This window comes from Paracoccus contaminans (assembly GCF_002105555.1).
GTDB lineage: Bacteria > Pseudomonadota > Alphaproteobacteria > Rhodobacterales > Rhodobacteraceae > Paracoccus > Paracoccus contaminans.
This window is the reverse complement of record NZ_CP020612.1, coordinates 1,227,672-1,283,610: the sequence shown is the minus strand read 5'-3', so window position 1 is coordinate 1,283,610 and position 55,939 is coordinate 1,227,672. Positions and strand designations below refer to the sequence as shown.

Here is a 55,939-nt window from a genome sequence, read left to right as displayed (position 1 = left end):
AGGGCGGGGCGGTGATGACGACCTGCGCGCCGGGGCTGGGGACGACCTGATCGCCGCCGGCGGCGGCAACGACGTTCTTTATGGCGATTACAGCCTTGGCCGCTTCGGCGATGACACGCTGCAGGGGGGCGCGGGCGACGATCTGCTGGCCGGCGATGGCGGCGACGACCTGCTGGACGGAGGCACCGGCAACGACACGGTGCTGGGCGGCGAGGGCGACGACGAAGCCAGCGGGGGGGCGGGCGACGACTGGCTGTCCGGCTCGGCCGGCGATGACAGCCTCGACGGCGGGGCGGGATCGGACGATCTGTCGGGGGACGAGGGCAATGACTGGCTGTCCGCGGCCGATGACGACGGCCAGCGCGACTGGCTGCACGGAGGCGCGGGCGACGACACGCTGAGGGGAAATGCCGGCGACTGGCTTGAAGGCGGAGCCGGCTCCGACATGTTCGATCTGCCCGGCGATCACGATCCCGACCAGGAACCTGCCACGCTGGCGGACTTTCAGGCCGATCAGGACCGGATCGAGCTGGTCCTGCCCGGCGCGGCCCTGAAAGGGGCCAGCGTCACGGTCGATCACCAGCCTGACGGGACCGCGCTGGTCCGCCTGAACGGAGAGGCCGTGGCCCTTGTCCTGCAGGGCAGCGGGCTTGAGGCGGGGATGATCGGCCTGCGGGCGGCCTGACCCCCGCGGCAGGGCCGAATCGGCTTTTCTTTGTTGGAATGCTACCCTATAGGGCGCTTTCCGCTTTTCGCGGAACACTCCAGGGGCCTGCGCTGGACGACATCCCGGCCTGTGCCATCCACCCTTTTCTGACAGGAGACCCCGATGTCGATCACCGTCGAAGAAAAAGCCCGCGTCATGCAGGAATACGCGACCAAGCCGGGCGACACCGGCTCGCCCGAGGTGCAGGTCGCCATCCTCAGCTCGCGCATCGCGACCCTGACCGAGCACTTCAAGGCGCACAAGAAAGACAACCACAGCCGCCGCGGGCTGCTGATGATGGTCGCCCAGCGCCGCAAGCTGCTGGACTATCTCAAGGGCAAGGACGAGGCGCGCTATACCGCGCTGATCGGCAAGCTCGGCCTGCGCCGCTGATCGGCCGGCCCGGCACGGGCCTGCCTTTGCTGCCACCGCCTGAATGCCCGCGCCCTGCCGCGGGCATTCTGCTTTGCCGCGCCGGGCGGCTTTGGGGCTGCGCGCCCAAGCCCCTGCGCCCCGCCTGACCGCAGGCCCGCCGCGCGGGCAGGCGGGGCAAGGCGCCGTCATCCAATCTTTACGCGGCTGTTGCACGGGCGTTGTCTCACGGGACTAGCGGCAAGGGTGCTGGCACATTGCCCGCCAGATCCTCCGGCCTGTTGGAGACGCCCATGCCTTTCAGCCATGCCCGCCTTTTGGCGACCACTGCCCTGATCGCCTGCTGCTCGGCCGGCGCCTTTGCGCAGGACAGCTCGGCCGCTGCGCTGATGGACCGCGCGGCCAAGGGCGACATCACCGTGCATGGCGGCGCGCGCCGCCTGTCGGGTGACATCACCGCCGCTGTCGCGACCGAACTGAAATCCGGCCGTGCGAAGAACGTCATCCTGCTGATCGGCGACGGGATGGGCGATTCGGAAATCACCATCGCCCGCAACGTCGCCGAGGGCGCGGGGGGCATGTTCAAGGGCATCGACGCCCTGCCGGTTACGGGCCAGTACACCCATTATGCGCTGAACAAGGACGGCAAGCCCGATTACGTCACCGATTCGGCCGCTTCCGGCTCGGCATGGGCAACGGGCACCAAGACCTATAACGGCGCGATTTCGGTCGATATCCACGGCAAGCCGCAAAAGACGCTGCTGGAGATGGCCAAGGCAGCCGGCCTCGCCACCGGCAATGTCTCGACCGCCGAGATCCAGGACGCGACGCCCGCCGTGCAGGCCGCCCATGTCGCCCAGCGCAAGTGCTATGACCCCACATCGACGGCCGAGAAATGCCCCGACAACGCGCTCGAGAACGGCGGCGGCGGCTCGATCTCGGAACAGCACCTGAACACCCGCGCCGACGTGACGCTGGGCGGCGGGCGCAAGTATTTCGACGACAAGGCCCGCGCCGGCGACTGGAAGGACAAGACCCTGATCGAGCAGGCGAAGGAACGCGGCTATCAGGTCGTCGAGACGCTTGATGCGCTGAACGCCGTCAACGGCGCCAATGACGCACAGCCGCTGCTGGGCCTGTTCGCGCCCGGCAACATGCCCGTCCGCTGGAAGGGGCCGCAGGCGGTCCATTACGGCAATATCGAACAGCCCCCTGTGACCTGCGCGCCCAACCCCGACCGCACCGCCCAGATCCCGACGTTGGCGCAGATGACCGAAAAGGCCATCACCCTGCTTTCGGCGAACGACAAGGGCTTCTTCCTGCAGGTCGAGGGGGCCTCGATCGACAAGCAGGACCACAACGCCAACCCCTGCGGCCAGATCGGCGAGACGGTCGATCTGGACGAGGCCGTGCAGGCGGCGCTTAAATTCGCGCAGGACAAGGGCGACACGCTGGTCATCGTGACGGCCGACCACGCGCATGCCAGCCAGATCGTCTATCCCGACACCAAGGCCCCCGGCCTGACCCAGGCCGTCATGACCAAGGACGGCGTGCCGATGGCGATCAGCTATGGCAACGCCGACGAGGCCGACGATCAGGGCCATACCGGCGCGCAGCTGCGCATCGCGGCCTATGGTCCGGGCGCGGCCAATGTCACGGGCCTGACCGATCAGACCGACCTGTTCTTCACCATCCGCGACGCGCTGGGGCTGGCGCAATAACGGCCGATCCCGCCCCGCAAGGCGCGGGCGCGGCATTATCCGGCAGAACGCCCGCAGCCTTGGCTGCGGGCGCCTTGCATTCAGGCCGCCAGGCCCCCCGGTGCTCGACGCCCCCATCAGCGCCCGCAGGCTGCGCCGGTTCATCAGCCTGAGCAGGTCTGAAGCGGAATCCCTGCCAGCAGTCCATCATCGTGGCTATGCGTCATCGCGGCGCCTCCTTGACCGGAGGATGTCGGGGGCAAGTGCTGAAGCGCAGATGGGTTTGCCCGCCCACCACATGAAACTGCGCGCTTTTCTCAGCGCGCGATTTCCTGTAAACCCCGCAAATCTGTGACGTGAGGCCCGCCCCCGGCCTCGTGCAAAGGATTGGGGGCGGCGGCAATGGGGCCGCCATTTGCACAGGATGCCCGCAGGGGCGGCGCATCCATGAGGAAATCCGCATGTTCGATGAAGTGAAGAAATCCATCCAGTGGGGCCAGGAAACCCTGACGCTGGAAACGGGCAAGGTTGCCCGCCAGGCCGATGGTTCGGTCATCGCCACGCTGGGCGAAACCAGCGTCATGGCCAACGTGACCTTTGCGAAAGAACCCAAGCCCGGTCAGGACTTTTTCCCGCTGACCGTCCATTATCAGGAAAAATACTATGCCGCCGGCAAGATCCCGGGCGGCTTCTTCAAGCGCGAGGCGCGCCCGTCCGAAAAGGAAACGCTGACCGCCCGCCTGATCGACCGCCCCTGCCGCCCGCTGTTCGCGCCGGGCTTCAAGAACGAAGTCCTCGTCATGTGCACGGTGCTGTCGCATGACTTGGTGAACGACCCCGACATCGTCGCGATGATCGCCGCATCGGCCGCGCTGACCATTTCGGGCGTGCCCTTCATGGGTCCAATCGGCGCCGCGCGCGTCGGCTTTGCCAATGGCCAATATGTGCTGAACCCCGAGGTTCAGGACATGGACAACCTGCGGGGCAATCCCGAACAGCGCCTGGATCTGGTCGTCGCCGGCACCAAGGACGCCGTGATGATGGTCGAATCCGAGGCCTATGAGCTGACCGAGGAAGAGATGCTGGGCGCGGTCAAGTTCGGCCACGAACAGATGCAGCCGGTGATCGACCTGATCATCGACTTCGCCGAGGAATCGGCGAAAGAGCCCTTCGATTTCCGCTCGCCCGATTATACGGAGCTGTATGCCCGTGTTAAATCGCTGGGCGAGGCGGACATGCGCGCCGCCTATGCGATCCGCGACAAGGGCGAACGCCGCGATGCGATCGAGGCGGCGCAGGCCAAGGTCAAGGCCGGGCTGAGCGAGGAGGAACTGGCTGACGCCAATCTCGGCTCGGCGCTGAAAAAGCTGGAATCGGGCATCCTGCGCGGCGACATCATCCGCGGCGGCGCCCGGATCGACGGGCGCGACAACCGCACCGTCCGCGCCATCGACAGCGAGGTGGGCGTGCTGCCGCGCACCCACGGCTCGGCCCTGTTCACCCGCGGCGAGACGCAGGCGCTGGTCGTGACCACGCTGGGCACGGGCGATGACGAACAGATCATCGACGCGCTGCACGGCAATTTCCGGTCGAACTTCCTGCTGCACTACAACTTCCCCCCCTACTCGGTGGGCGAGGTGGGCCGCGTCGGCAGCCCCGGCCGGCGCGAGATCGGCCACGGCAAGCTGGCCTGGCGCGCGTTGCAGGCGGTGCTGCCGGCGCCGACCGACTTCCCCTATACCATCCGCGTTGTCTCCGAGATCACCGAATCGAACGGCTCGTCCTCGATGGCGTCGGTCTGCGGCGGGTCGCTGTCGATGATGGACGCGGGCGTGCCGCTCAAGGCGCCGGTCGCGGGCGTGGCGATGGGCCTGGTGCTTGAGGACCAGGACAACTGGGCCGTGCTGACCGACATCCTGGGCGACGAGGATCACCTCGGCGACATGGACTTCAAGGTCGCGGGGACGGAAAACGGCATCACCTCGCTGCAGATGGACATCAAGGTCCAGGGCATCACCCCGGCCATCATGGAACAGGCGCTGGAGCAGGCCCGCGAAGGCCGGCTGCACATCCTGGGCGAAATGGCCAAGGCCCTGACCGAAGGGCGGCGCGAGTTCAGCGCCCACGCCCCGCGGATCGAGACGATGACCATCCCCACCGACAAGATCCGCGAAGTGATCGGCTCGGGCGGCAAGGTCATCCGCGAGATCGTCGAAGTGTCGGGCGCCAAGGTCGACATCAACGACGACGGCACCATCAAGATCGCCTCGGCCAACGCCGAATCGATCAAGAAGGCGCACGAGATGATCTGGTCGATCGTGGCCGAGCCGGAAGAGGGCAAGATCTACACCGGCAAGGTCGTCAAGCTGGTTGATTTCGGCGCCTTCGTGAACTTCTTCGGCAAGCGCGACGGCCTGGTCCATGTCAGCCAGATCAGCGGCAAGCGCCTGAACCACCCGAACGAGCTGCTCAAGGAAGGGCAGGAAGTCAAGGTCAAGCTGCTGGGCTTTGACGACCGCGGCAAGGTGCGCCTGGGCATGAAGATGGTCGATCAGGACACGGGCGAGGAAATCACCGAACCCCGGAAAGAGGACGCGCAGGCCGAATAAGCCGCGCCTGCCTGCCCCAAGGCCCCGCCCGAAACGGCGGGGCCTTTCTCGTCCGGCCCTGCCTGCAGGGCGCTTTTGGCGCCGGGCGGGCCTCTCGGCGCTGTGGCTTCTCGTCACGGGGCGCCGCCGCTTCTTGGCCCCGCGCCCATCTTCGGTCCGCAAATATCCTCGGGGGGTCCGGGGGGCAGACAGCCCCCCGGCTCGCCTTCACCGCATCGCAGCCTGCAAGGCCCGGATCGCCTCCGGATCGGTCGCCATCCGTTCGGGCGCGATCCTCAGCGCGCCCAGCGGCCCGCCCGCCGGGCGCATGACGCTGCACGAGGCATGCAATGCATCCACCCCCGCCGCGATCAGCGCCGGGGCATTGGCCGCCGTGACCCCGCCGCCGGCCATGATCTCGCACCGGCCCCGCGCGGCGCGGGCAAGCGCGCGCAGACCCGCCGCCCCGGCCAGCGCATCGGGCGCATGCCCGGCCGTCATGATCCGGGTAATGCCTATCGACAGGGCAAGCTCCAGCGCCTCGGCCGGATCGGGCGTCACGTCAAAGGCGCGGTGGATGACGATTTCCATCCCGCGGGCCGCCTCGGCAAGGCGCGCCATTGCCGGCGCGTCCAGCCGCCCGTCGTCCCCCGTCACGCCAATCGCCACCCCGGCCAGACCCGCGGCCCTTGCCGCCGCGATGTCATCGACCATCACCGCCAGCTCGCCCGGCGAATACCGGAAATCGCCTGGCCGCGGCCGGATCATCGCGATCACCGCAACCCCGCAGCGCGCAGCCCGCGCCATCAGCCCGGCCGAAGGCGTCAGCGCCCCCAGCGCCAGCGCGCTGCACAGTTCGATCCGGTCCACCCCGGCCGAGGCGGCCGCCGCCAGCCCCTCGGCGTCGTCCACGACGATTTCCAGCGCCACGCCCATGGGCAAGGTCATCCCCCGTCCTGTGGGCGTTTGGCAAGGGCATCCTGCCGCGCTAGGAACAATACGCGATGACAAAGAGGGCTGGGATGATCTGCGGCGGACTGGATATCGGCGGCACCAAGATCGAGGCGCGGCTGTTCGACGGGGCCATGCAGCCGTTGGACAGCCGGCGGGTGCCGACGCCGCGGGGCAGCGCGGATGCGTTTTTTGCCGCCGTGGCGGATCAGGTGGGCTGGCTGCGCGCGGCGGCCGGGGCCGACCTGCCGGTCGGCATCGCCATGACCGGGATGGTCGAGCCCGGCACCGGGATTGCCCGAACCGCCAATCTGCCCATCAGCGGCCAGCCCATGGCCGCGCGGCTGACCCAGGCGGTCGGCCGCCCCCTGCCGGTGATGAACGATTCCATGGCTCTGGCCTATTCCGAGGCGAATGGCGGCGCGGCCGAGGGCGCGGCTGCGGCGGTCGGCCTGATCCTGGGCACCGGGGTCGCGGCAGGGTTCTGCGTCGATGGCGCGCCTGCGCCGCGCTTTGGCGGGCTGCCGATCGAGATCGGGCACAGCGGCATGCCGGCGCGGGCGCTGGCCCGGCACGGGCTGGGGCTGTGGGGCTGCGGATGCGGGCGGGCGGGCTGCATCGAGGCCTATGTCGCCGGTCCGGGCGTGGCGCGCATCGCCGAACATCTGGGGCTGGGACCGGAACCGGCCCCCCGCCTTGCCGCCCGCGCGGCGCAGGGCGAGGCTGCGGCCGAACAGGCGCTGGCGGTCTGGGCGGATCTCGCGGCCGAGGCGCTCGAGGTGCTGCAGATGACGATCGACCCGGATGTGGTGGTGCTGGGCGGCGGGTTGTCGCAGATGCCTGGCGTGGCCGAGCGTCTGGCCGCAGCGCTGCCGGCGCGGCTGATGGCGGGCACGCCGCTGCCGACGCTGCGGCTGGCGCGGTTCGGGGATGCCAGCGGCGTGCGCGGGGCGGCGCTGCTGGGCCGGCGGGCCGCCGCTGGCGCGAACGTGTAGCGGCGCGGGATGAGGCGGGTTGTGGCGTCCGGCAGCGGCTGCGATACCGGGGCCATGATGCAGCATCCTTGCCCTTTGCGACTGCGCCTTGCGGGCCTGCTGCTTGTTCCGCTGTTCCTGACCCTGCCGGCGGCGGTGCTGGCGCAGTCCGGCCCGCGGGGCGGCGGGGGGCGGCCGGCGCGCAGCAGGGTCCGCGCGAGGTCGGGGTCGTGACGCTGATGCGGGAAAGCGTGCCGGTCACGACGACGCTGCCCGGGCGGGCCGTCGCCTATCACGAAACGGCCATCCGCCCGCAGGTGGGCGGCGAGGTGTCCGAGATCGCCTATAATCCCGGCGAGCCGGTCAAGGCCGGGCAGGTGCTGTTCCGCCTGGACGATGCGCAGCGCACCGCAACGCTTGCGGCGGCAGAGGCAGTCGTGACCAGCGCGCGGGCCGCGCTGCAGGGCGCGCAGGCGACCGTGAACCGCTATGACCGCCTGCAGGGCACCGGCGTCAGCAAGGCCGAACTGGAAACGGCGCAGGTCGCGCTGGCCAATGCCCGCGCCAGCCTGTCCCAGGCCGAGGCCGACCGCGACCTGGCGCAGCTTGCCGTGGACCGCTCGGACATCCGCAGCCCCATCGACGGGGTGGCCGACATCGCGCAGGTGTCGGTGGGCGATCTGGTGACCGCAAGCCAGAGCGATGCGCTGACGACCGTCACCCAGCTGGACCCGATCTATGTGGACGTGTCCGAATCGCGGGCGCGCTTTCTGCGCAACATCCAGATGCGCAATGCCGGCACCCTGGCGCCGCAGACGGGTCTTCAGCCGCAGGTGATCCTGGAAACCGGGCAGGTCTATGACCAGCCGGGCGCGCTGGTGGCGCCGGGCCGGACGGTGTCCTCGACCACCGGGACGGTGCCGTTGCGGCTGCAGTTCCCGAACCCCGACCGGTTGATCCTGCCGGGTCAGTTCCTGCGCGTCCAGCTGACCGTCGGCACGCTGGAAGGCGTGCTGGTGCCTCAGCGCGCCACCCGCCGCTCGGCCAGTGGCGAGCTGACGGCCTTTGTCGCCCGCAACGGCAAGGCCGAACAGGTGACGCTGACCGAATCGGGCACCGCGCATAATGCCTGGGTCGTGACCCAGGGCGTCAGCGCGGGCGAGTCCCTGATCCTGGACGGCCTGACCAACCTGACCGCGGGCGCTGCCGTCACCACCGTCCCGGTGGTGATCGACGCGGACGGCGTGGTGCGGAATGCCGGCGATGCCGCCGCAGCAGACGCAACCGCCGCCGGCAGCGCGGCGGGCGATCAGCCTGCCCCCGAGGCCAGGGCCAACGGCACCTCGGCCCCGGACGCGTCGGCCGCAAACGCCCCCGCCCCGGACATCGCGGCCTCGAACGCCGCGACTGCGGGGGGGGTTGCGGGCGCGGGGGATGCCGCCCCCGGCCCTGCCGCGGCAAGCCCCGCCCCTGAAAGCAGCGTCACCGCGCCTGCTGCCGCCCCGGCCTCTGGGGCCGCAAGCACCGGCGCAGGCGGCACCGTTGCCCCGGCCACTGGCGCCGCCGCCAGCCCGGCACCCGTCCCCGCTGCGCGCCCCCGCAACTGATGGCGCAGTTCTTCATTCATCGTCCGGTCTTTGCCTGGGTGCTGGCCATCGTCACGATGCTGGCGGGCGTCTGGGGCGTGCTGCAACTGCCCGTCTCGCAATATCCCGACATCGCGCCCACCACGATCCGCATCAGCGCCAGCTATTCGGGCGCGACGGCCGAGGCGGTGCAGAACGCCGTGACCGGCCAGATCGAGGACGCGCTGACCGGGCTGGACGGGCTGCTCTATTTCGAATCCACCTCGTCGCAGGGGCGCGCCTCGCTGACGCTGACCTTCGACGACACGGTCGAGCCGACGAACGCCCTGAACGACGTGCAGTCGCGCGTGCGCAGCGTCGAATCGCAGCTGCCCACGACCGTGCAGAACGACGGGGTGTCGGTGACGCGATCGACCTCGTCCATCCTGATGGTCGGGGCGCTTGTCTCTGCCGACGGGCGCTATTCCACCGTCGAGCTGGGCAACCTGCTTGAAGAGGTGGTCGAAGGCCCGGTCGAGCGCGTCTCGGGCGTCGGCGGGATCAACATCTTCGGCTCGGGCTATGCCATGCGAATCTGGCTCGATCCGCTGCGCCTGGCGCAGTTCCAGCTGACCCCGGCCGACATCACGGCCGCGGTGGCGGCGCAGAACGCGACCGTGTCGGTCGGCTCGCTGGGCAGTCAGCCGGTCACGCAGGGGCAGCAGTTCACCGCCACCATCACCGCGCAGAGCCAGCTGACCAGCGTCGAGGATTTCCGCAAGATCCTGCTCAAGACCGGGGATGACGGCGCCTCGGTCTGGCTGGGCGATGTGGCCGATATCGAGATCGGGCAGAAGACCTACGGCTCGAACAGCCGCTTTTCGGGCAGCAATGCCGCAGGCTTCGGGATCAACCTGGAAACCGGGGCCAATGCGGTGGACACCGCCGCGGCGGTGCGCACGGTCCTGGCCCGGCTGCAATCGGCCCTGCCCCAAGGGGTCGAGCTGCAGACGGCCTATGACACCTCGCCCTTTGTTCAGGAATCCATCAACAAGGTCTATCACACGCTGTTCGAGGCGGTCGCCCTGGTCATCGCGGTGATCCTGATCTTCCTGCAGAACTGGCGGGCGACGGTGATCCCGGTCGTGGTGGTGCCGGTGGTTCTGCTGGGCACCTTCGGGGTGCTGTATGCCTTGGGCTATTCGATCAACACGCTGACCATGTTCGCCATGGTCCTGGCCATCGGGCTGCTGGTCGATGACGCCATCGTGGTCGTCGAGAATGTCGAGCGCATCATGCGCGAGGACAGGCTCGACCCGGTCCGCGCGACGGAAACGGGCATGCGCCAGATCACCGGCGCGCTGGTCGGCATCGCCGTGGTGCTGTCGGCGGTGTTCCTGCCGATGGCCTTCATGGCCGGCTCGACCGGGGTGGTCTATCGCCAGTTCTCGGTCACCATCATCACGGCGATGGGGCTGTCGCTGGCCGCGGCGCTGATCCTGACCCCGGCGCAGACCGCCGCGCTGCTGCGGCCCCATCACGGCCCGGCCCGCTTCGCCCCGGCGCGCTGGTTCAACCGCGGCTTTGACAGGCTGACGGATGCCTATGCGGGGATCGTGGCGCGGGTTGTCCGCCGGCCCTTTGTCGTGCTGGGCCTGCTGGTGCTGATCGCGGCCGGCACCTGGCAGATGTTCACGCGGATGAACTCGACCTTCCTGCCCACCGAGGACCAGAGCGTGATGATGGCGCAGGTGAACCTGTCCGAAGGGTCCACCGCCCAGCAGACCTTGGCCGTGGTGAAGGAGATCGAGGATTACCTGCTGACAGATGAACCGGCCGTCCAGTCCACCTTTGCCGCCTTGGGTTTCGGCTTTGCGGGGTCGGGACAGGGGCGGGCGATGCTGTTTGTCCGCCTCAAGCCCTTTGATGAACGCACCGATTCCGCGATGTCGGCCGCCTCGCTTGTCCAGCGCGCCAATGCCCGGTTCGGCAGGCACCGGGCGGGGCGCGTGACCTTCATGCAGCCGCCGCCGATCCAGGGGCTGGGCAACGCGGCCGGGTTCCAGATGTATCTGATCGACCAGTCCGCCCAGGGGATCGAGGCCCTGCGCAAGACGGCCCGGACGCTTGAGGAAAAGGCCAATGCCGATCCCCGGCTCAGCAATGTGCAAAGCCAGGGGGATGAGGATCAGGCGGCGCTCAGGCTGGACATCGACCCGCAGCGGGTGGGGGCGCTGGGGCTCAGCCTCAGCGATGTGAACGGGATGCTGTCCACCATCTTTGCGGGGCGCGAGGTCAATGATTTCGCCATGGGCGCGACGCTGCGGCCCGTCATCGTGCAGGGGGCCGCCGCCTTCAGGATGCAGCCCGAGGATGTCGAGGCATGGTATGCGCGCAACAGCGCGGGCGAGATGGTGCCCTTCAGCGCCTTCCTGTCTACCCGCTGGGTGCCGGTCGCGCCGCGGCTGGCCCGGTTCGAGGGATCGGATGCGATCTCCATGTCGGGCAGCGAAGGCGCGGGCGCGACCTCGGGCCAGGCCATGGATGCGATGGAGGAACTGGTCGCCGGCCTGCCGGGGGGATACGGCGTTGCCTGGACCGGGCTTTCCTATCAGGAACGCCAGTCGGGCAACCAGGCGCCCTATCTGTATGCGCTGTCGGCGCTGGTCGTGTTCCTGTCGCTGGCGGCGCTTTACGAAAGCTGGTCGGTGCCGTTTTCGGTCATGCTGGCGGTGCCGGTCGGGGTGCTGGGGGCGGTTGCGGCCGCGCTGCTGATGGGCCAGTCGAACGACGTGTATTTCAAGGTGGGCATCCTGACGACCATCGGGCTTGCCGCCAAGAACGCCATTCTCATCGTCGAATTCGCGCGCGATCTGGAAATGCAGGGGCGCGGTATCCTTGATGCGGCGGTCGAGGCGGCGCGGCTGCGGCTGCGGCCGATCCTGATGACTTCGCTGGCCTTCATCCTGGGGGTGATGCCGCTGGCGCTGGCGCGCGGCGCTGGCGCGGCGGCGCAGAACTCGATCGGGATCGGGGTGATGGGCGGGATGATCGCGGCCACGTTCCTGGGCATCTTCATGGTGCCGGGATTCTATGTCGCGGTGCGCCGCATGACGGGGGGCAAGGCCCTGGCCGAACCCGCCGCCCGGCCATGAATGAAACAGGGCCGCCCATGCGGGCGGCCCTGTGCTGCCAGACCGGAAGCTTACAGGATGAACTCGTCGCTGGTGTAGTCATAGGCCGAGATGGCGCCATCCGCGATGCGGATGGTCAGGTCGGCGACGCCATCATTGTTCAGATGGGCGTTCAGCACCGTCTCTCCATTCACCTCGGACAGCGAGCAGGTGCCTGCGGCCCGCGAGGCGCTGAACACGAAATCCTGGTTGCCGGCGATGGTCAGGTTCGCGTCGATCCCGTGCAGGTCGATCACGTCCCCGCCGCGCACGCCGACGCCCTCGAATGCCACGGCCCCATCGCCGCCGGTGATCACGTCAACGCCGAAGCGCGAATTGGAATCCGAGTTCGACAGGAACCGGAAGGTATCCGCCCCGGCCCCGCCGGCCAGCGTGTCGGCCCCCAGCGCGCCGTAAAGGATATCATTGCCCGACTGCCCGCGCAGCATGTCGTTGCCGGCCTGGCCCTGCAGCACGTCGCCCAGATCGCCCCCCAGCAGCGTGTCGTTGCCGGTGCCGCCGATCAGGTTGTCGTTGCCGCCCATCCCGTAAAGGATGTCGTTCCCGGCCATGCCGTGGATCGCGTCATTGGCATTGGTCCCGGTCACGCTGTCGGCGTTGTTCGAGGCATAGCCCGCCGAAACCGTCAGGGTATAGCTGCCGGTGGCGTTGTTGCCCTGTTCCCCCACGCCCAGCGTATAGACGGCCGTGCCGCCCGAGCCGATCGTGAAGGTGATCTGGCCGTCGCGGTTGGACCCAGGCGTCACGTCGTCATTGAACAGCAGGCGGGTGCCGCGGGCGTCATAGAGCGCGATGTTGGGATCGACCAGCGAGCCGCTGCTTGACGAGGCGCCCTTGGCCGAGGCCGAATAGGTCAGCCCGGCGATGAAGGTCGTGTTGTAGGTGTCGAAGTCCCCGACGGGCGAGATCGCCCCCGTCTTCGACGTTCCGGTTTCGATGCGGCCGATATAAGCCATGATCTGCTTTCCATCCTTGCAAGGCCCGGATCGGGCGGTTCGAACATAGCGGCGATTGGCGATCACGGGCGATCACCTTTCGGCTGGCGCCCTGATGCCGCACGCATCGCAGGCAGAACCCGCTGGGGCACGGTCCGTTCGGTCACATTCCGTTGTGGTGCCCCATCCTGCCGCAAGGCATGGAAAAAGGGCGCCTCGCGGGCGCCCTTGCCGCGGCTGAGGCAGGCCGGCTCAGCCTTTCTTCAGGCAGCGGCTGCCCAGCAGTTCGGCGATCTGCACCGCATTCAGCGCCGCGCCCTTGCGCAGGTTGTCGCTGACCACCCACAGGTTGAGGCCGTTCTCGACGGTGGAATCCTGCCGGATGCGCGAGACGAATGTAGCATAATCGCCCACGCATTCGATGGGCGTGACGTAACCGCCAGGCTCGCGCTTGTCGATCACCATGACGCCCGGCGCCTCGCGCAGGATGTCGCGAGCCTCGTCCTCGTCAAGGAAATCCTCGAACTCGACATTGACCGCCTCGGAATGGCCGACAAAGACCGGAACGCGCACGCAGGTCGCGGTGACCTTGATCGCGGGGTCCATGATCTTCTTGGTCTCGGCGACCATCTTCCATTCTTCCTTGGTTTCGCCCGAATCCAGGAACACGTCGATCTGGGGGATGACGTTGAAGGCGATCTGCTTCTGGAACTTCTTCGGCGGAACGTCCGAGGTGGGGTTGTAGACGGCCTTGGTCTGGTCCCACAGCTCGTCCATGCCTTCCTTGCCGGCGCCCGAAACGGACTGGTAGGTGCTGACCACGACGCGCTTGATCCTGGCCCGGTCGTGCAGGGGCTTGAGCGCCACCACCATCTGCGCGGTGGAACAGTTCGGGTTGGCGATGATGTTCTTTTTCGCATAGCCCTCGACCGCGTCCGGGTTCACCTCGGGGACGATCAGCGGGATCTGCGGGTCATAGCGATAGAGGGACGAGTTGTCGATCACCACGCAGCCCTGCGACGCGGCAAGGGGGGCGTATTTCTTGGTCGGCTCGGACCCGATGGCGAACAGCGCGATGTCGTATCCGGTGAAGTCGAACCCCTCGATGTCGCGGGTCCTCAGCGTCTTGTCGCCATAGCTGACCTCGGTCCCGAGGCTGCGGCGCGAGGCCAGCGCCACCACCTCGTCGGCGGGAAACTGGCGCTCGGCCAGGATGTTCAGCATTTCGCGGCCCACGTTCCCCGTGGCGCCCGCGACGACGACCTTGTAACCCATCTGGGGAATCCTTTCGCTTTCAGCCGGCCGCGCTTAGCGGAAAGCGAGGGGAAAGTGAATACGGGGGGTTCGCCGCAGCCGGGGGCTTCGCGCCCCCGGACCCCCGCGGGATATTTGCGGACCGAAGATGAGCAGGAGCGCGTCATGACCGAACCAGAGTTTGCCCCCCAATCCGCCCGGAGCCGCCCCCTGTGGCTGGTGCCGCAGGGCGAGGACGGGCCGGTCTGGCCCGAGGGCGTGGATCGCGGCTTTGCGGAGGCGAGCGGCTTTGCCGGCAAGGCGGGGCAGCTGTGCCTGCTGCCGGGCGAGGGAGGGGTTGCGGGCGCGCTGTTCGGGCTTGGCAGGGCTGCCGAGCCGGCAGGCCGGCCGCCGCGCGAACGCTTTGCGCTGGCGCGCGCGGCCGAGGCCCTGCCCGCGGGGGCCTGGCGCATCGCCGGCGCACCCCAGGGCCATGACATGGCTCAGGCGGCACTGGGCTGGCTGTTCGCGCAGTATCGCTTCGCGCGCTACAAGGCGGCCGAGCCGCCCGCGGCGCGGCTGGTCTGCCCCGAGGGGGTTGACCGCGCGGCGCTGCTGGCGATGGCAGCAGGCGAATATCTGGCGCGCGATCTGATCAACACGCCGGCATCCGACATGGGACCGGCGGATCTGGAACAGGCGGCGCGCGATCTGGCAGCGCGGCATGGCGCGGCGGTGGATGTGGTCGCGGGCAGCGCGTTGGCCCAGGGGTTTCCGATGATCGCCGCCGTGGGCCGGGCGGCAGGACCGGGGCGCGCGCCGCGCCTGATCGACCTGCGCTTTAGGGGCGAGGGACCGGCGGTCACGCTGGTCGGCAAGGGCGTGTGCTTTGACACAGGTGGCCTCGACATCAAGCCGTCCGCATCCATGTTGCTGATGAAGAAGGACATGGGCGGGGCGGCCAATGTGCTGGGCCTGGCCGAGACTCTGGCGCGCATGGGCCGTGCCGGCGGGCTGCGGGTGCTGATCCCGGCGGTGGAAAACAGCGTCGGCCCGGACAGTTTCCGCCCCGGCGACGTGCTGACCAGCCGCAAGGGGCTGACCGTCGAGATCAACAACACCGATGCCGAGGGGCGCCTGATCCTGGCCGACGCGCTGGCCTATGGGGCCGAGGCGCGGCCGGCGCTGATGGTTAGCATGGCGACCCTGACCGGGGCGGCGCGGGTAGCCCTTGGGCCGGACCTGCCGCCGTTCTTCTGCGATGACGATGCGGCGGCGGAGGCCTTGTTCCGTGCCGGGCGCGATCACGCCGACCCGATCTGGCGGATGCCGTTCTGGGAACCCTATGAGGCGATGATCGAGCCGGCCATCGCCGATCTGGACAACGCGCCCTCGGGCGGGTTCGCGGGGGCGATCACGGCGGCGCTGTTCCTGCGCCGCTTTGCCGCGGGCGCAGGTATCTATGCGCATTTCGATATCTACGGCTGGCAGCCCGCGGCTGCGCCGGGCAGGCCCAAGGGCGGGGCGGGACAGGGGATGCGGGCAATCCTGCACGCCCTGCCCCGGATCGTCTGATGGACCGCCGTCTGACCCCGGCCACCGATCGGGTGGCGCTGGCAGGCTGGGACCTTGAGCGCCCCGCGGTCACGGACGGCGCCCCCATGCGCATCGCCGCCGCGCTGACCGATCTGCGCCGGGCGCCGGGCGGGGCGCGCGACCGCCAGTTGCTGCTGGGCGCCGACGTGACGGTGATCGAACAGCGGGACGGCTGGGCCTTTATCCGGGCCGAGGCGGACGGCTATTGCGGCTGGGTGATCGCCGCCGCCCTGACGGCGGCGCGGCCGCCGGTGACGCACCGCGTCGGGGCCCCTGCCAGCCATGTCTATCCCGCGCCCGATTTCAAGCAGGGCGAACGGATCGGCCTGTCGATGGGCTGCCGCCTGAGCGTTCTGGCAACCGAAGGACGCTTTGCCCGGCTGGAGGATGGCGGCTATGTCCCGCTTGCCCATCTGTCGGATGCGCCGGCGCGCGATCCGGCGACCGTGGCGCAAAGCCTGCTGGGCACACCCTATCTGTGGGGCGGCAACAGCCGCGGCGGGATCGACTGTTCGGGGCTGGTGCAGGCGGCGCTGCACGCCTGCGCCATCGCCTGCCCCGGTGACAGCGACCTGCAATGCGCGGCCTTTCCCGAAAGCCCGGCGATCGGGCGCGGCGATCTGCTGTTCTGGCCTGGCCATGTGGCCATGGCGCTGGACGGGCGCACCATGATCCATGCGACCGCCTGGACGATGTCGGTCGTCACCGAGGACATCGCCGCCGCCATCGCGCGGATCGAGGCGGCGGGCGACGGGCCCTTTCTCGGCGCGCGCCGGCCTGCGCTGGACGGGCGCATCGCCTTTCCGTAAGCCTGCATCAGCGGCCGAAAGCGGGGTTCCTTCCATGACGCATCTGTGGGTCCGGGCGGAAAGCCGCCCCAACGAGGATCGGGTGGGCATCACCCCCGAGGGCGTGCGCGACCTGGCCCGCCGCGGCTTTCGCGTCACGGTCGAGGACAGCCCCCGCCGCGTCATCCCCACTGCGGATTACCGCGCCGCCGGCGCCGCCATCGCGCCCGAAGGCTCGTGGGTGGATGCCCCCGACGACGCCATCATCCTGGGCCTCAAGGAACTGCCCGAGGATGGCACGCCCCTGCGCCACCGCCACATCATGTTCGGCCATGCCTTCAAGGGCCAGCCCGACGGGCAGGTGCTGCTGCGCCGGTTCCGTGCGGGCGGGGGCCGGCTTTACGATCTGGAATACCTGGTGGACGAACAGGGCCGCAGGCTGGCGGCCTTCGGCTATTGGGCGGGCTATGCGGGGGCGGCCGTGGCGCTGAAATGCTGGGCGGCGCAGGCGCGGGGCGGCCTTTGCGGACCGGTCGGCACCTATCCGGGCAAGGACGCGCTGGCGGCGGAGCTGCGGGCCGAGCTTGATGCGACCGGCAGGCCGCGCCCGCGCGCCATCGTGATCGGCGCCAAGGGGCGGGTCGGCACCGGGGCGGCCGACCTGTGCGCCGAAATGGGCGTTCGGGTGACCAAATGGGACATGGCCGAAACCGCCCATGGGGGGCCGTTCCCGGAAATCCTGGTGCATGAGGTCTTTTTGAACTGCATCCTCGCCCAGCCCGGATGCCCGGTATTCGTGCCCGAAAGCGCGGTCAATCCGGGCCGAAACCTGACGGTGATCGGGGATATCGCCTGCGATCCGACCAGCGCGTTTTCCCCCATCAAGGTCTATGACCGCACCACGAGCTGGGACAGCCCGGCGCTGCGCGTGGCCGAACGCCCGCCCCTCGACGTGACGGCGATCGACAACCTGCCCTCGATGCTGCCGCGCGAATCAAGCCGCGACTATGCCGGGCAGCTGCTGCCTGTGCTGCAGCAGCTGGACGCTATCGATACCGGCCCCTGGGGGCGGGCCGCAGCAACATACGAGACGCATCTGAAAGGGCTTTCGCCATGACGATCCACTGGGTGGGGACCGGACTGTCTGCAATTCCCGGGCTGCGCCGGCTGCTGGCGGGGAACGTGCCGGTCGCGGTCTGGAACCGCACCCCGGACAAGGCGCGCGCCGCGGTGGGCGATCTGGCGACCGACATCCGCAGCTATTCCCTGCCGGCCCTTGCCGGGGCGGTGCAGGCGGGCGATGTGGTCGTATCGATGCTGCCGGCCGACCGGCATGTTCCGCTGGCGCGGATCTGCCTGGACAAGGGGGCAAGCTTCGTCAGCTCGTCCTATATCTCGCCTGAGATGGCCGCGCTGGATCAGGCCGCCAGGGATGCCGGCGTCGCCCTCGTCAACGAGGTGGGGCTGGACCCAGGCATCGACCATCTGATGGCGCATGAGCTGGTCGCCGATTATCGCCAGATCGCCCGCGCCGGCGACACGGTCAGCTTCACAAGCTATTGCGGCGGCATCCCCAGCTATCCCAATACCTTCCGCTACAAGTTCTCGTGGTCGCCGCTGGGGGTGCTGCGGGCGCTGCGCTCGCCGTCGCGCTCGATCCGCGATGGGGCACTGCGCGAGGTGCAGCGGCCCTGGCACGCGATCGATGCCTATGATGCACCGCTGCCCGTGCCCGAACGGTTCGAGGTCTATCCCAACCGCGATTCCGCCGCCTTCGTGGCCCAATACGGGCTCGATCCGGAATGGCGGGTGCAGGACTTTGTCCGCGGGACCATCCGCATGAAGGGCTGGGCCGAGGCATGGGCGAATGTGTTCGCCGCGGTCGAGCGTCTGGCCGGTCCCGAGGGCGATGCGCAGCTTGCCGAGATGGCCGACCGGCTGTGGGCCGAACACGCCTATGCCGAGGGCGAGCCCGACCGCGTGGTCCTGTTCGTGCGCCTGTCGGCCCGGCGGGACGGCGCGGCCGTGTTCGACAAGGAATGGGTGCTGGACGCGCGCGGCAATGCCGGCGGCAGCGCCATGGCGCAGCTTGTCTCGACGCCGGTGGCGCTGGCGGTCGAGGCGGTGCTGGAGGGCCGCCTGCCCCCCGGCGTGCATGCGGCGCCGGACGATCCAGACCTTGTCGGCCACTGGCTGGTCGAGGTGGGTGAAATCGCCGATCACATGGCACGGGTGAACCATCTGGCAACAGCCTGACAGGAACGCCGCGCCCGCCGCCGCGTTAGGGCAAGACCTGCCAGAGCGAGGAAGGCCGCGCCATGTCCGCTTTCAGCCGCATTCCTGCATCCGCCGCGGTCGCGCTGGCCCTGTCTGCTGCGGCGGGGCTTGCCCAGAACGCCGGGGGCGATTTCAACGCCGCGCCCCCGAATGCGGCCGCGCAGACCCCGGCCTTCCCCGGCCAGACCCGCGCCCCAGTGCTTGCGGATGATATCGCGCTGAAGAAAACGATGCTGGTGGACGGGCTGAACCACCCCTGGGGGCTGGCGGCGTTGCCCGATGGCTCATGGCTGGTGACCGAACGCGCGGGGCGGCTGCGGCTGGCAGGCCGCGATGGCGCGCTGTCGCGCCCGATCGGCGGGTTGCCCGCCGTATCGGCCAAGGGCCAGGGCGGCCTGCTGGACGTGATCGTCGGCCCCGATTTTGCCCGCGACCGCCGGGTCTGGATCAGCTATGCCGCGCCCGCGCCGGGGGGCAATCACACTGCCGTCGCCACCGGCACGCTGTCGGCGGATGGCACCTGGCTGGAAGGGGTCAGGCGCATCTTTGCGCAGGTTCCCGTCTATGATGGCCGCAACCATTTCGGCAGCCGCCTGGTGCTGGACGGCAAGGGCGGGCTGTTCGTGACATTGGGCGAGCGGTCGGACCGGCCCATCAGGGACAGCGCCCAGCGCGATGACAACCATCTTGGCAAGATCGTCCATATCGACGCGCTGACCGGGGCACCGATGGGCGCGGGGATGGGCCTGCCGGAAACATGGGCCAAGGGGCTGCGCAACGTGCAGGCCGCGGCGCTGGACGGGCGCGGCCGGCTGTGGACGATCGAGCATGGTCCCCGCGGCGGGGACGAGCTGAACCGCATCCAGCCCGGACGCAACTATGGCTGGCCGGTCATCACCTATGGCGAGGATTACAGCGGCCGGCCCATCAACGAGGGGATCACCGCGCGCGCCGGGATGGAACAGCCGGTCTATTACTGGGATCCGGTGATCGCCCCTTCCGGCATGCTGTTCTATGACGGGGCGATGTTCCCTGAATGGCGGGGGGACATCCTGACCGGCGGGCTGGCTGGGCAGGCGCTGGTGCGTCTGCATCTGGACGGCGACAGGGTGGCGGGCGAGGCGCGCCATCTGCGCGGCATCGGGCGCGTGCGCGACGTGGCGGTGGCGCAGGACGGGGCGGTCATGATCCTGACGGATGCGGAAAACGGCGCTTTGATCCGCATCAGCCGCTGACCCGCCTGGCCCCTGAACGGGGCGCGCATCAGCGGCCGAACAGCCGCTCGATATCCGCCAGCTTGAGCTCGATCCATGTCGGGCGGCCATGGTTGCACTGGCCCGAACGGGGCGTGCGCTCCATCTCGCGCAGCAGGGCGTTCATTTCCTCGGCGGTCATGCGCCGTCCCGACCTGACCGATCCGTGGCAGGCCATCGAGGACAGGACCGCGTCGATGCGCGATTGCAGCCGGTCCGAGGCGCCCTGTTCGGCCAGATCATCCGCGATGTCGCGCAGCAGCGCCGCGGCATCGGCCTGGCCCAGCGCCGCCGGCATCTCGCGCACGGCAACGCAGCCGGGGCCGAAAGGCTCGATCACCAGGCCCAGCCGGTCCAGCTCCGCAGCCGCGGCAAGCAGGGCAGCAGCCCCGTCGCCCAGATCGACGATCTGGGGGATCAGCAGCGCCTGGGCGGGCACACGCGCGGCGGCGGCCTGCGCCTTGAGCCGTTCATAGACCAGCCGTTCATGCGCGGCATGCTGGTCGACGATCACGATGCCATCCGCGGTCTGGGCGATGATCCAGTTTTCATGCAGCTGCGCGCGTGCAGCCCCCAGGGGGGCGTTTGCTGTTCCGGCCCCATCCTCGACGCGGGCCGCAACGGGGGCAAAGGGCCCGGCCATCTCGGCGGCGCTGATTCCGGCGGCGCCTTCGGCAAAGCCTGCCGCAGCGCCGGGGGGCGCGGCGTCCAGCGGCGCCTGGGCGGCCCAGGCCGCTGCAAGGGCTGCCGGCGCGGGGGAAACGCCCTGCGCGGGACGGGCCGCGGCCAGCGCCGCAGCGCCCCCCGTGGTCGCGGCGCGGTGCCCTGCCCCGGCAAGCGCATGCCGCAGGGCCGACACGACCAGCCCGCGCGCCGCATCGGGTTCGCGGAATCGCACCTCGGCCTTGGCGGGATGGACATTCACATCCACCCCCTGCGGTTCGCAGTCGATGAACAGCACCGCCGCCGGATGCCGGCCTGCCGCCAGCACGTCGAAATAGCCGGCCCGCAGCGCCCCGGTCAGCAGCCTGTCGCGCACCGGGCGGCCGTTGACGTAAAGATGCTGCGCCACCGCAGCCCCGCGCGAATAGGTCGGCAGCGCGGCAAGCCCGCCCAGCCCCAGCCCGTCGCGCCGGGCATCCAGCGTGATGGCGTTGTCCAGGAAATCGCGCCCCATCACCCGGCCGATGCGCGCGGCCAGGGCCTCGGCCCCATCGCCGGGTTCGGCATCGGCGCGAAACAGGATGCGCCCGTCATCCTCGTCCGTCAGGATCAGGGCGACGGCGGGTTCGGCCATCGCCAGCCGGCGCATGACCTCGGCGATGGCCTGCGTCTCGGCCCGGTCGCCGCGCAGGAACTTGAGCCGCGCGGGCGTGGCGCAGAACAGATCGCGCAGCTCGACCGTGGTGCCGCGGTTGCGCGCGGCGGGGCGGGGGGCACCGATCTGGCCGCCGTCAACCTCGATCCGGGCTGCTTCGCTGCCGACGGCGCGGCTGGTGATCGCCAGCCGCCCCACCGCCCCCAGGCTGGGCAGCGCCTCGCCGCGAAAGCCGAAGCTGTGGATGGCCATCAGGTCTGATCCGTTGATCTTGGACGTGGCATGGCGCGAGAGCGCCAGCGGCAGATCATCAGGGGCCATGCCGCAGCCGTCATCGCTGACCCGGATCAGACGCTTGCCGCCCCCGGCAATCGCCACCTCGATGCGCCGCGCGCCCGCGTCCAACGCATTCTCGACCAGTTCCTTGACCGCCGATGCGGGCCGTTCCACCACCTCGCCGGCGGCGATACGGTTGGCAGCGGCCTCGTCCAGCTGTCGGATGATGGGACGTATGTTGGGATCGCGCCGCGTCATACCCCTGCATATAGCAGCTGCAAAGACCCACTGAAACGGATTTGACACAAGATAAAGGAAACCTCGGCTTGCGCGGAAACCCCGTCCAGCCGCGTGCGTTAGGGAACCGCCATCCGCTTCTTTCTTATCTGAACAAGGACATGACCATGAAAAAGATTTCGCTCTCGCTGCTGGCCGCCGCAACCCTCGCCCTGGCCGCCTGCGGGCCGAACACCGCCACGCGCGCCACGACCGGCGCGGCCACGGGGGCCGTCGTTGCCGGCCCGGTGGGTGCGGTCGCTGGTGCCGCGCTAGGCGGCTCGGGCGCGGTCCGCGTCAAGTAAGAGCGGGCCAGACCGCCTGACAAAAGCCGCGCCCCCCGCCGGGCGCGGTTCTCATTTCGCGGGCTGCGCGGCCAGCCCCTCGGGACGGCCGACCAGCACGAATTCCAGCCGGGCCGGGTCCAGTAGGCGCTGGGCCACGCGGCGCACATCCTCGGCGGTGACGCGTTCGATCCGGGCATTGCGCGTGTTGACATAGTCCCGCGGCATGCCCATCAGCTGCATCCCGGTCAGGATGCCCGCGATCTTGCCGTTTCCGTCAAAACGCAGCGGATATTCGCCCGTCAGATAGGTCTTGGCATCGGCCAGTTCCTTGTCCGTGACGCCATTACGGATGTCGCCCCAGACCTTGCGGACCAGATCGACAGCCTCGGCAGTGCTGGCATTGGCCGTGGCCATCTGTCCTTGCCAGGTGTGGCCCAGCACCTGATTGGCAAGCCCTGTGCCCACGCCATAGGTCAGGCCGCGCTTTTCCCTGATCTCGTCCATCAGCCGCGACGAAAAGCCGCCGCCCCCGAGGATATGGTCCAACACGAAGGCCGCGAAGTAATCGGGATCGTCCATCGGCAATCCCTGCTGGGCAAAGGCGACGACTGTCTGTGGGCTGTCCCAGTCGATGACGGTCTGCGCCCCGGAAAGATGCAGCTCCGCCTCAGGCGGCAGCGGCGCGGCCGCATGGGCAGGCAGGTCGTCCAGGATACGGTCGATCAGAGCGCCCAGACCGGCCGCGTCGATATCGCCCGCGGCCGAGACGATCACCCGGTCGCGCGCCAGCACCCGGCGGCGCGCCTCGTCAAGATCGGCAACCGTCAGCCCGGCAACCGAATCGGCCGTCCCGTTCAGCGAACTGCCATACGGGTGATCGCCCCAGGCGCGCCGCGCCAGTTCCGTGGCCGCGATCGCGCCGGGGTCGGTTTCTTCGGCGCGGATGGCGGATTGGACCTGCGCGCGCACACGCTCGACCGCCGCGGGATCGAAACTGGGGCTGGTCAGGGCGTCGTGCAGCAGGTCGGCGGCCTGGTCGCGGTTTTCGCTCAGCGCCCGCAGGCTGACGGTCACGGCGTCGTCGCCGGCGTCAAAGCCGGCGCTGGCGCCCAGCGATTCCATCGCCTCGGCCCAGGCGGTCGCGTCGCGCTGGCCCGAGCCTTCCTCGAGCAAGGCGGTCATCAGGTTCACCGCCCCCCGCTTGCCCGGCGCATCGACCGAGGCCCCGCCCCGGAACGCGATGCTGAGCGCGACAAAGGGGATCGAGTGATCCTCGACCAGCCAGGCCCTGGTTCCGCCCGGCGATGTCACCTCGGCGATGTCGATGGCGCGGGCGGGCAGGGCCGCCATCAGCGTCAGCGAAAGAACGGCAAGAAATGTGCGGATCATTGTTCGGCCTTGGTCTGGGCGGGTTCGGTCGGCATATCGGGCGCGGCATCGGGCTGGACGGGGGGCGGGGCATCGGCCGCAGCACCCAAGCGGCTGGCCGAAGCAGCCTCGCCGGGCTCCGGCCCTGCCCGCGTCGGCAGCGGCGCGGCGGCGGGCGGTGCGGCAGGATGGGGCGTATCCGCGCCGGCCGGGCCGCCCGCAGCCGCAGGCGGCAATGCCGCATCCGCCGGTGCGGCATCCACCCCGCCCGCAGGTGCGCCCTGCGCGGGCGGGCTGCCTGCGGATGCCGCATCTCCCGCCGCATCCCTCGCCATCGCCTCGTCTGCCGCGCCGGCGGCGGCTGCCACCGCCTCGCCCTGCGGGGCGGGCAGCAGATGGGCGGTGACGGAACCCGTCCGCCTCAGCGCAAGCTGCGCTGCCGCCCGCACGTCATCGGCCGTCACCGCCGCCAGAAGATCGGGCCAGGCGTTCACATCCTCGACCGACAGCCCGATGGCCAGCCCTTGGCCATAGTCATAGGCCCGCCCATGGGCTGAATCGCGTTCATAGATGCGGGCGGCGCGCAGCTGCGTCTTGACCCGCTCAAGCTGCGCCGGGTCCGGTCCCTCGGCCAGAAAGGCGTCGACGGCGGCGCCCAGCTCGGCCTCGGCCTTGTCCTTGTCCGTGCCTGGCGCATAGGCCATCAGCACGGCAAAGCTCGTCGGATCGACGGTCAGCCCGTCATAGCTCGCCCCTGCCCACAGCGCCTTGCCGGTCATCACCAGCTTGCGCCCCAGCACCGATGTCTGGGGCGAGCCGCCCAGCAGTTCGGCCAGCACCGTCAGCGCGGCGGCCTGTTTCTGATCGCCCCGGTTGCGCTCGGGCACGATCACGCTGCGCGACACGCTGGGCTGGGGGACGCGAGGATCGCGCATCTCGATATGGCGTTCGGTGCGCTGCGCGGGTTCCTGCGGACGCGGGCCGCGCACCGCCTCGGGCCGGGCCGGGATCGGGCCATAATGCTTTTCGGCCAGCCGGCGCACCTCGTCCGGGGTGACATCGCCGGCGACGACCAGAACGGCGGCGTTCGGCGCGTAATGGGCATGATACCAGGCCAGCGCGTCGTCGCGCGTCAGCCCCTCCATCTCGGCGCGCCAGCCGATCACGGGACGGCCATAGGGATGGTTGTAGAACTGCACCGCTGCGCTTTCCTCGCTGAACAGCGCGGTCGGGTCGCTGTCGGTGCGTTGGGCCCGTTCAGCCAGCACGACCTGCCGTTCGGCCTGCCAGTCATCCTCGCCGATCTTGAGATGGGCCATGCGGTCGGCCTCCATCCCCATCACGAGGTCCAGCCGGTCGGCGGCGATGCGCTGGAAATAGGTGGTGAAATCATAGCTGGTGAAGGCATTGTCGCTGCCGCCATTGGCGGTGACGGTCTTGGACAATTCGCCCGGCGCCAGCCGGTCGGTGCCCTTGAACATCAGATGTTCGAGATAGTGGGCAAGGCCGGTCTTGCCGGGCACCTCGTCGGCCGACCCGATCCGGTACCAGACCATCTGCACCACCACCGGGGCGCGGTGATCCTCGATCACCACCGCCTCAAGCCCGTTGGGCAGGGTGAAGTGGCTGACACCGGGCGGCATGTCCGCCATCGCGGGGGCGGCAATCAGCATCAGGGCGGCGGTGAGACAACGCATGGAACGCTCCGGCAGAAAGGCTGCAGCGCAGGTTTGGGCGCAGCCCGGCCCGGACGCAACCCGTGCCCGGTCAAGCGGCGGTGATCGGCCCGGCCGGCGGGGGGCGCATGCCGCTGCGGTATCCCATCGGTGCCTGTCTTTTGCCGCGCGCGGTTTTCTGCGACAACCTTGGCGAGATCCCAAAGAGGAATGATCGATGGATTCTGCAACCCTGTCGCGCTGGCAGCCCCAGTTTCTGGGCATCCTGCGCATCGTCGCCGCACTGCTGTTCTTTTCGCATGGAGTCCAGAAGATCCTGGGCTTTCCGGCGGGAATGTCGCCCGAGGTGATGAGCCTGTCCTGGATCGCTGGCGTGATGGAGCTGGTCGGCGGCGCGCTGCTGATCCTGGGCCTGTTCACCCGGCCGGTGGCGTTCCTTCTGTCCGGGCAGATGGCCGTCGCCTACTGGATGGCGCATGCGCCGCAAAGCCCGCTGCCGATCGTCAACAAGGGCGAGGGGGCGATTCTCTACTGCTTCATCTTCCTGTATCTGGTCTTTGCCGGCGCCGGGGCGTTCAGCCTGGACGGCGCGATGCGCCGCGGCGGCCCGGCAGGGCGTCTGTAAGCCGGCCCGACACGCGCAGGGAAAAGGCCGCCTTCCAAGGGGAGGCGGCCTTTCTTCATTGCTCGTGGCTGCCGGGCAAGCGCCCCGGGCGCGGCACGGCCCCTCAGTTCGGCGGGGCGCTGGGGATGCGGGCGCCGGCCCGGCGCCAGCGTTCCAGCTCGGCCTGGCTGTCCAGCGACTGCGGCTTGTAGGCCCGGTAATAGACATTCGACTGGGCCAGCGCCTCGAGCGGGCGGCGGCCGTGACGGCGGCGATATGCGGCGTCTTCCTCGGCGGTCACCTGCCGGACATTGGGCATCACCCCGCCGCGCGTCGCCCGCGCGATCAGCGCCCCGTCTCCAGCCCCGACACCCTGCGCGCCCAGCTGCGCCGCGTTGCCGCCAAGCGCGGCGACCGCATCGGCGTTCGGCGCGGGGTCGGTGATGTTGGTCCCCCCCGGCGTGGGCGCGGGCAGTTGCGCAAGGTCGGTGGGCAGTTCAAGCGGCCTGGTCGGGACGATGGCGAATTCCTCGGGGCCATCGTCGCTGGCCAGGGTCATCAGCTTGCCGCTGCCCGAACAGCCTGCCATCGCCAGCGCGCAAAAGGTCAGCAGAACGGCCCGCATGACATCACCCCTGTTATCCGACGCCCTCTCTAGCGCGTCTTGCGCCCCCCGTCACGGGGCTTGTCGGCGGCCGGGGCAGGCTGCGGGCCGGGCTGGAACACCAGCCCCAGCGCCCCGGCAAAGATGGCGATGTCGGCCACGTTGAAGGAATAGGGGTTGCGCCAGCCCGGCAGGCTCATGTTCAGGAAATCGGCGACGGCGCCATAGGCAAGGCGGTCGATCACGTTCCCCAGTGCGCCCCCGATCAGCAGACCCGCGGCCACCTGGCCCACCGTTCCCGGCCGCACGCGCCACAGCCAGGCGCTGATCCACAGGCAGATCGCCACCGCGACGGCGACCAGCACCCAGCGCATCACCTCGGCATCGGTGCCCAGCAGGCCGAAATTGACACCCGGATTCCATGCCATCCTTAGGTTCAGCCAAGGGTCGATGACATCGAGGGCCTGCACCTCCTTGAGGTTCATCGCCTGCACGACGATCCACTTGCTCAGCTGGTCGATCACCAGCACCGCCAGCGCAACGCCCCCCGCCCACCACAGCCGCCGCAGCGGCGGCGGCGGAGGGGGAGCGGGAGGCGGTGCGGGTTCGGCCTTGACCGTCCGCCGCTTGCGCGGGGCGGGCGCCGTTCCATCGGCCCTCACCTTGCGGCGCGGCTTTTTGGGGGCGGGGGGCGGATCGCCCCCCTGGCCGCCGCCCGCCGCCGGCGCGGCAGGGGCCAGTGGCGCCGCAGGGTCGGCGGCAGGCGCCGCCGGCACGGCAGAGGCCGCGGGCTTGAGCGGAGGGGGGAAGTCCGGCGCGTTGCCCATCAGTGCCGGAAATGCCGCTGGCCGGTGAACACCATCGCCAGCCCCAGGCGGTCGGCGGCGGCGATCACCTCGTCATCGCGCATCGAGCCGCCGGGCTGGATCACGGCCCGCGCGCCGGCTGCGGCCAGGGCCTCGATCCCGTCGGCGAAGGGGAAGAAGGCGTCGGAGGCCACAGCCGCGCCTTCGGTCAGCGGGGCGGACAGGCCCAGCGCCTCGGCCATGTCCTCGGACTTGCGCCGCCCGATGCGGGTGCTGTCCACGCGGCTCATCTGGCCGGCGCCGATGCCGACGGTGGCGCGGTCGCGCGCATAGACGATGGCGTTGGATTTGACGTGCTTGGCGACGGTCCAGGCGAACATCAGATCGTCCAGTTCGGCCTCGGTCGGCTGGCGCCGCGTCACCGCGCGCAGGCCCTCGCGCGCGACATGGCCGTTATCGCGGCCCTGCACGAGGAAGCCGCCCGCAACCTGGCGGAAGGTCAGCCCGCCGGCATGCGGGTCGGGCAGCCCGCCCGTGGTCAGCAGGCGCAGGTTCTTCTTGGCGGCAAAGACCGCGCGCGCGGCATCCGTCGCGTCCGGGGCGATGACGACCTCGGTGAAGATCTCGGTGATCGCGCGCGCCGTCGCCTCGTCCAGCGTGCCGTTCAGCGCCACGATCCCGCCGAAGGCGCTGGTGCGGTCGCAGTCATAGGCGCGGCGATAGGCGGCCTCGAACGTCTCGCCCAAGGCCACGCCGCAGGGGTTGGCGTGCTTGATGATCGCCACCGCCGGGGCCAAGGGATCGAACTCGGCCACCAGCTCGAACGCCGCGTCGGTGTCGTTGATGTTGTTGTAGGACAGCTCCTTGCCCTGCCACTGGCGCGCCGTCGCCACGCCGGGGCGGCCCGAGCCGTCGGCATAGAAGGCCGCCGCCTGATGCGGGTTTTCGCCATAGCGCAAAGTCTGCGCCAGGGTTCCCGCGAATGCCCGCCGGCGCGGCGCCGCCTGCCCGATCGCATCGGCCATCCAGGACGACACCGCCGCATCATAGGCAGCGGTGCGGGCATAGGCGGCCTGCGCCAGCCGCTGGCGGAAAGCCAGGGTCGTCGCGCCGCCCTGCACATCCAGTTCCGCCAGCACGGCGGCATAATCCTCCACATCCACCACCGTGGCGACAAAGGCGTGGTTCTTGGCCGCCGCGCGGATCATCGCCGGGCCGCCGATGTCGATATTCTCGACGCAGGTCGCATAGTCCGCGCCCTTCGCCACCGTCGCCTCGAAGGGGTAGAGATTGACGACCAGCAGGTCGATCGCCTCGATCCCGTGCGCCTCCATCGCGGCGGCGTGTTCCGCATTGTCGCGCAGGGCCAGCAGGCCCCCATGAACGCGCGGGTGCAGCGTCTTGACACGGCCGTCCATCATCTCGGGAAAGCCGGTCAGATCCGCCACGTCCCGCACCGCCAGCCCGGCGCCCCGCACCGCCTGCGCGGTGCCGCCGGTGGACAGCAGGTCCACCCCGCGACCGGCCAGCGCGCGTGCGAAATCGACAAGCCCCGCCTTGTCGGACACCGAGATCAGCGCGCGGCGCAGGGGAATGCGGTCGGTCATGGCAGGGGCCTTCTGGAACGGTTCCCGCGTGACCTAGCCCGCCCGCGCGCCCCAGTCCAGCGGGCAGCCTTGGCGCGGGGGCCATGTGCGCCTAAGTCAGCCCCAGCACCACCGGAAGGATGCCATGACCGACCTTACCCCCCGCCAGATCGTCGCCGAACTGGATCGCTTCATCATCGGCCAGGCCGAGGCGAAACGCGCCGTTGCCGTGGCCATGCGCAGCCGCTGGCGCCGCCAGCATCTGCCCGACGCCCTGCGGGACGAGGTCTATCCCAAGAACATCCTGATGATCGGCCCCACCGGCGTCGGCAAGACCGAGATCAGCCGCCGGCTGGCCAGGCTGGCGGGCGCGCCCTTCGTCAAGGTCGAGGCGACCAAGTTCACCGAGGTCGGCTATGTCGGGCGCGACGTGGAACAGATCATCCGCGACCTGATGGATGCCGCCATGGCCGACACGCGCGAGCGCATGCGCGAGGCGGTCAAGGCGCGCGCCCATGCCGCCGCCGAGGACCGCGTGATCGCGGCCCTTGCCGGGGACCAGGCGCGCGAGCAGACGCGCGAGATGTTCCGCCGCAGGCTCAAGGCCGGGGAACTCGACGACACGGTGATCGAGCTTGACGTGGCCGACAACGCCAACCCCCTGGGGATGGAGATTCCGGGCCAGCCCGGCATGGGCCAGATGATGGACCTGTCCGGGCTGATGAAGGCCTTTGGCGGGCGCCGCGTGCGCCGCAAGATGACGGTGGCCCAGTCCCATGACCTGCTGCTGGCCGAAGAGGCCGACAAGCTGATCGACGACGAGGCGATCCGCGCCGCCGCGCTTGAGGCTGTGCAGCAGTCGGGCATTGTCTTCATCGACGAGATCGACAAGGTCGCCAGCCGCCAGGACGCCCGCGGCGGCGAAGTCAGCCGCGAGGGGGTTCAGCGCGATCTGCTGCCGCTGATCGAGGGCACGACCGTTTCCACCAAATACGGCCCCGTGCGCACCGACCACATCCTGTTCATCGCCTCGGGCGCGTTCCACGTCGCCAAGCCCAGCGACCTGCTGCCGGAACTGCAGGGCCGCCTGCCCATCCGGGTCGAGCTGAAGGCGCTGAGCGAGGGCGATTTCATCCGCATCCTGACGGAAACCGACAATGCCCTGACCCGCCAGTATGCCGCCCTGATGGCGACCGAGGGCGTGACGGTGGATTTCACCGATGACGGCATCGCCGCGCTGGCGCGCATCGCCTCCGAGGTGAATGCCAGCGTCGAGAATATCGGCGCGCGCCGTCTCTATACGGTGATGGAGCGGGTATTCGAGGAGCTGTCCTTTTCCGCGCCTGAGGCGCAGGGCAGCCGCGTCACCGTCAATGCCGGCTTCGTCGAGGCGCAGCTGGGCGATCTGGCGCGGTCGGCAGACCTGTCGCGCTATGTGCTGTAGAGAGGGCGGAGTTCACCTGAATCAAGGGGCTATTGCGCCGCAGACCGCGCTTTAGCCGCCTTCTAAGGGGTTCATCATACAGATAGGTCGCGATGGCTGAAACGGCCAATGTCGCGGCGACGGTGATCACCGCCATCTTACCGCGGTGATCATCCAGCGGACCGGCAAACAGCCGCTTGATGAACGCACCCGCAAACAGGATCATCGAGCCATGAAAGATGTAAATAGCGTAGGAGAGTCTTCCTAGGTGATCGAGCGCCAGTTCAACACGACCCCGCGATTTGATTGATGCCCCTGCACCGAGCGCAAGGGGAAAAACAACAATGATCCAGAAAAATCCCGCTGTCACGGAATTATGCGGGAGGATTGCGAACGAAAACACGGGCAATCCGATCCACAACGCACGTGAGCTCATGGGGCGAATGCGGTAATTCATTCGGTTCATGATGACGCCGAGAGTAAAGGAAAACCAGAATCGCGCCGCGCCGCCCAGTGCCGTGGCACGGTTGAAGCCCATATCCAGGCTGCCATGACTGTAAGCTTCTTTAATCAGCACGCACAAACCGGCAATTGCGACCATTGTCAGTGCACGAGTTGAAAGCCTGGGCAGGAGCAGCGCGTACAGGATGCCGAACCAGAATTCGAAACTCAGCGACCATGCGGTCGGTGCAAAGGGGAATTCGGTAAAGCCCCACGGAACCGCAGCAGGGTGGGGGATTAACGCAAGGCTGTAAGTAATTTCATCAATGAGCTGCCGCACTGTCGGGGCATCAGGCATCTTCATTGACAACTTTATGCAGAAATATGCAAAACCTACCATGGAGGCGGCTATATAAAGAGGATAGAGCCGAATGATGCGGGTCCATATAAAGGATCGCAAGCTCATGCTTCCTTGTCGCAAGCGCTGTTCGTAAGAGCGTGCGACCACAAAACCGCTGAGCAGGAAAAAGAAGTCCACTGCGAGGAAAGCGCCGGAAAACCATTCTCCACCGCCAACTACCCCACCTATATGATAGAAAACGATGAGCAAGGCCGCTACACCGCGCGCGCCATCGAGCGCCTTAAGATGGTCTGTCCTGTTTTTTTCCATGAAAAATATTATTCCTGACGCGTTATCCCGCATAAAGCAATACGCAGCGATAGGGGCGCTGCAATGGCGTTTCTGCAAGCAGGGCGTCCCTATCCCATCAAGATGGAAAAGAATATCTATCTTTTCAGATAGGAGACGCGGATATTCTTGCGGAATCCACGTTGCGGCCTGTCCTGCTGTGCAGATGCCTGGCGCCCGCTCTTTGCCATCGGCAACATCGGCGACGCGCGGGAGTCAAGGCGAATGACTCCGGACCCGGCGCGAGATCATCATCCGGCTTGGTTTCCACAACCGGAAACCCGAGGACCTGATGAGCCCTGCACCCGCGCCGGCACGCGCTCTTTCAGAACGGCACCTCGGCCGAGAACGTCATCGTGACGTTGGAATCCGGGTGGCGCAGTCGCAGCGTCTCGGCGTGCAGCATCAGGCGGGGGAAATCCGCCGCCGCGCCCTCGGCATACAGCGGATCGCCCAGGATCGGATGGCCCAGATGCGCCATGTGGACGCGCAGCTGGTGGCTGCGCCCGGTCAGCGGCGACAGGCGGACACGGCTTTCGTCGTCACTTGCGCGGATCACCCGCCAGTCGGTCCGGGCGGGGCGGCCATCGGGGTGGATCATCTGGCGCGGGCGGTTCGGCCAGTCCACCATCAGCGGCTGGTCCACCGTCCCCGAGGCGGGCGACAGCCGCCCGCGGACCCGCGCGACATAGGATTTCTTGACCTGCCGGCGCTCGAACTGCTGGCCCAGATGACGCTGGGCATGCGGGGTCAGGGCAAAGACCATCACGCCCGATGTATCCAGGTCGAGCCGGTGGACCAGCAGCACCGCCTGAAAGGCAGCGCGCAGGCGGGCGATCAGGCAATCGGCCCGATCCTCGCCCCTGCCTGGCACCGACAGCAGCCCCGCAGGCTTGTCCACCACCAGGATCTGGTCGTCATGATGGATCAGGCGCGGCTGTTCCCCGGTCGGGCGATAGACAAAGCTCACCGCCCGATCACCGCGCGATCAGCCGCAGGGCAAGCCCCGCGAACATCGCCGCGGCGATGCGGTTCAGCACCCCCATGCGCCGTCCCAGCCGCATCCCCAGCCAGCCGGCGATCATGCCGTAGCCCATCGTGACCAGCGTGCCCGTCAAGGCAAAGATCAGCCCCAGGCCCAGCAGCTGCTGCCAGACCAGCCCATAGGCAGGGTTGGTGAACTGCGGCAGGAAGGCCAGCAGGAACAGCACCGGCTTGGGGTTCAGCAGGTTCGACAGCGCCCCGCGCCGGATGATGTTCCAGGGGCGCACAGCTGCGCGGGATGATGGATCAGGCGGCGCGGCCGTCCAGCTTTTCCATGCCAGGAACAGCAGATAGGCCGCGCCCGCCCATTTGACCGCGGCCAAAGCGCCGGGATGGGCGGCCATGACTGCGCCCAACCCCGCCGTGGCAAGCAGCACATGGACGACCACCCCCATCCCCACGCCAAGGCCCGCCAGCGCGCCCGCGCGCGGCCCGCCCTGCACCCCGCATGCCGTGGCGAAGAACACGTCCTGTCCGGGGGCAAAGTTCAGCACCAGCCCGCCGGTGACAAAGGCCAGCAATTGCGGCCAGGGGATCTGCCCCAGCGTGTGCCAGATCATGCCTTCCCCCTGTCGCGGCGCTGCGGCCATTGCCGCCGCGCCCCGCCATGACCGTCCCTGCCGCCGGTCGCGGCAAGGCGGACCGGCGGCAGCCCATCCAGCATGCCCAAGGCCGCGCGCCGCACCTTGCCCGGCAGCCCTTGCCGGGCGCACCGACCGATCCCGGCCGCGCGCACAGATGAAAGCCGCACCGCGCCCCCAGGGCAGCCGCCGGCGAGATCACAATGTTCCGAAGACATCCTGCATCATCCCTTCCAGCGCCCTCCGGTCCTGGTCGGTGAAAGCATCCGGCCGGTTGCTGTCGATGTCCAGCACGCCGATCAGCCGCCCGCCCCGTCCCAGGACCGGGACGACGATTTCCGACCGGGTCGAGGACGCGCAGGCGATATGGCCGGGGAACGCATCCACGTCGGGAACCAGCTGGGTCTGCCGCGTGCGGGCCGCAGCCCCGCACACGCCGCGCGCGAAGGGGATCACCAGGCAGCCATGCCCGCCCTGATAAGGGCCGATCTTCAGCAAGGAAGGGGCCACCACACGATAGAAGCCGGTCCAGTCGAACCGCTCATCGGCATGGTGCAGCTCGCAGGCCACGGTCGCCATCAGGGCAATCTCGTCAGTCTCGCCCTCAGTCAGGGCACGGATGCGGGCGCAAAGAGCGGTCCAGTCGATCATGACCTCATCCATGGCAGCGGGGCGGCAAGGGCCGGGTGAAATCTTCTGCACGCAAATATCCTCGGGGGGTCCAAGGGGCGAAGCGCCCCCGGTGCGACGGGGCCTCAAGGGACAATGGTCTCGACCGTGAGGTTCCCGTTGGTATAGACGCAGATCTCGGCCGCGATGGCCATTGCGCGCCGGGCCACCGCCTCGGCATCCAGGTCGGTTTCCATCAGCCCCCGCGCGGCCGCCAGCGCAAAGTTCCCGCCCGAGCCGATGGCGGCCACGTCATGCTCCGGCTCCAGCACGTCGCCCGCGCCGGTCACGACAAACAGCTGCGCCCCGTCGGTGACGATCAGCATCGCCTCGAGATTGCGCAGATACTTGTCGGTGCGCCAGTCCTTGGCCAGTTCGACACAGGCGCGCTGCAACTGGCCGGGAAGGGCATCCAGCTTTTTCTCCAGCCGCTCCAGCAGCGTGAAGGCATCGGCCGTGGAACCGGCGAACCCGGCCACCACGTCGCGCCCGCCGGGTGACAGGCGGCGGACCTTGCGCGCCGTGGCCTTCATCACGGTCTGCCCCACGCTGACCTGTCCGTCGCCGGCGACCACGACCTTGCCCCCGCGGCGGACCGCCAGGATGGTTGTGCCATGCCAGCCGGGAAACCTGTCGTCGCTCATCTCGCTACCGCTCTTGCCTGGATCGTTGCCACGCCAGATAGGCGGGCCTGCGCGCTTTCACAACGCCGCCCCGCGCCCTAGGCTGCCGCCATGCCCATGCTGCGCGTCCATCTGAACCGGCAGATGCTGCCCGCCGCCCGCGCGGGGCGGTTTCCCTTCATGGCGCTGCTGGCCCGCACGCTCGGGGCGCGGGGCTGGGACGTCGCGTTCGAGCCTGCCGGCCCCGCAGCCCATGACAACCCCCCGCCCCCGGCGATTACGCCCTTTTCCACATGAAGCGGCCCCTGCATCCGCGAACGCTGACCTTCCGCCGCGCCTATCACTATCCGTTCTGGCGGATCGAGCCCGTGGCCGAACGCTGGCGCTTTGCCGTCGCGCGGGCCGTCTTTGACCCTGCTCTGGTCGATCCGGCGGTGGCTGCGGCCTTTGCCGCGCGCCTGCGGGCGCGGGTGTTGCCCGGCCCCGCGCCAAGGCGCGAGGCCCATGTCCTCGTGGCGCTGCAGGGCCATATCCGCCGCGCGCGGTCGTTCCAGACGATGAGCCCGCTGGCCATGCTGGAGGCGGTATGCCGGACCGGCCGCCCGGTGGCGGCGACACTGCATCCGGCCGAACGGTATGACGCCGCCGATCTGGCCGCGCTGGACGATCTGGCCGCACGCCACCCGCGCCTCCATCTTGGCGGCGACACGATGCGCCTGCTGCGCGATTGCGCCTTTGTCGCCGCCCAGAACAGCGCGGTGGCCTTTGACGGCATGATCCTGGGCAAGCCTGCGGTGCTGTTCGCGCAGATCGACTTTCACCACGCGGCGCTGAACGTCGCGGCGCTGGGGGCCGAGGCCGCATTGGCGAGCGCCGGGACGGCTGACGGCAATGTCGATCCCTATCTGTGGTGGTTTCTCAAGCAGCGCAGCATCGACGCGGCGGCCCCCGATGGCGGCGCGCGCATCCTTGCGGCCATGCGCGCGGGCGGCTGGCCGGTCTGAGGGGCGGCGCGGCGCGCGCAGCCCCCCGCCCCGCAGGCCGCGCAGCGCAGGGCTTGTCCTTGGCGGTCATCTGCCGCAAAGTCGCGGGCGGACCCGCAGCAAGACGGGACCAGCACCCATGTGCCCAGCCAACAGGACCATGCCATGACATTCCCGTTCCACGTCCGCGCGATGCTGCTTGCCACCGCCGTCGCCCTCAGCCCGGCTGCGATGGCCCCTGCCTGGGCCGAAACGCCGGCCAATGCGCTGGTCGTGGCGGCGACCATCGACGACATCATCAGCCTCGATCCGGCGCAGAGCTTCGAGTTCTCGGGCAATGACGTGACGCAGAACATCTATGACCGGCTGGTCGATTTCGACCCGCTGGCGCTGGACAAGGGCTTTCAGCCCGCCCTGGCCGAAAGCTGGAAGGTCAGCGAGGACGGCAAGACCATCACCCTGACCATGCGCGAAGGCGTCAAGTTCCAGTCCGGCAACCCCGTCCGGGCCGAGGATGCGGCCTGGTCGCTGCAGCGCGCGGTCAAGCTGGACAAGTCGCCCGCCTTCATCCTGACGCAGTTCGGCCTGACGCCCCAGAATGTCGACCAGATGGTCCGGGCCGAGGGGAACACCCTGTCGATCACGATGGACAAGCCCTATGCGGAATCCTTCGTCCTGAACTGCCTGACGGCCAGCGTCGGAGCGGTCGTGGACAAGGAAACCGTGCTCCAGCACGTCGAGGGCGACGATTACGGCAACAAGTGGCTGTCCACCAACGGCGCCGGATCGGGTCCGTTCAGCCTTGGCGCATGGAAGCCGAACGAGGCGGTTCAGCTGGTCGCCAACGATGCCTACTGGCAGGGCGCCCCGGCGATGAAGCGGGTGATCGTCAAGAACGTCCAGGAATCCAGCGCCCAGCGGCTTCAGCTGGAACAGGGCGACATCGACGTGGCGCGCAACCTGACGCCGACCGACATTGATGCGATCGCCAAGAACGACAAGGTGCAGATCCTGAACGAGCCGAAGGGCCGCATGATCTACATGGGGCTGAACCAGAAGGACCCCCTTCTGTCGAACCCCGCCGTGATCCAGGCGATGCGCCATCTGGTCGATTTCGAGGGCATGGCGAACAGCTTCCTCAAGGGACAGTGGATCATCCACCAGAACTTTGTCCCGGCCGGCTATCTTGGCGCGTCGGACGACAATTCCTGGACCTATGATGTCGAGGCCGCGAAGAAGATTCTGGCGGATGCGGGCATCACCTCGGGGACGATCACGACCAAGGTGCGCGACCTGCGCGAATATCTCGACGTGGCGCAGACGCTGCAGGCCTCGATGGCGCAGGTCGGCCTGACGCTGAACATCGAGCAGATGACCGGCGCGCAGGTGCTGGACGCCTATCGCGCGCGGCAGGTGCCGGTGTTCCTGGGCGAATGGGGGCCAGATTACGCCGACCCGCAGACCAACGCCTCGACCTTTGCGATCAACCCCGACAACGAGGCGGCCAAGGGATCGACCCTGGCCTGGCGCAACGCCTATGCGGTGCCCAAGGACATGCAGGACGCCGTCCTGGCCACCGTCACCGAAGGCGACAGCGCCAAGCGGACCGCGATGTATCTGGACATCCAGAAACAGTACCATGACAGCGCCCCCATCCTGCCGCTGTTCCAGCGGGTCGAACAGGACGGCGCGCGCAAGGGCCTGGCGGGCTGGTCCACGGGGGGCGCGGTTTCCTCGGCCATGTATCGTTCGGTCACCAAGGCGGCGCAGTAACCCTTGTCCATGACGCATGAGACCGCCGGGCAGCATGATCTGCCCGGCCCCGGCAACGCACCGGGAAAGCCGCATCGGCGCGGCGCGTCCGCATGGCGTCGGATGCGCCGGGTCGGCGGGGTGCTGCTGTCGCTGGCGCTGACGCTGCTGGGGCTGCTGGTGGTGACCTTCATCATCGGCCGCGTCATGCCGATCGACCCGGTGCTCAAGATCGTGGGCGACCGGGCGACGCCCGCGCAATACGAGGCGGCCCGGCAGGCGATGGGCCTGGACAAGCCGCTGATCGTGCAGTTCGCAACCTATATGGGCGACGTGCTGCGCGGCGATTTCGGCCGGTCCATCTCGACCGGGCACCCGGTGGCCGAGGATCTGCGGCGGGTCTTTCCCGCGACGCTGGAACTGGCCAGCCTGGGGACGCTGATCGGGATCGTGATCGGCGTGCCCCTGGGCGTGCTGGCGGCGGCGAACCGGGGGGGCTGGATCGACCAGGTCGCGCGGGTGCTGGCGCTGATCGGCTATTCGGTCCCCATCTTCTGGCTTGGGCTGATGGGGCTGCTGGTGTTCTACGGCATGCTTCACTGGGTCGGGGGGCCGGGGCGGCAGGACATCCTGTATGACGGGATGGTGCCGCAGGTGACGGGCCTTCTGCTGATCGACACGGCGCTGGCGGGCGACTGGGGGGCCTTCAGGGATGCCTTCAGCCACATCATCCTGCCGGCCGGCCTGCTGGGCTATTTCAGCCTGGCCTATATCAGCCGCATGACCCGCAGCTTCATGCTGGAACAGCTGTCGGCGGAATACATCACCACCGCCCGCGTCAAGGGCCTGCCCGAGCGGCGCGTGATCTGGGGCCACGCGTTCCGCAACATCGCCGTTCCGCTGATCACCGTGATCGCGCTGTCCTTCGGATCGCTTCTGGAAGGCTCGGTGCTGACCGAGATCATCTTCAGCTGGCCCGGCATCGGCAGCTATATCACCAAGACGCTGCTGGCCGGCGACATGAACGCGGTTCTGGGCGGCACGATCGTCGTCGGCGCCTGCTTCGTGACGCTGAACCTGCTGTCGGACATCCTTTACCGCCTGCTGGACCCGAGGGCGACATGAGCGATCAACCCGCGCCCCTGTCGCGGCGCGACTGGCTGCTGAGCAATGCGCCGCAGACCCGCCGCCAGGCGCGGCTGGGCGCCCTTTATCAGGGGTGGCTGACCTTCCGGGGCAACCATCTGGCGATGCTGGGGCTGGCCGTGCTGGCGCTGCTGGTCGGGGCGGCGCTGCTGGCCCCCTGGATCGCGCCGCACAGCCCCTTTGCCCAGAACCTTGCCGACCGCCTGCAACCCCCCTCGGCCGCGCACTGGCTGGGCACCGACGCGCTGGGGCGGGACATCCTGTCGCGCCTGATTTGGGGCTCGCGGATCACGCTGTTCATCGTGGGCACGGTGGCGCTGGTTTCCCCTTTGATCGGCCTGATCGTCGGCACGTTGGCAGGGTTCGCGGGCGGCTGGGTGGATCAGGTGCTGATGCGGATCACCGACATCTTCCTGGCCTTCCCCAAGCTGATCCTGGCGCTGGCTTTCGTCGCCGCGCTGGGGCCGAGCGTGGGGAACGCCGTCCTCGCGCTGGCGCTGACGGGCTGGCCGCCCTATGCGCGGCTGGCGCGGGCGGAAACCCTGACAATCCGCAATGCCGATTTCATCGCCGCCGCGCGGATGCAGGGGGCATCGGGGCTGCGACTGCTGATCCTGCATATCTGGCCGCTGTGCCTGTCCTCGCTGATCGTGCGGGTGGCGCTGGACATGGCGGGGATCATCCTGTCGGCCGCGGGGCTGGGTTTCCTGGGCTTGGGCGCGCAGCCGCCGCAACCCGAATGGGGCGCGATGATCGCGGACGGGCGGGCCTATATCCTCGATTTCTGGTGGGTCGCGGCCATGCCCGGCATCGCCATCCTGCTGGTCAGCCTGGCATTCAACTTTCTGGGCGACGGGCTGCGCGACGTGCTCGACCCCAAGGGGGCGCAGGAATGACCGAACCGCTGCTGTCCGTGCGCGACCTGCGCGTCGCCTTTCCGTCGCGGCAGGGCCTGTTCGAGGCCGTGCGCGGCGTCAGCTTCGACCTGGGGCGCGAAAGGCTGGGCGTGGTCGGCGAATCAGGGTCCGGCAAGTCGATGACCGGGCGGGCGATCCTGGGCCTTGTCCGCCCCCCCGGACGCGTCAGCGCGCAGCGCATGACGCTGAACGGAGAGAACATCCTGAACCTGCCGGAACGGCAGATGCGCCGGATCCGGGGCCGGCGCATCAGCATGGTCATGCAGGATCCCAAGTTCAGCCTGAACCCGGTGATGCGCGTGGGCGATCAGATCGTCGAGGCCTATCGCCAGCAGACTGGCGCGGGGCGCGCTGCTGGCCGCGCGCGCGCCATGGAAATGCTGGCGGCCGTCCGCATCCGCGATCCCGAACGGGTCTATGGCGCCTATCCGCATGAGGTATCGGGCGGCATGGGCCAGCGTATCATGATCGCCATGATGCTGGCCTCCAACCCCGAGGTGCTGATCGCCGATGAGCCGACCAGCGCGCTGGACGTGTCGGTGCGCACCGAGGTGCTGCGGATCATGGACGATCTGGTCAAGGATCGCGGCATGGGGCTGATCTTTGTCAGCCACGATCTGAACCTGGTCGCCCAGTTCTGCGACCGGGTGCTGATCATGTATGCGGGCCGCGTGGTCGAATCGCTTGCCGCGCGCGATCTGCATAATGCCCGCCATCCCTATACGCGCGGGCTGCTGGACAGCCTGCCACGTCTGGATGCGCCGGTGGACCGGCTGTCGGTGCTGGAACGGCGGGCCGAATGGCGCGACGATCCGCTGGAACCGGCGCTGACGGGCGGATCGATGCAGGACGCCTTTCCGGGGGGTATCCGATGAGCGATCCTATCCTGCGCATCCGCGACCTGCGCGTCTGGTTCGGCCATCCCCCCGAACGGGTGGATGCGGTGCGGGGCGTCGCGCTGGCGGTGGCCAAGGGCGAAAGCCACGGGTTGGTCGGGGAATCGGGGTCCGGCAAATCGACGATCCTGCGGGCAATCGCCGGTCTTGTCCCCACCTGGTTGGGCGAGATCACCGTGGACGGCGAAGGGCTGCGGGGAACGCGGCGCAGCCGGACGTTCCACCGTCGCGTGCAGATGGTGTTTCAGGATCCCTATGCCAGCCTGCACCCCCGCCATACCGTCGATCATGTCCTGGCCGAGACGCTGACCTTGCAGGGCATGGACGACATCGACCGGCGGATCGGGCGGCTGCTGGACGATGTGGGGCTGGGGCGCGGCTTTCGCTTCCGCTATCCCCATCAGCTTTCGGGGGGGCAGCGCCAGCGCGTGGCGATCGCCCGCGCCCTTGCGGGCGAGCCCGAGATCGTCCTGCTGGACGAGCCGACCAGCGCGCTGGACGTGTCGGTGCAGGCCGAGATCCTGAACCTTCTGTCCGACCTGCGGGCCGACCGCGGTCTGACCTATCTGATGGTCAGCCACGATCTGTCGGTCGTCGGCCATCTGTGCCAGCGCCTGGCCGTCATGCAGGCCGGTCAGGTCGTGGACGAGCTGACCGTCGCCCAGTTGCGCAGCGGCCAGGCCGCCAGCCCCTATACCCGCCACCTGATCGAGGCCTCGCGCAGCTATGAGCGGTCTGGCCCGGCCTGAAGAGCCGGGCGGGCGGGGGTTCATGCGCGGCTGTCCTCGCGCCCCCCGTTCGCATCGAACGTGACGGCGCGCCAGCCGACGGCGCCCTTGTGGCCCGGCGGGCCTTTCGGGGATGATCGGCGGAGAACGGCGGCAGCCTGCCATCGCCGCGCCATCCCCCATCCGCCCGGGGGCGCGGCAGGCCCCCTTTGCGGGGCGGCGGCAATCGGGCCGCTGGACCTGACCGGGCCGGGGGGCTAAACCCGCACGGCAATTCAGCCCGGAGCCGCCCCATGCCCTATGATCCCGCCAACAGCGAGCCGCGCTGGCAACAGGCCTGGGATCGCGCCGGCAGCTTTCGCGCCGTCCGCGACGAACGGCCGAAATACTATGTCCTCGAGATGTTCCCCTATCCGTCCGGGCGCATCCATATGGGGCATGTGCGCAACTACACGATGGGCGACGTGGTGGCCCGCTACAAGCGCGCACAGGGGTTCAGCGTGCTGCACCCGATGGGCTGGGACGCTTTCGGCATGCCCGCCGAAAATGCGGCGATGGAAAACGGCGGCCATCCGCGCGACTGGACCTATCAGAACATCGCCACCATGCGCGAGCAGCTCAAGCCGCTGGGCCTGTCCATCGACTGGAGCCGCGAATTCGCCACCTGCGACGATGCCTATGTCGCCCAGCAGCAGGCGATGTTCCTCGACATGCTGGAGGCCGGGCTGATCTATCGCAAGGCCGCGGTGGTGAACTGGGACCCGGTGGACATGACCGTGCTGGCCAACGAGCAGGTCATCGACGGCAAGGGCTGGCGCTCGGGCGCGCCGGTGGAGCGGCGCGAGCTGACGCAGTGGTTCTTCCGCATCTCGGATTATGCCGATGAGCTGCTTTCGGCGCTGGACGGGCTGACCGGCTGGCCGGAAAAGGTGCGGCTGATGCAGGCCAACTGGATCGGCCGCTCGCGCGGGCTGCAGTTCCGGTTCGAGACCGTGAACGCCGAGGAGCATCCGCAGATCGAGGTCTACACGACCCGCCCCGACACGCTGATGGGCGCCAGCTTCGTCGCCATCAGCCCCGATCATCCGCTGGCGAAATCGCTGGCCGCGGCCGATCCGCGTGTCGCCGCCTTCGCCGAGGAGTGCCGCAAGGGCGGCACCACCGAGGAGGCGATCGAGACGGCCGAGAAAACGGGGCTGGAAACCGGCATCCGCGTGCGCCATCCGCTGGACCCGGCATGGGAGCTGCCGGTCTGGATCGCGAACTTTGTCCTGATGGACTACGGCACGGGCGCCATCTTCGGCTCGCCCGCCCATGACCAGCGCGACCATGACTTTGCCCGCAAATACGGACTGCCGATCCGCGCGACCTTCGGCCAGCCCGGCATGACCGAGGCCGAGGCGGACGCGCTGGTGCAGGCTGCGCCCTTCGTCCCGCTGAAATCCGAGCGCGTGAGCTATGTCCGCGGCTTTGCCGGCGCGGCCGATCAGACCGGCGAGGCCGCGGTGGACGCCGCCATCGCCCATGCCGAGGCGGCGGGCTATGGCGAGGGCGTGACCAAGTTCCGCCTGCGCGACTGGGGCATCTCGCGCCAGCGCTATTGGGGCTGCCCGATCCCGGTTGTCCATTGCGATGCCTGCGGCACCATGCCCGAAGCCAAGGCGAACCTGCCCGTCCTGCTGCCGCGCGATGTCACCTTCGACGTGCCGGGCAACCCGCTGGACCGTCACCCGACCTGGCGGCAGGCGCGCTGCCCCAGATGCGGCGGCCCTGCACGGCGCGAGACGGACACGATGGATACCTTCGTCGATTCGTCCTGGTACTATGCGCGCTTCACTGCGCCGCACGCGCCAACGCCGACCGACCCGGCCGAGGCGGATTACTGGATGAACGTCGATCAGTATATCGGCGGCATCGAGCATGCGATCCTGCACCTGCTCTATTCGCGCTTTTTCGCGCGCGCGATGGTCAAGACCGGCCACCTGCCCGCAACGGCGAAGGAGCCCTTCGACGCGCTGTTCACGCAAGGCATGGTCACGCACGAGATCTATCTGACCCGCGACGATCGGGGCCGCCCGGTCTATCACCTGCCCGAAGACGTGCAGGGCGGGCGGCTGGCCGACGGCACGGCAGTCGAGATCATCCCCTCGGCCAAGATGTCCAAGTCCAAGAAGAACGTCGTGGACCCGGTGAACATCGTCAGCAGCTTTGGCGCCGACACGGCCCGCTGGTTCATGCTGTCCGACAGCCCCCCCGAACGCGACGTGGAATGGACCGCCTCGGGCGCCGAGGCTGCGGCCAAGTTCCTGGCCCGCCTGCACCGCCTGGCCGAGGATGCAGGGGGCGAGGACCGAGAGGATGCCGGCCTGATGCGCGCCGCCCACCGCGCCATCGACGAGGTGACGCGCGCCATCGAGGGCTTTGCCTTCAACAAGGCCGTGGCCAAGCTTTATGAACTGGCGAACGCGATCGGCAAGTCGCCCGCCGCCGGGGCGCCGCGCCGCGCGGTGCTGCGCATCCTGGCGCAGCTGGCCGGGCCGATGGTGCCGCACCTTGCCGAGGATGTCTGGGCGCTGGCCGGCGGCGACGGCCTGCTGGTCGATGCCCACTGGCCCAAGGCCGATCCCGCGATGCTGGTCAGCGACAGCGTGACCCTGCCCATCCAGATCAACGGCAAGCGGCGGGGCGAGATCACCGTCCCCGCGGATATGGACGGGCCCGCGATCGAGGCGCTGGTGATGGCCGACGAAACCGTGCAGCGGTTCCTGGACGGCAAGGCCCCCAGGAAGCTGATCGTGGTGCCGGGGCGGATCGTCAATGTGGTCGCGTAGGGCGCTGGTCATGGCCGCGCTGGCGGTGGCGGGCTGCGGCTTTTCCCCGGTCTATGGGCCGGGCGGCGCGGGCACGCGCCTTCAGGGGCAGGTCCATGTGGCGGACCCCGTCAGTGCCGATGATTATACCTTTCTGCGGCGCATGACCGAACGGCTCGGCCCGGCGGAAAGCGGGCGCTATGACCTGACCTATTCGCTGCGGATCGCGGTGCTGCCGCAGGCGATCACCCCGGACGAGGTGACGACGCGCTTTTCGCTGAACGGCACCGCCGCTTATCGGCTGACCGACAGCGCAAGCGGCGCCACGCTGGCCCAAGGCGAGGTGTCCAACTTCACCAGCCATTCCACGGTCGGGACGGTGATTGCGACGAATGCGGCCGAACAGGACGCGCGGGACCGGCTGGCGGTCATGCTGGCCGACCAGGTGGTGACACGGCTGCTGGCGCAGGTGCCCTGAGGTGCTGCTCAAGGGCGCCGAGATCGCGCGCTATCTGGCCCGCCCCGACCCTACCCGGCCGGCGCTGCTGATTTACGGGCAGGATGCGATGCGTGTCGCGCTCAAGCGCGCCGAGGCGGTTGCTGCCCTGGCCGGGCCAGACGCCCAGGCCGACATGCGCCTTGTGCGCCTCGACGGTGCCGATCTGCGCAAGGATGGCGCGGCGCTGCTGGACGAGATCAAGGCGATCGGGTTCTTTCCGGGCCAGCGTGTCGTGCTGGTCGAGGATGCCGCCGACGCGGCGGCGCCGGCCATAGCCGCGGCGATCGGGGCATGGGCGCATGGCGATGCGGTGATCGTGGTCACGGCCGGCGCGCTGGCCCGCTCGTCCGCGCTGCGCAAGCTGTTCGAGCCGCATCCGGCGGCGGTCTGTGCGCCCGTCTATGACGACCCGCCCGCCGAGGAAGAAATCGCCCGCTGGCTGTCCGATGCCGGTCTGCGCGCCGTGCCCCCGGCCGCGATGCGCGATCTGTCGGCGCTGGCCCGCGCGCTCGATCCCGGCGATTTCCGCCAGCTTGTGGAAAAGATCGGCCTTTACAAGCATGGCGACGACACGCCGCTGACCCCCGATGAAATCGCCGCGCTGGCACCGGCCAGCGTCGAGGCGGATGTCGAACAGCTGGTCGCCGCCGCCGCGGACGGAGAGGCGGCGGCCCTTGGTCCGCTGATGCGGCGGATCGAGACGCAGGGCATTACGCCGGTGACGATCTGCATTGCGGCGATGCGGCATTTCCGGGCGCTTCACCTTGCCGCCTCGGACCCGGGGGGGGCGCAGGCGGGGCTGGGCCGGGTACGGCCGCCGGTTTTCGGGCCGCGCCGCGACCGGATGGCGCGGCAGGCCCAGCATTGGGGGATGCGCGCGCTTGAAGAGGCCGTCCACCAGCTGATCGAAACGGATCTCACGCTGCGCTCCTCCTCTCGCGCGCCGGCGATGGCGGTGGTCGAACGGGCCTTGATCCGGCTGGCGATGATGCCGCGGGGCCGGCGATGAGCGAGCGGGCGCCGGCGCTGGTCATCGGCGCAGGACCGGCAGGGCTGATGGCCGCCGAGGCCCTTTCGGCAGCCGGGCACGCGGTGATCGTGGCCGAGGCCATGCCGACGCCGGCCCGCAAGTTCCTGATGGCGGGCAAATCCGGGCTGAACCTGACGCGGGAGGAACCCGCGCCGGCCTTTGCGGCGCGCATTGCCGGGGGCGCTGCCCCCCGGCCCGTTCCGGGCCGTCCCCCGGGATATTTGCGGACCGAAGATCTGCGCGCCATTGTCGAGGGCTTTGGCCCGGCCGCGATGCGCAGCTGGGCCGAGGGCCTTGGCATTGCGCTGTTCACAGGCTCCACCGGCCGGGTGTTTCCGGTGGGCATGAAGGCATCGCCGCTGCTGCGGGCCTGGTTGCGGAGGCTATCGGCGCAGGGGGTCGAGCTGAGGACACGCTGGCGCTGGACGGGGATCGACGGGGCGGCCATGGTCTTTTCGACATCGGAAGGGAGCCGCCGGATCAGCGCAGCCGCTACGGTGCTGGCCCTGGGCGGGGCCAGCTGGCCTCGTCTGGGTTCGGACGCGGCCTGGGTGCCGCTGCTGGCTGATGCAGGGGTCGGCATCGCGCCGTTCCGGCCGGCGAATATGGGCCTGCTGGTGAACTGGTCGCCCCTGATGGCCCGGCAGTTCGGGGCGGCCGTCAAGGGCACGCGGTTGAGGGCCGGCCCGCTGGAGAGCCGGGGCGAATGGGTCATCACCGCGCAGGGCGCCGAGGGCGGCGGCATCTATGAAATCGCCGCGGCGCTGCGCGACGGGGCAGGCGCCACGATCGACCTGCTGCCCAATCTGGACAGCGCCGCGCTGGCCGCCCGGCTGGCCAGGCCGCGGGGCCGGCTGTCGCTGGGCAACTGGCTGCGGCGGGTGCTGGGCGATCCGGTCAAGGTCGCGCTGCTGCTGGAATGGGGCCAGCCGCTGCCGGCGGGGCCGGCGGCGCTTGCCGCCCGGATCAAGGGTCTGCCGCTGCGCCATGAGGCCGTTGCCGGGCTGGACCGGGCGATCTCGTCGGCGGGCGGCATCAGGCTTGATTCACTGACCCCGGATCTGGCCTTGTGGGCATTGCCCTCACTCCATGCCGCGGGCGAGATGCTGGACTGGGAAGCGCCGACGGGGGGCTATCTGCTGACCGCCTGCCTCGCTACAGGCCGTCATGCGGGGCTGGCGGCGGCAAGGCAGTTGGGTCAGGCGGCAGCGGCGGTGCGATAGGCCACGCGGTTCTCTACCCGGTCCAGATAAACGCGCAGCCGCGGGTGCCGCACCGGCTGTTCATAACGCTCTGCCCAGTGCAGGCAATGCCCAGCACGATGTCGGCGATGGTGAAGACATCGCCCATGATCCATGGCCCCTTGCCCAGCATGTCGCCTAGGCAGGCCATCCCCGCGATGATGCGCCGGTGCAGCCAGTCCCGGCCATTGTCGCAGGCCAGATCGCCATGGCCATGTCGCATCAGCGTCCAGAGCATCAGCGGCTCGTCCAGACATACCATAACCCGGAAGGTCACGGCATTCTGGCGCGCGTGTTCGACGCTGCCGGGCGGAAAGGTCAGCGCATTGTGACGGTCGGCCAGAAAGGTCAGGATCGCCGTCGAATCGATCAGCATTCCTCCGTCCGCCATCGCCAGCGCGGGCAGCCCTCCCCCCGGCCTGCGCGCGCCGGCCGCCCGTGAACGGCATCAGCCGTTAATGTTCATACGGCAGGCCCAGTTCCTCGAGCATCCACAGCACCCGGAAGGCCCGCGTACCGCCGTATCCGATCACCCTGTACATGATGCCCCTTGCCTTCAGCGCGCCGACCATAGGCAAAAGAGCTTAGCGCCGGTTAACAACCGGCTGGGGCATTGACGCAGCCTGCGGCAGCTTGTCAGATGAGATTTCATCAGCAGGAGCCGCCATGTCCTTTCCCCAAAGCAATGCGCGCCTGTTCACCCCGGTGCTGATCGGCGGCTCGATCATCCTGATGATCAACTTTGCCCTGCGGGCAAGCTTCGGTGTCTTTCAGATCCCGGTCGCGGAAACCTTCGACTGGCCGCGCAGCACCTTTTCCCTGGCGATCGCGATCCAGAACCTTGCCTGGGGCATCGGGCAGCCGCTGTTCGGGGCGCTGGCGGAACGATGGGGCGACCGGCCGGCGATCATCCTGGGGGCGCTGCTCTATTCGCTGGGGCTGGTCATGACCGCGCTGGTCACAACGCCCGCTGGGATGCAGCTTTGGGAAATCGCCATCGGCTTTGGCATCGCCGGAACGGGCTTTGGCGTCATCCTGGCCGTCATCGGCCGCGCGGCGAGCGACAGGAACCGCAGCCTTGCCCTGGGCATCGCAACGGCCGCGGGATCGGCCGGGCAGGTGATCGGCGCGCCGCTGGCGCAGGGGCTGCTGTCGGCCATGGCCTGGCCGCAGGTCTTCATGGTCTTTGCCGCCCTGGTTCTGGCGGTCCTGCTGTTCCTGCCGCTGCTGGGCAGCACCCGCCCCGTCAGCCGGGCCGAGCTGCATGAAAGCATGGGCGGCGTCCTGCGGCGCGCCTTTGGCGATCCCAGCTACCTGATGATCTTTGCCGGATTCTTTTCCTGCGGCTACCAGCTGGGCTTCATCACCGCGCATTTCCCCGCGATGGTGACTGAAATGTGCGGCCCCATCGCGCCCGATGGCGCGCTGGCGGCATTGGGGATCACCTCGACATCGGCGCTGGGTGCGGCGGCGATCTCGATCATCGGGCTGGCCAATATCTGCGGCTCGATCATGGCGGGGTGGCTGGGGATGCGCTTTACGCGCAAATACCTGCTGGCAGGCATATACACGCTGCGCACGGTCGTATCGGCCTGGTTCATCCTGACGCCGATCACCCCGGTCACGGTGCTGGTCTTTTCGGGGATCATGGGCGCGCTGTGGCTGGCCACCGTGCCGCTGACCTCGGGGCTGGTCGCCCATATCTATGGGCTGCGCTACATGGGCACGCTTTACGGGTTTGTCTTCCTGTCCCACCAGATCGGCTCGTTCCTGGGGGTATGGCTGGGGGGCAGGCTTTATGATCTTTACGGCAGCTATACCATCGTGTGGTGGGTTGGCGTGGGGGTGGGGGCCTTTTCGGCGCTGATCCACCTGCCCGTGCGCGAGGCAGCAGCCCCGCGGGCCGTCACCCTGGCGGGCTGAGCGCCGGGCGCGGGTGACAGGGCGCCGCGCCGCCCGGCAGGGATCACACGCGCCCCTTTGTGCAAGCGGACAGGCTGGACGCTGCGCCCCGCCCATGCGACAGCAGCAGCCGTCATGAGCGATCGCGCGCCGAGCCTTGGGGCAGAACCCGTCACCATCCTGATGGCGCTTTATCAGGGAGCGCCATTCGTCGAGGCGCAACTGGACAGCATCGCGGCGCAAGGCGGTGCCTGGCGGCTGGTCGTTTCGGATGACGGATCGACCGATGCAGGCCCGGCCATCGTGGCGCGCTTTGCCGCGCGCCATCCCGGCAGGGTGCGGCTGGTGCGCGGGCCGGGCCAGGGGGCGGCGGAAAATTTCCGCGCCCTGCTGCGCGGCCTTGAACCCGCATGCGGGCCGGTCGCCCTGGCCGATCAGGATGATGTCTGGCTTCCCGGCAAGCTGGAGCGGGCCTTTGCCGGGTTGCAACAGGCCCCAGCGGGGCAGCCCGCGCTGTATTGCAGCCGCGTGGCGATCTGCGACGCAGCCATGCGCCCGCTTGGCAGGTCACGCCCGCTGCATCCGCCGTCATTTCCGCATGCTCTGGTGCAGAACGCGGTTCAGGGAAATACGGTAATGCTGAACCCGGCCGCGCTGGCGCTGGTGCGGGCGGCCGATCCGCTGACCCCGCCCGTGGTCATGCATGACTGGTGGCTGTATCAGTTGATCACCGGCGCCGGGGGCCGGGTGATCCAGGACAGCACGCCCACGGTGCTCTACCGCCAGCATCATGGCAATGTCGTCGGCGCGAATGACAGCCTCCGCGCCCGGCTGGGCAGCTTTGGCCGGATGTTGGGTGGGGGGCACCGGGCCTGGAACGCGCAGACGCTTGCCGCGCTGAGCCCAGTGCGTCATCTTCTGACCGAGGACAGCCGCGCCACGCTGGATCTGTTCGCCGCCCTGCATGGCGGGGCGCTGCCTGCGCGGCTGGGCGCGATGCGCCGCGGCCGGTTCCGGCGGCAGGGCGCCGTTTCGCAGGCGGCGCTGTGGCTTGCCGCCGCGCTCGGAAGGATGTGACCCGTGCCGACCATTCCCGATACCCGGATCGAGGTGATCGCCCCTAATCTCAAGCGCCGCCTGTCTGGCGTGACCGCCACGGTGGTGCGGCTGATCCCGGTGCAGGCGCGCATGATCGGCATCGTCGCCGCGGGACCGGGCCTGCCCCCGGCGCTGCCCCACATCACCCTGGCGCGCGCCGCGCGCCTGCCGCGCGATCGCTGGCGCGTGTGGCATGCGCGCCGCAATACCGAGATGGTGCTGGGCCTGATCCTGCGCCATGTGCTGGGGCGGCGTTATCGGCTGTTGTTCACCAGCGCGGCGCAACGCGCCCATACCGGATTGACCCGCTGGCTGATCCGGCGCCAGGATGCCGTGATAGCCACATCGCCGCAGGCCGCAGGTTACCTGGAGCGGCCCGCGACGGTGATCCTGCACGGCGTGGACACGCAGGTGTTCCACCCCGCGCCCGACCGCACGGCCCTGCGGTCCGCACTGGGGCTGGACCCGGAGGCGATCCTGATCGGCTGCTTCGGCCGAGTGCGGGCGCAGAAGGGCGTCGATCTTCTGGTCGAGGCGGCGTTGCAGGTTTTCCCGCGTCATCCGCGCGCGCAGCTGATCCTGACTGGGCGCATCACCCCCGACAACCGCGCCTTTGCCGACGCGCTGATCGCGCGCGCGCGCGCCGCTGGCCTGGGCGACCGGATCCGCTTTCTGGGCGAGATCCCGTGGGAGGATGTCGTTCGCCATTACCAGGCGCTTGACCTGTTCGCCGCCCCTGCCCGGTGGGAAGGGTTCGGCCTGACCCCGCTCGAGGCAATGGCCTGCGGGGTGCCCGTGATCGCGGCCCGCGTGGGCGCCTATGAGATGCTGATCCAGGACGGGCTGACGGGGACGCTGATCCCGCCGGGCGATGCGGGCGCGCTGGCCGGAGCCCTTGATCGCTGGCTGGCCGATGGGGCGGGCCGCGCCGCCGCAGGCCGCGCCGCGCGCGCCCATGTCGAGGCCGACCACGCCATCGAGGCCGAGGCGCGGGCGATCGTCTCGGTCTATCGCCGCCTGCTGGGGCGACAGCCATGACCCACTTGCGCTTTTACGCAGCGCGCGCCCTGCGATCCGAACCGATGCTGCGCAGCCTCTCGGTGCCGGCCGCCGAACTGGACAGCGCCCTGGCCGGCAGGCGCGTCGCCCTGGTCGGAAATGCCCGGTCCCTTGCCCGTCAGCGCCATGGAACGGCGATCGACGGCGCCGATCTGGTGGTGCGGATCAACCGTGCCCCGATGCCGGCCGCCGCCAGCCATGGCACCCGCACCGACTGGCTGGCGCTGGCCGTGCGTCTGCCCGAGGCCGACCGGCTGCGGCTGCACCCGCAACGCATCCTGTGGATGTCGCCCAAGCGCAAGCGGCTGGACTGGCGCAGCGCCCATTCGCCGGGCTTTTATCTGCACCCGCTTGAAAGCTATCGCGCCTTGATGGACCGGCTGGGCGCCCCCCCCTCGACCGGGATCATGGCGGCAGAGCTGATCCTGCGCGCGCCCTGCGCGGCGCTGACGCTCTATGGCTTTGACTTCTTCGCCTCGCAGTCGCTCTCGGGCTCGCGCAGCATCGCGCAGGTGCCCCATGACTTTGCCGCCGAGGCGGCCTGGATCGCCGCCCGCGCAAGCACGGACCCGCGCCTGTCGGTCAGCTGAACGAGGGGCCGGCCCCGATCCGGATTTCCGCCAGCGAGCGATTGCCGATCCGCATCAGCCGCGCCAGCGTTGCGGCAAGCGCAATGCTGTCGCGGCGTTCCGCACAGGCGACCACGTCGATCGCGACCCCCGCCATTGCCGGCAGGCCGACCTGCCAGGCAAGGCGCGACAGCCGTTCGGCCTGTTCGGACAGTTCCGCCATATCCCCTGCAAGCGCGGCCCGCCGCGCCGCTGCCAGCCCTGCGGCAAGCTGTTCCAATGCCGCGCAGATGATTGTCTGTGCGGCGCTTTCGCCCAGTTCGCCGACGATCTCGCCAAGCCGCCGCGCATCCACGCGCACCGCTTCGTGCACGCCCAGCACCGTCAGGTTTCCCATGTCATACCCCTTTCACCCGCGTCCCCACGCGTCCGGGCACCATGGCGGCAAGCCGCTAAGAAATCCTTGTAGGCAAAGCGAAGAAACCTCTCGAACTTTAAGCTTTGCCCCGCTAACCCCAAGGCGGGAAACCGCACGGAGCCGCCATGACAAGCCTTGGCAATGCAGTCCGACCGCTGCCGCATTATCTGGTCCAGCGGTATCACGGCTGGCACGCAACCGCCTTTACCGAAAACCGCGCCTGGTATCGCCGCCTTGCGGACGAAGGCCAGCGGCCGCGCGCGATGGTGATCTCGTGCTGCGATTCGCGGGTGCATGTGTCGTCGATCTTCGGCGCCGACACCGGAGAGTTCTTCATCCACCGCAACATCGCCAATCTGGTGCCGCCCTATGCACCCGACGGGCAGCAGCACGGCACCTCGGCGGCGGTTGAATACGCCGTCAAGGAATTGCGCGTGGCCCATCTGCTGGTGATGGGGCACAGCCAGTGCGGCGGCGTGGCGGGATGCCATGCCATGTGTTCGGGGCACGCGCCCGAGCTGGAGGAAGCGACCAGCTTCGTCGGTCGCTGGATGGACATCCTGCGCCCCGGCTATGAACAGATCAAGGATCTGCCCGAATCCGAACAGGTGCCGGCGCTGGAACGGGTGGCGGTGCAGATCTCGCTGCAGAACCTGATGGGATTTCCCTTCGTGGCCGAGGCGGTCGAGGCGGGCACGCTGACGTTGCACGGGCTGCTGCACGACATCGGCGACGGACAGCTGACCATGCTGGACGGCGGACGTTTCGTCCCCGTCTGAACGAAACAGGCACGGGCGGGGCGCCCGTGCCTGTGCTTGATCTGTCGGGATGCCGGCGCCTGCGCGCCAGGATCAGGCGACGCCCAGGCCGTCCGTCGAGGCAAAGAACATCGCCTGCGACACCGCCGAGCGGACCTGTTCCTCGGAATAGGGCTTGGAGATGAGGAAGGCCGGCTCGGGCCGGTCGCCCGTCAGCAGGCGTTCGGGGAAGGCGGTGATGAAGATCACCGGCAGATCGCCCATGCTGCCCAGCAGCTCGTTCACGGCGTCGATCCCGGACGATCCGTCGGCCAGCTGGATATCGGCCAGGATCAGGTCAGGACGGCGCTCGCCGGCCAGTTCGATCGCGGCGGTGTGGGTGCGGGCGATGCCCGTCACCTCATGGCCCATGGCCTGCACGATCCCCTTGAGGTCCATGGCGATGATCGTCTCGTCCTCGATGATCATCACGCGGCCGCGGATCGACCGGCCCATTTCATTCAGCGCGATCTGGACCAGTTCCTCGGCCTCGTCCTGATCCACCTGCATGACGCGGGCGATCTGGTCATAGCGCAGTTCCTCGATCGTGCGCAGCAACAGCGCCTCGCGCGAATTGGCCGTCAGGCCGCGCAGATGCGACTGGGCCGCCGCCTCGCGCGAGCTCTGGTCCTCGCCGGCGATGGGCTGGCCCGAACTTTGCCAGATGGCATGGAAGGTGCGGAACAGGCCGATGCGCGTGTCATCCCCGTTCATCATGCTGCGATCGCTCAGAATCGCCTCGAGCGTGGCCGCGGCATAGTTGTCCCCCGCGGTCTGGCTGCCGGTCAGGGCGCGTGCATAACGGCGCAGATAGGGCAGCTCGCGGCCGATGGATTGGGCAAGATCAGCAGCGGACATTGGCTTTCCTCAACTTCATCCCTGTGCGGGAACCTTATGGTGCTGTAGCCGTTATGCCACGTGCACACAAGATTTCCGGGATAAACAAATCAATGAACACGAGGCGGGAAGACAGAAAGCGCGCCGCCCTTGAAAAGCAGATCGACGAAAATCTGCGGCGCGTCTATGAACAGGACACCTCGGAACAGGTTCCCGACCGTTTCCTGACGCTTCTCGAGCGCCTGCGCGAGCAGGACTGAGCGGATGACAGTTCACCTTGCCGCCAAAGGCCTGTCCGGTTCCGACCCGCGCGACGAGCTGGTCGATCATCTTCCCGCTCTCAGGGCCTTTGCCCTCTCGCTGACCCGCGACAGCGCCTCTGCGGATGATCTGGTGCAGGACACGATCGTCAAGGCCTGGACCAACATGGACAAGTTCCAGCCCGGGACCAATCTTCGCGCCTGGCTGTTCACGATCCTGCGCAACACCTTCTATTCCGCGCGCCGCAAGACCCGGCGCGAAGTCAGCGACAGCGATGGCATCCATGCCGCGCGTCAGGCCACCCGCCCCGAACATGACGGGCGACTGGCGATGAACGATTTCAAGGCGGCTTTCCGGCAATTGCCCGACGAACAGCGCGAGGCCCTGATCCTGGTGGGCGGGTCGGGGTTTTCCTATGAGGAAGCCGCCGCGATGACCGGGGTGGCGGTCGGCACCGTCAAGTCGCGCGCCAACCGCGGCCGGCGCAAACTGGCCGAGCTGATGCACATGGCCGAGGGCGAGGAACTCGACATGACTGATGCATCGACCCTGGCGGTCATGGGGGTCAACCACCCGGTTTCACGCTAAATGCGCTTATCGGGGATAACCGGCAGACTTGGTTTCCGCCTGGGGGCGCTGCTGTCGATCGCGATCCTGCCGATCGGGATGATCTCGATCATCCAGACACTGCACCTGTCGCGAGAGGCCGAGCGATCGACCCAGATCGCCCTTCAGGGCCGCACGGCCGAGGCCGCGGCGGGCGAACGGGCATTGCTGCAGAGCGCCATCGGCACCGCCGATGCGCTTGGCGCCTCGATCCTGACGCTGATCAAGGATCCGGCCCAGTGTTCCGAGGCGATGCGCCAGTATGTCCAGCGCAGCGCGATCTATCTTTACGCCGGCTTCACCAGCGTCGAGGGCATGAATGTCTGTTCCTCGACCGGCCATGCGATCGACGTGCGGACATCGCCCCATTACCAGGCCTTCATGCGGGATCCCGGCACGCTGATCACCGCGACCGAACGCGGCATGGCGACAGGCGAGCGTGTGGTGATCGTCTCGCAGCCGCTTTATCAGAACGGCACGCTTCTGGGCTATGTCGCGCTGTCGCTGTCGCAGGATCTGCTGCGATCCACCCACGCCATGACCTACTGGGCCAAAAGCGCCCATATCCTGATGTTCAACGCGCAAGGACAGGCGCTTTCGGGAGATCTGGGGCCGCAGGACGATCCCGCGGCGATCCTGCCCGAGGGGCAGACGCTCGCCTCGCTGGTGGGGCGCGAGAACAGCTCGTTCAGCGGCCGTTCGAACTCGGGCGAGAATCGGGTGTTCTCGGTGGTGCCGGTGGTGCCCAATCTCGTCTTCGCGCTGGGAAGCTGGAGCCCGCAGGTCACGGGCATCGTGGGGCTGAGCATATCGCGCTTTGCCGCGATCCTGTTTCCACTGGCGCTGTGGGCGGTGTCGCTGGCGGTTGCCTATTTCGCGGTCTATCGGCTGGTGCTGCGCCATGTGCGCGAACTGCGCGGCCAGATGCGCCGCTTTGCGCTGGGGGATCGCAGCGTGGCCCCGCCGGTGCTGACCGCGGCGCCCGGCGAGATCCGCGACGTGAGCGAGACGTTCCACAACATGGCCCGCATCCTGATCCGCGAGGAAGCCGCGATGGAGGAGGCGGTGTCGGAAAAGACCGTGTTGTTGAAAGAGGTTCACCACCGGGTCAAGAACAACCTTCAGCTGATCGCCTCCATCATCAACATGCAGAGCCGGGTGATCGACGACACCGACGCCAAGCGGGTGCTGCGGTCGGTCCAGGACCGGGTCGCCTCGCTGGCCACGATCTACAAGAACCTCTACCAGGCCGAGCATCTGGATTCGGTCGAGGCGGACAGGCTGATCCGCGACATCATCGGGCAGATGTCCACCGCCTCGCTGCTGAACGACATGTCGGTCGAGATGACCACCGATCTGGAACCGCTGACCCTCCTGCCGGATCAGGCGGTGCCGCTGACGCTGCTGACAACCGAGGCGTTCACCAACGCGCTGAAATATACCGGGACAGCGAACGGGGGGCGGGCCTGGGTCAAGGTCATGCTGCGGCGCGAGCCGGACGGGGCGGCCGTGCTGACGATCGAGAATTCGCTGGGCCAGCCGCTGTCCCATGTCGAGGGGACCGGCCTTGGCAGCCAGCTGATCGAGGCTTTCGCCATGCAGCTCGATACCGAGGCGCATGTCGAGACGACCGACAGCGTCTATCGGCTGGAGGTCCGCTTCATGCCGCAGGGCGCGGACCGGACCCATGAAGAACCCCAGCGCAGCGTGGTTCTGACCTCGGCCGCGCGGGCCGGGGCGCGTCACTGATCCAGGCTGCCCGTATCGGCCAAGGCGGCCTTGGCCGCCTGTTCGCGTGCCATTCGGGCGGCAAGGCTGCGCGCCTTTCGGGCGGCGGCAAGGCGGCGATTGCGGTCCAGTTCCACGTTGATGAGCGCGCCCAGCATCACCGAGAACCCGGCAAGATAGAACCACATCAGCAGCGCGACCACCGCCCCGATCGAGCCATAGATCCGGTTATAGCTGTTGAAGCTGGACAGATAAGTCGA

51 protein-coding genes and 1 pseudogene (2 of these 52 only partly in view) are annotated in these 55,939 nt (G+C 68.7%); 34 read left to right on the top strand and 18 right to left on the bottom strand.

Translation table 11 applies throughout. The annotated features are described in order from the left end of the window. From B0A89_RS06020 to pnp, 4 genes are all read left to right on the top strand, one after another. Positions 1–685, top strand: the 3' portion of a protein-coding gene (locus tag B0A89_RS06020; RefSeq protein WP_085377362.1) for a calcium-binding protein. 263 nt of this gene lie to the left of the window's left edge; the window shows 685 of its 948 coding nt (coding positions 264–948); its start codon lies off the left edge, out of view; its stop codon occupies positions 683–685. Positions 686–829: 144 nt separating this feature from the next. Then, positions 830–1,099 carry a 30S ribosomal protein S15 gene (gene rpsO, locus B0A89_RS06015; protein ID WP_085377361.1) on the top strand — a complete coding sequence of 90 codons (270 nt, stop codon included), beginning with the start codon at positions 830–832 and terminating at the stop codon, positions 1,097–1,099. 272 nt (positions 1,100–1,371) lie between these two features. Then, complete coding sequence (gene phoA / locus B0A89_RS06010) at positions 1,372–2,799, top strand: alkaline phosphatase (protein WP_085377360.1); 1,428 nt, start codon at positions 1,372–1,374, stop codon at positions 2,797–2,799. A gap of 440 nt (positions 2,800–3,239) precedes the next feature. Further along, complete coding sequence (gene pnp / locus B0A89_RS06005; RefSeq protein ID WP_085377359.1) at positions 3,240–5,387, top strand: polyribonucleotide nucleotidyltransferase; 2,148 nt, start codon at positions 3,240–3,242, stop codon at positions 5,385–5,387. Between the two features lie 207 nt (positions 5,388–5,594). On the opposite strand, the gene B0A89_RS06000 is transcribed toward pnp, so the two are convergent. After that, positions 5,595–6,314, bottom strand: coding sequence for a copper homeostasis protein CutC (locus B0A89_RS06000; protein ID WP_157115260.1), 720 nt, complete (start codon positions 6,312–6,314; stop codon positions 5,595–5,597). 56 nt (positions 6,315–6,370) lie between these two features. Here B0A89_RS06000 and B0A89_RS05995 point away from each other — a divergent pair, with 56 nt between their 5' ends. From B0A89_RS05995 to B0A89_RS05980, 3 genes are all read left to right on the top strand, one after another. Next, positions 6,371–7,312 (top strand): ROK family protein, encoded by a 942-nt coding sequence (locus B0A89_RS05995; RefSeq protein WP_085377358.1) that lies wholly within the window; start codon positions 6,371–6,373, stop codon positions 7,310–7,312. A gap of 218 nt (positions 7,313–7,530) precedes the next feature. Beyond that, positions 7,531–8,898 (top strand): efflux RND transporter periplasmic adaptor subunit, encoded by a 1,368-nt coding sequence (locus B0A89_RS05985; RefSeq protein ID WP_157115396.1) that lies wholly within the window; start codon positions 7,531–7,533, stop codon positions 8,896–8,898. After that, complete coding sequence (locus tag B0A89_RS05980; RefSeq protein WP_085377356.1) at positions 8,898–12,011, top strand: efflux RND transporter permease subunit; 3,114 nt, start codon at positions 8,898–8,900, stop codon at positions 12,009–12,011. Before B0A89_RS05985 ends, B0A89_RS05980 begins: the two co-directional genes overlap by 1 nt. Before the next feature lie 50 nt (positions 12,012–12,061). On the opposite strand, the gene B0A89_RS05975 is transcribed toward B0A89_RS05980, so the two are convergent. Both B0A89_RS05975 and B0A89_RS05970 read right to left on the bottom strand, forming a co-directional pair. After that, positions 12,062–13,006, bottom strand: a complete 945-nt coding sequence (locus B0A89_RS05975) for a calcium-binding protein (RefSeq protein ID WP_157115259.1) — start codon at positions 13,004–13,006, stop codon at positions 12,062–12,064. Between the two features lie 231 nt (positions 13,007–13,237). Further along, on the bottom strand, positions 13,238–14,260 hold the full coding sequence (locus B0A89_RS05970) for an aspartate-semialdehyde dehydrogenase (RefSeq protein WP_085377354.1): 1,023 nt from the start codon (positions 14,258–14,260) through the stop codon (positions 13,238–13,240). Between the two features lie 144 nt (positions 14,261–14,404). Between B0A89_RS05970 and B0A89_RS05965 the strand changes: the two genes are divergently transcribed. From B0A89_RS05965 to B0A89_RS05945, 5 genes are all read left to right on the top strand, one after another. Then, positions 14,405–15,793: a leucyl aminopeptidase family protein gene (locus tag B0A89_RS05965; RefSeq protein ID WP_085377353.1), complete on the top strand. Its 1,389-nt coding sequence runs from the start codon at positions 14,405–14,407 to the stop codon at positions 15,791–15,793. After that, positions 15,793–16,623 carry a C40 family peptidase gene (locus B0A89_RS05960; protein ID WP_085377352.1) on the top strand — a complete coding sequence of 277 codons (831 nt, stop codon included), beginning with the start codon at positions 15,793–15,795 and terminating at the stop codon, positions 16,621–16,623. Before B0A89_RS05965 ends, B0A89_RS05960 begins: the two co-directional genes overlap by 1 nt. A 34-nt stretch (positions 16,624–16,657) precedes the next feature. Then, positions 16,658–17,719 carry a saccharopine dehydrogenase gene (locus B0A89_RS05955; protein ID WP_085377351.1) on the top strand — a complete coding sequence of 354 codons (1,062 nt, stop codon included), beginning with the start codon at positions 16,658–16,660 and terminating at the stop codon, positions 17,717–17,719. After that, the gene (locus B0A89_RS05950) at positions 17,716–18,858 is read left to right on the top strand and encodes a saccharopine dehydrogenase C-terminal domain-containing protein (protein ID WP_085377350.1); all 1,143 of its coding nucleotides are present in this window, start codon (positions 17,716–17,718) and stop codon (positions 18,856–18,858) included. Before B0A89_RS05955 ends, B0A89_RS05950 begins: the two co-directional genes overlap by 4 nt. 62 nt (positions 18,859–18,920) lie before the next feature. After that, the gene (locus B0A89_RS05945) at positions 18,921–20,114 is read left to right on the top strand and encodes a PQQ-dependent sugar dehydrogenase (RefSeq protein ID WP_085377349.1); all 1,194 of its coding nucleotides are present in this window, start codon (positions 18,921–18,923) and stop codon (positions 20,112–20,114) included. A 28-nt stretch (positions 20,115–20,142) separates the two neighbouring features. On the opposite strand, the gene mutL is transcribed toward B0A89_RS05945, so the two are convergent. After that, complete coding sequence (mutL, locus tag B0A89_RS05940; protein WP_085377348.1) at positions 20,143–21,984, bottom strand: DNA mismatch repair endonuclease MutL; 1,842 nt, start codon at positions 21,982–21,984, stop codon at positions 20,143–20,145. A 146-nt stretch (positions 21,985–22,130) separates the two neighbouring features. On the opposite strand from mutL, the gene B0A89_RS14820 reads away from it, so the two are divergent. Further along, positions 22,131–22,307 (top strand): hypothetical protein, encoded by a 177-nt coding sequence (locus tag B0A89_RS14820; protein WP_169712140.1) that lies wholly within the window; start codon positions 22,131–22,133, stop codon positions 22,305–22,307. Between the two features lie 51 nt (positions 22,308–22,358). Here the strand turns inward: B0A89_RS14820 and B0A89_RS05930 are convergent, their stop codons facing one another. Together B0A89_RS05930 and B0A89_RS05925 are read right to left on the bottom strand one after the other, a co-directional pair. Beyond that, positions 22,359–23,678, bottom strand: coding sequence for a M16 family metallopeptidase (locus B0A89_RS05930; RefSeq protein ID WP_205949785.1), 1,320 nt, complete (start codon positions 23,676–23,678; stop codon positions 22,359–22,361). 368 nt (positions 23,679–24,046) lie between these two features. Continuing rightward, positions 24,047–25,354: pseudogene (locus B0A89_RS05925) on the bottom strand (M16 family metallopeptidase); the annotation flags it as partial. A 196-nt stretch (positions 25,355–25,550) separates the two neighbouring features. Here B0A89_RS05925 and B0A89_RS05920 point away from each other — a divergent pair. Then, positions 25,551–25,958 carry a DoxX family protein gene (locus B0A89_RS05920; RefSeq protein ID WP_085377345.1) on the top strand — a complete coding sequence of 136 codons (408 nt, stop codon included), beginning with the start codon at positions 25,551–25,553 and terminating at the stop codon, positions 25,956–25,958. Between the two features lie 103 nt (positions 25,959–26,061). Here the strand turns inward: B0A89_RS05920 and B0A89_RS05915 are convergent, their stop codons facing one another. The 3 genes from B0A89_RS05915 to purH are packed head-to-tail and all read right to left on the bottom strand — an operon-like array spanning position 26,062 to position 28,954. Beyond that, entirely contained in the window at positions 26,062–26,562 is a 501-nt protein-coding gene (locus B0A89_RS05915; protein WP_085377344.1) for a DUF3035 domain-containing protein, read from the bottom strand. A gap of 29 nt (positions 26,563–26,591) precedes the next feature. Further along, the gene (lspA, locus tag B0A89_RS05910; protein ID WP_085377343.1) at positions 26,592–27,368 is read right to left on the bottom strand and encodes a signal peptidase II; all 777 of its coding nucleotides are present in this window, start codon (positions 27,366–27,368) and stop codon (positions 26,592–26,594) included. Continuing rightward, positions 27,368–28,954 carry a bifunctional phosphoribosylaminoimidazolecarboxamide formyltransferase/IMP cyclohydrolase gene (gene purH / locus B0A89_RS05905; RefSeq protein ID WP_085377342.1) on the bottom strand — a complete coding sequence of 529 codons (1,587 nt, stop codon included), beginning with the start codon at positions 28,952–28,954 and terminating at the stop codon, positions 27,368–27,370. Before purH ends, lspA begins: the two co-directional genes overlap by 1 nt. 124 nt (positions 28,955–29,078) lie before the next feature. On the opposite strand from purH, the gene hslU reads away from it, so the two are divergent. Further along, positions 29,079–30,377, top strand: a complete 1,299-nt coding sequence (gene hslU, locus B0A89_RS05900) for an ATP-dependent protease ATPase subunit HslU (RefSeq protein WP_085377341.1) — start codon at positions 29,079–29,081, stop codon at positions 30,375–30,377. On the opposite strand, the gene B0A89_RS05895 is transcribed toward hslU, so the two are convergent. The 5 genes from B0A89_RS05895 to hslV form a co-directional block, all read right to left on the bottom strand. Then, positions 30,304–31,467, bottom strand: a complete 1,164-nt coding sequence (locus B0A89_RS05895) for an acyltransferase family protein (RefSeq protein WP_169712139.1) — start codon at positions 31,465–31,467, stop codon at positions 30,304–30,306. The genes hslU and B0A89_RS05895 overlap by 74 nt on opposite strands. A 343-nt stretch (positions 31,468–31,810) precedes the next feature. Next, complete coding sequence (locus B0A89_RS05890; protein ID WP_085377339.1) at positions 31,811–32,455, bottom strand: RluA family pseudouridine synthase; 645 nt, start codon at positions 32,453–32,455, stop codon at positions 31,811–31,813. A 7-nt stretch (positions 32,456–32,462) separates the two neighbouring features. Further along, the gene (locus B0A89_RS05885; protein WP_085377338.1) at positions 32,463–33,089 is read right to left on the bottom strand and encodes a LysE family translocator; all 627 of its coding nucleotides are present in this window, start codon (positions 33,087–33,089) and stop codon (positions 32,463–32,465) included. Positions 33,090–33,308: 219 nt separating this feature from the next. After that, entirely contained in the window at positions 33,309–33,761 is a 453-nt protein-coding gene (locus B0A89_RS05880) for a GAF domain-containing protein (protein WP_085378775.1), read from the bottom strand. Between the two features lie 104 nt (positions 33,762–33,865). Further along, positions 33,866–34,423 carry an ATP-dependent protease subunit HslV gene (gene hslV / locus B0A89_RS05875; protein ID WP_085377337.1) on the bottom strand — a complete coding sequence of 186 codons (558 nt, stop codon included), beginning with the start codon at positions 34,421–34,423 and terminating at the stop codon, positions 33,866–33,868. Between the two features lie 90 nt (positions 34,424–34,513). Here hslV and B0A89_RS15145 point away from each other — a divergent pair, with 90 nt between their 5' ends. The 11 genes from B0A89_RS15145 (at position 34,514) to B0A89_RS05825 (ending at position 46,386) form a co-directional block, all read left to right on the top strand. Then, entirely contained in the window at positions 34,514–34,699 is a 186-nt protein-coding gene (locus tag B0A89_RS15145; protein ID WP_240558660.1) for a hypothetical protein, read from the top strand. Next, on the top strand, positions 34,696–35,406 hold the full coding sequence (locus tag B0A89_RS05870) for a hypothetical protein (RefSeq protein ID WP_240558659.1): 711 nt from the start codon (positions 34,696–34,698) through the stop codon (positions 35,404–35,406). The genes B0A89_RS15145 and B0A89_RS05870 overlap by 4 nt, the downstream gene beginning before the upstream one ends. A gap of 144 nt (positions 35,407–35,550) precedes the next feature. Beyond that, positions 35,551–37,158 (top strand): ABC transporter substrate-binding protein, encoded by a 1,608-nt coding sequence (locus tag B0A89_RS05865; protein WP_085377336.1) that lies wholly within the window; start codon positions 35,551–35,553, stop codon positions 37,156–37,158. A 102-nt stretch (positions 37,159–37,260) separates the two neighbouring features. After that, positions 37,261–38,262: an ABC transporter permease gene (locus tag B0A89_RS05860; RefSeq protein ID WP_157115395.1), complete on the top strand. Its 1,002-nt coding sequence runs from the start codon at positions 37,261–37,263 to the stop codon at positions 38,260–38,262. Then, a complete protein-coding gene (gene nikC / locus B0A89_RS05855; RefSeq protein ID WP_085377334.1) occupies positions 38,259–39,179 on the top strand; it encodes a nickel transporter permease in 921 nt (306 codons plus the stop codon). The genes B0A89_RS05860 and nikC overlap by 4 nt, the downstream gene beginning before the upstream one ends. After that, the gene (locus B0A89_RS05850) at positions 39,176–40,075 is read left to right on the top strand and encodes an ABC transporter ATP-binding protein (RefSeq protein WP_085377333.1); all 900 of its coding nucleotides are present in this window, start codon (positions 39,176–39,178) and stop codon (positions 40,073–40,075) included. The genes nikC and B0A89_RS05850 overlap by 4 nt, the downstream gene beginning before the upstream one ends. Then, positions 40,072–40,845, top strand: a complete 774-nt coding sequence (locus B0A89_RS05845; protein ID WP_085377332.1) for an ABC transporter ATP-binding protein — start codon at positions 40,072–40,074, stop codon at positions 40,843–40,845. Before B0A89_RS05850 ends, B0A89_RS05845 begins: the two co-directional genes overlap by 4 nt. Positions 40,846–41,117: 272 nt before the next feature. Further along, positions 41,118–43,655, top strand: a complete 2,538-nt coding sequence (leuS, locus tag B0A89_RS05840; protein ID WP_085377331.1) for a leucine--tRNA ligase — start codon at positions 41,118–41,120, stop codon at positions 43,653–43,655. Next, a complete protein-coding gene (gene lptE, locus B0A89_RS05835) occupies positions 43,642–44,112 on the top strand; it encodes an LPS assembly lipoprotein LptE (protein ID WP_085377330.1) in 471 nt (156 codons plus the stop codon). Before leuS ends, lptE begins: the two co-directional genes overlap by 14 nt. A 1-nt stretch (position 44,113) precedes the next feature. After that, positions 44,114–45,142: a DNA polymerase III subunit delta gene (gene holA / locus B0A89_RS05830; RefSeq protein ID WP_085377329.1), complete on the top strand. Its 1,029-nt coding sequence runs from the start codon at positions 44,114–44,116 to the stop codon at positions 45,140–45,142. Further along, on the top strand, positions 45,139–46,386 hold the full coding sequence (locus tag B0A89_RS05825; protein ID WP_085377328.1) for a BaiN/RdsA family NAD(P)/FAD-dependent oxidoreductase: 1,248 nt from the start codon (positions 45,139–45,141) through the stop codon (positions 46,384–46,386). The genes holA and B0A89_RS05825 overlap by 4 nt, the downstream gene beginning before the upstream one ends. Positions 46,387–46,399: 13 nt before the next feature. Here the strand turns inward: B0A89_RS05825 and B0A89_RS05820 are convergent, their stop codons facing one another. Then, entirely contained in the window at positions 46,400–46,780 is a 381-nt protein-coding gene (locus B0A89_RS05820; RefSeq protein WP_085377327.1) for a glutathione S-transferase family protein, read from the bottom strand. 290 nt (positions 46,781–47,070) lie between these two features. Between B0A89_RS05820 and B0A89_RS05815 the strand changes: the two genes are divergently transcribed. The 4 genes from B0A89_RS05815 to B0A89_RS05800 all read left to right on the top strand — a co-directional run bounded on the left by B0A89_RS05815 (position 47,071) and on the right by B0A89_RS05800 (position 51,053). Beyond that, positions 47,071–48,327, top strand: a complete 1,257-nt coding sequence (locus B0A89_RS05815) for an MFS transporter (RefSeq protein WP_085377326.1) — start codon at positions 47,071–47,073, stop codon at positions 48,325–48,327. Positions 48,328–48,441: 114 nt separating this feature from the next. Then, the gene (locus tag B0A89_RS05810; protein ID WP_085377325.1) at positions 48,442–49,383 is read left to right on the top strand and encodes a glycosyltransferase family 2 protein; all 942 of its coding nucleotides are present in this window, start codon (positions 48,442–48,444) and stop codon (positions 49,381–49,383) included. A 3-nt stretch (positions 49,384–49,386) separates the two neighbouring features. Then, positions 49,387–50,442 carry a glycosyltransferase family 4 protein gene (locus tag B0A89_RS05805; protein ID WP_085377324.1) on the top strand — a complete coding sequence of 352 codons (1,056 nt, stop codon included), beginning with the start codon at positions 49,387–49,389 and terminating at the stop codon, positions 50,440–50,442. Beyond that, a complete protein-coding gene (locus B0A89_RS05800; protein ID WP_085377323.1) occupies positions 50,439–51,053 on the top strand; it encodes a glycosyltransferase family 29 protein in 615 nt (204 codons plus the stop codon). The genes B0A89_RS05805 and B0A89_RS05800 overlap by 4 nt, the downstream gene beginning before the upstream one ends. Here B0A89_RS05800 and B0A89_RS05795 read toward each other — a convergent pair. Then, on the bottom strand, positions 51,046–51,429 hold the full coding sequence (locus B0A89_RS05795; RefSeq protein WP_085377322.1) for a hypothetical protein: 384 nt from the start codon (positions 51,427–51,429) through the stop codon (positions 51,046–51,048). The two genes, B0A89_RS05800 and B0A89_RS05795, sit on opposite strands and share 8 nt — an antisense overlap. Before the next feature lie 146 nt (positions 51,430–51,575). On the opposite strand from B0A89_RS05795, the gene B0A89_RS05790 reads away from it, so the two are divergent. Next, entirely contained in the window at positions 51,576–52,229 is a 654-nt protein-coding gene (locus B0A89_RS05790) for a carbonic anhydrase (protein WP_085377321.1), read from the top strand. A 72-nt stretch (positions 52,230–52,301) separates the two neighbouring features. On the opposite strand, the gene B0A89_RS05785 is transcribed toward B0A89_RS05790, so the two are convergent. Further along, on the bottom strand, positions 52,302–53,105 hold the full coding sequence (locus B0A89_RS05785) for a response regulator (protein WP_085377320.1): 804 nt from the start codon (positions 53,103–53,105) through the stop codon (positions 52,302–52,304). A gap of 92 nt (positions 53,106–53,197) precedes the next feature. Here B0A89_RS05785 and B0A89_RS05780 point away from each other — a divergent pair, with 92 nt between their 5' ends. The 3 genes from B0A89_RS05780 to B0A89_RS05770 are packed head-to-tail and all read left to right on the top strand — an operon-like array spanning position 53,198 to position 55,700. After that, entirely contained in the window at positions 53,198–53,344 is a 147-nt protein-coding gene (locus B0A89_RS05780) for a NepR family anti-sigma factor (protein ID WP_085377319.1), read from the top strand. A gap of 4 nt (positions 53,345–53,348) precedes the next feature. Beyond that, complete coding sequence (locus B0A89_RS05775; protein WP_085377318.1) at positions 53,349–53,933, top strand: RNA polymerase sigma factor; 585 nt, start codon at positions 53,349–53,351, stop codon at positions 53,931–53,933. Next, complete coding sequence (locus tag B0A89_RS05770; protein ID WP_085377317.1) at positions 53,934–55,700, top strand: histidine kinase dimerization/phosphoacceptor domain -containing protein; 1,767 nt, start codon at positions 53,934–53,936, stop codon at positions 55,698–55,700. Here B0A89_RS05770 and B0A89_RS05765 read toward each other — a convergent pair. Next, positions 55,694–55,939 carry the 3' end of a YihY/virulence factor BrkB family protein gene (locus B0A89_RS05765; protein ID WP_240558658.1) on the bottom strand. Its footprint extends 723 nt past the window's final position, so only the last 246 of its 969 coding nucleotides appear in the window; the start codon falls outside the window, past its right edge — the gene reads right to left on this strand; the stop codon is at positions 55,694–55,696. The genes B0A89_RS05770 and B0A89_RS05765 overlap by 7 nt on opposite strands.

Coding starts and splice junctions, on each gene's coding strand:
- rpsO (WP_085377361.1), top strand. CDS start 830: ATGTCGATCACCGTCGAAGAAAAAGCCCGCGTCATGCAGGAATACGCG.
- phoA (WP_085377360.1), top strand. CDS start 1,372: ATGCCTTTCAGCCATGCCCGCCTTTTGGCGACCACTGCCCTGATCGCC.
- pnp (WP_085377359.1), top strand. CDS start 3,240: ATGTTCGATGAAGTGAAGAAATCCATCCAGTGGGGCCAGGAAACCCTG.
- B0A89_RS06000 (WP_157115260.1), bottom strand. CDS start 6,314: ATGACCTTGCCCATGGGCGTGGCGCTGGAAATCGTCGTGGACGACGCC.
- B0A89_RS05995 (WP_085377358.1), top strand. CDS start 6,371: ATGACAAAGAGGGCTGGGATGATCTGCGGCGGACTGGATATCGGCGGC.
- B0A89_RS05985 (WP_157115396.1), top strand. CDS start 7,531: ATGCGGGAAAGCGTGCCGGTCACGACGACGCTGCCCGGGCGGGCCGTC.
- B0A89_RS05980 (WP_085377356.1), top strand. CDS start 8,898: ATGGCGCAGTTCTTCATTCATCGTCCGGTCTTTGCCTGGGTGCTGGCC.
- B0A89_RS05975 (WP_157115259.1), bottom strand. CDS start 13,006: ATGGCTTATATCGGCCGCATCGAAACCGGAACGTCGAAGACGGGGGCG.
- B0A89_RS05970 (WP_085377354.1), bottom strand. CDS start 14,260: ATGGGTTACAAGGTCGTCGTCGCGGGCGCCACGGGGAACGTGGGCCGC.
- B0A89_RS05965 (WP_085377353.1), top strand. CDS start 14,405: ATGACCGAACCAGAGTTTGCCCCCCAATCCGCCCGGAGCCGCCCCCTG.
- B0A89_RS05960 (WP_085377352.1), top strand. CDS start 15,793: ATGGACCGCCGTCTGACCCCGGCCACCGATCGGGTGGCGCTGGCAGGC.
- B0A89_RS05955 (WP_085377351.1), top strand. CDS start 16,658: ATGACGCATCTGTGGGTCCGGGCGGAAAGCCGCCCCAACGAGGATCGG.
- B0A89_RS05950 (WP_085377350.1), top strand. CDS start 17,716: ATGACGATCCACTGGGTGGGGACCGGACTGTCTGCAATTCCCGGGCTG.
- B0A89_RS05945 (WP_085377349.1), top strand. CDS start 18,921: ATGTCCGCTTTCAGCCGCATTCCTGCATCCGCCGCGGTCGCGCTGGCC.
- mutL (WP_085377348.1), bottom strand. CDS start 21,984: ATGACGCGGCGCGATCCCAACATACGTCCCATCATCCGACAGCTGGAC.
- B0A89_RS14820 (WP_169712140.1), top strand. CDS start 22,131: ATGAAAAAGATTTCGCTCTCGCTGCTGGCCGCCGCAACCCTCGCCCTG.
- B0A89_RS05930 (WP_205949785.1), bottom strand. CDS start 23,678: ATGATCCGCACATTTCTTGCCGTTCTTTCGCTGACGCTGATGGCGGCC.
- B0A89_RS05920 (WP_085377345.1), top strand. CDS start 25,551: ATGGATTCTGCAACCCTGTCGCGCTGGCAGCCCCAGTTTCTGGGCATC.
- B0A89_RS05915 (WP_085377344.1), bottom strand. CDS start 26,562: ATGCGGGCCGTTCTGCTGACCTTTTGCGCGCTGGCGATGGCAGGCTGT.
- lspA (WP_085377343.1), bottom strand. CDS start 27,368: ATGGGCAACGCGCCGGACTTCCCCCCTCCGCTCAAGCCCGCGGCCTCT.
- purH (WP_085377342.1), bottom strand. CDS start 28,954: ATGACCGACCGCATTCCCCTGCGCCGCGCGCTGATCTCGGTGTCCGAC.
- hslU (WP_085377341.1), top strand. CDS start 29,079: ATGACCGACCTTACCCCCCGCCAGATCGTCGCCGAACTGGATCGCTTC.
- B0A89_RS05895 (WP_169712139.1), bottom strand. CDS start 31,467: ATGGAAAAAAACAGGACAGACCATCTTAAGGCGCTCGATGGCGCGCGC.
- B0A89_RS05885 (WP_085377338.1), bottom strand. CDS start 33,089: ATGATCTGGCACACGCTGGGGCAGATCCCCTGGCCGCAATTGCTGGCC.
- B0A89_RS05880 (WP_085378775.1), bottom strand. CDS start 33,761: ATGATCGACTGGACCGCTCTTTGCGCCCGCATCCGTGCCCTGACTGAG.
- hslV (WP_085377337.1), bottom strand. CDS start 34,423: ATGAGCGACGACAGGTTTCCCGGCTGGCATGGCACAACCATCCTGGCG.
- B0A89_RS15145 (WP_240558660.1), top strand. CDS start 34,514: ATGCCCATGCTGCGCGTCCATCTGAACCGGCAGATGCTGCCCGCCGCC.
- B0A89_RS05870 (WP_240558659.1), top strand. CDS start 34,696: ATGAAGCGGCCCCTGCATCCGCGAACGCTGACCTTCCGCCGCGCCTAT.
- B0A89_RS05865 (WP_085377336.1), top strand. CDS start 35,551: ATGACATTCCCGTTCCACGTCCGCGCGATGCTGCTTGCCACCGCCGTC.
- B0A89_RS05860 (WP_157115395.1), top strand. CDS start 37,261: ATGCGCCGGGTCGGCGGGGTGCTGCTGTCGCTGGCGCTGACGCTGCTG.
- nikC (WP_085377334.1), top strand. CDS start 38,259: ATGAGCGATCAACCCGCGCCCCTGTCGCGGCGCGACTGGCTGCTGAGC.
- B0A89_RS05850 (WP_085377333.1), top strand. CDS start 39,176: ATGACCGAACCGCTGCTGTCCGTGCGCGACCTGCGCGTCGCCTTTCCG.
- B0A89_RS05845 (WP_085377332.1), top strand. CDS start 40,072: ATGAGCGATCCTATCCTGCGCATCCGCGACCTGCGCGTCTGGTTCGGC.
- leuS (WP_085377331.1), top strand. CDS start 41,118: ATGCCCTATGATCCCGCCAACAGCGAGCCGCGCTGGCAACAGGCCTGG.
- lptE (WP_085377330.1), top strand. CDS start 43,642: ATGTGGTCGCGTAGGGCGCTGGTCATGGCCGCGCTGGCGGTGGCGGGC.
- B0A89_RS05825 (WP_085377328.1), top strand. CDS start 45,139: ATGAGCGAGCGGGCGCCGGCGCTGGTCATCGGCGCAGGACCGGCAGGG.
- B0A89_RS05820 (WP_085377327.1), bottom strand. CDS start 46,780: ATGCTGATCGATTCGACGGCGATCCTGACCTTTCTGGCCGACCGTCAC.
- B0A89_RS05815 (WP_085377326.1), top strand. CDS start 47,071: ATGTCCTTTCCCCAAAGCAATGCGCGCCTGTTCACCCCGGTGCTGATC.
- B0A89_RS05810 (WP_085377325.1), top strand. CDS start 48,442: ATGAGCGATCGCGCGCCGAGCCTTGGGGCAGAACCCGTCACCATCCTG.
- B0A89_RS05800 (WP_085377323.1), top strand. CDS start 50,439: ATGACCCACTTGCGCTTTTACGCAGCGCGCGCCCTGCGATCCGAACCG.
- B0A89_RS05795 (WP_085377322.1), bottom strand. CDS start 51,429: ATGGGAAACCTGACGGTGCTGGGCGTGCACGAAGCGGTGCGCGTGGAT.
- B0A89_RS05790 (WP_085377321.1), top strand. CDS start 51,576: ATGACAAGCCTTGGCAATGCAGTCCGACCGCTGCCGCATTATCTGGTC.
- B0A89_RS05785 (WP_085377320.1), bottom strand. CDS start 53,105: ATGTCCGCTGCTGATCTTGCCCAATCCATCGGCCGCGAGCTGCCCTAT.
- B0A89_RS05780 (WP_085377319.1), top strand. CDS start 53,198: ATGAACACGAGGCGGGAAGACAGAAAGCGCGCCGCCCTTGAAAAGCAG.
- B0A89_RS05775 (WP_085377318.1), top strand. CDS start 53,349: ATGACAGTTCACCTTGCCGCCAAAGGCCTGTCCGGTTCCGACCCGCGC.
- B0A89_RS05770 (WP_085377317.1), top strand. CDS start 53,934: ATGCGCTTATCGGGGATAACCGGCAGACTTGGTTTCCGCCTGGGGGCG.